55 protein-coding genes (1 of these 55 cut by a window edge) are annotated in these 56484 nt (G+C 64.6%); 37 read left to right on the forward strand and 18 right to left on the reverse strand.

The features are described from left to right. The 9 genes from CKO23_RS06960 to CKO23_RS07000 all read left to right on the forward strand — a co-directional run. Positions 1-355, forward strand: the final stretch of a protein-coding gene (locus CKO23_RS06960; RefSeq protein ID WP_200329418.1) for an SPFH domain-containing protein. Its footprint begins 542 nt before the window's first position; only the last 355 of its 897 coding nucleotides appear in the window; the start codon falls outside the window, past its left edge; its stop codon occupies positions 353-355. 121 nt (positions 356-476) lie between these two features. Continuing rightward, positions 477-1427, forward strand: a complete 951-nt coding sequence (locus tag CKO23_RS06965; protein ID WP_200329420.1) for an Rpn family recombination-promoting nuclease/putative transposase — start codon at positions 477-479, stop codon at positions 1425-1427. 142 nt (positions 1428-1569) lie between these two features. Then, complete coding sequence (locus CKO23_RS06970) at positions 1570-2229, forward strand: HAD family hydrolase (RefSeq protein ID WP_200329422.1); 660 nt, start codon at positions 1570-1572, stop codon at positions 2227-2229. Positions 2230-2471: 242 nt separating this feature from the next. Then, positions 2472-3446, forward strand: a complete 975-nt coding sequence (locus CKO23_RS06975) for an AAA family ATPase (RefSeq protein WP_200329424.1) — start codon at positions 2472-2474, stop codon at positions 3444-3446. A gap of 137 nt (positions 3447-3583) precedes the next feature. Beyond that, on the forward strand, positions 3584-4543 hold the full coding sequence (locus CKO23_RS06980; protein WP_200329426.1) for a DUF58 domain-containing protein: 960 nt from the start codon (positions 3584-3586) through the stop codon (positions 4541-4543). Further along, positions 4540-5034, forward strand: a complete 495-nt coding sequence (locus CKO23_RS06985; RefSeq protein WP_200329428.1) for a DUF4381 domain-containing protein — start codon at positions 4540-4542, stop codon at positions 5032-5034. Before CKO23_RS06980 ends, CKO23_RS06985 begins: the two co-directional genes overlap by 4 nt. Further along, positions 5031-6014 (forward strand): VWA domain-containing protein, encoded by a 984-nt coding sequence (locus CKO23_RS06990; RefSeq protein ID WP_200329430.1) that lies wholly within the window; start codon positions 5031-5033, stop codon positions 6012-6014. The genes CKO23_RS06985 and CKO23_RS06990 overlap by 4 nt, the downstream gene beginning before the upstream one ends. Before the next feature lie 66 nt (positions 6015-6080). After that, positions 6081-8117, forward strand: coding sequence for a VWA domain-containing protein (locus CKO23_RS06995; protein ID WP_200329432.1), 2037 nt, complete (start codon positions 6081-6083; stop codon positions 8115-8117). Beyond that, entirely contained in the window at positions 8114-9952 is a 1839-nt protein-coding gene (locus CKO23_RS07000) for a BatD family protein (RefSeq protein ID WP_346014576.1), read from the forward strand. The genes CKO23_RS06995 and CKO23_RS07000 overlap by 4 nt, the downstream gene beginning before the upstream one ends. Here CKO23_RS07000 and folK read toward each other — a convergent pair. Continuing rightward, positions 9937-10458 carry a 2-amino-4-hydroxy-6-hydroxymethyldihydropteridine diphosphokinase gene (gene folK / locus CKO23_RS07005; RefSeq protein ID WP_200329434.1) on the reverse strand — a complete coding sequence of 174 codons (522 nt, stop codon included), beginning with the start codon at positions 10456-10458 and terminating at the stop codon, positions 9937-9939. The genes CKO23_RS07000 and folK overlap by 16 nt on opposite strands. Before the next feature lie 167 nt (positions 10459-10625). Between folK and CKO23_RS07010 the strand changes: the two genes are divergently transcribed. From CKO23_RS07010 to CKO23_RS07085, 16 genes are all read left to right on the forward strand, one after another. Continuing rightward, positions 10626-11249, forward strand: coding sequence for a response regulator transcription factor (locus CKO23_RS07010; protein ID WP_200329436.1), 624 nt, complete (start codon positions 10626-10628; stop codon positions 11247-11249). Positions 11250-11643: 394 nt separating this feature from the next. Then, on the forward strand, positions 11644-11883 hold the full coding sequence (locus tag CKO23_RS07015; RefSeq protein ID WP_200329438.1) for a hypothetical protein: 240 nt from the start codon (positions 11644-11646) through the stop codon (positions 11881-11883). 421 nt (positions 11884-12304) lie between these two features. Beyond that, a complete protein-coding gene (locus tag CKO23_RS07020) occupies positions 12305-12727 on the forward strand; it encodes a YceD family protein (protein ID WP_200329440.1) in 423 nt (140 codons plus the stop codon). A 140-nt stretch (positions 12728-12867) separates the two neighbouring features. Next, positions 12868-13044 (forward strand): 50S ribosomal protein L32, encoded by a 177-nt coding sequence (gene rpmF / locus CKO23_RS07025; RefSeq protein WP_200329442.1) that lies wholly within the window; start codon positions 12868-12870, stop codon positions 13042-13044. A 62-nt stretch (positions 13045-13106) separates the two neighbouring features. Beyond that, entirely contained in the window at positions 13107-14135 is a 1029-nt protein-coding gene (gene plsX, locus CKO23_RS07030; protein WP_200329444.1) for a phosphate acyltransferase PlsX, read from the forward strand. Then, the gene (locus tag CKO23_RS07035; protein WP_200329447.1) at positions 14135-15091 is read left to right on the forward strand and encodes a beta-ketoacyl-ACP synthase III; all 957 of its coding nucleotides are present in this window, start codon (positions 14135-14137) and stop codon (positions 15089-15091) included. The genes plsX and CKO23_RS07035 overlap by 1 nt, the downstream gene beginning before the upstream one ends. A gap of 39 nt (positions 15092-15130) precedes the next feature. Next, complete coding sequence (gene fabD, locus CKO23_RS07040; protein ID WP_200329449.1) at positions 15131-16075, forward strand: ACP S-malonyltransferase; 945 nt, start codon at positions 15131-15133, stop codon at positions 16073-16075. After that, on the forward strand, positions 16068-16808 hold the full coding sequence (fabG, locus tag CKO23_RS07045; RefSeq protein ID WP_200329451.1) for a 3-oxoacyl-ACP reductase FabG: 741 nt from the start codon (positions 16068-16070) through the stop codon (positions 16806-16808). The genes fabD and fabG overlap by 8 nt, the downstream gene beginning before the upstream one ends. A 152-nt stretch (positions 16809-16960) precedes the next feature. Continuing rightward, on the forward strand, positions 16961-17197 hold the full coding sequence (gene acpP / locus CKO23_RS07050) for an acyl carrier protein (protein ID WP_200329453.1): 237 nt from the start codon (positions 16961-16963) through the stop codon (positions 17195-17197). Positions 17198-17295: 98 nt separating this feature from the next. Further along, a complete protein-coding gene (gene fabF / locus CKO23_RS07055; RefSeq protein ID WP_200329455.1) occupies positions 17296-18534 on the forward strand; it encodes a beta-ketoacyl-ACP synthase II in 1239 nt (412 codons plus the stop codon). Positions 18535-18626: 92 nt separating this feature from the next. Beyond that, a complete protein-coding gene (pabC, locus tag CKO23_RS07060) occupies positions 18627-19454 on the forward strand; it encodes an aminodeoxychorismate lyase (RefSeq protein ID WP_200329457.1) in 828 nt (275 codons plus the stop codon). Positions 19455-19462: 8 nt separating this feature from the next. Further along, positions 19463-20473 (forward strand): endolytic transglycosylase MltG, encoded by a 1011-nt coding sequence (mltG, locus tag CKO23_RS07065; protein ID WP_200329459.1) that lies wholly within the window; start codon positions 19463-19465, stop codon positions 20471-20473. 8 nt (positions 20474-20481) lie between these two features. Then, positions 20482-21126, forward strand: a complete 645-nt coding sequence (gene tmk, locus CKO23_RS07070; RefSeq protein WP_200329461.1) for a dTMP kinase — start codon at positions 20482-20484, stop codon at positions 21124-21126. Beyond that, positions 21092-22168, forward strand: coding sequence for a DNA polymerase III subunit delta' (holB, locus tag CKO23_RS07075; RefSeq protein ID WP_242482269.1), 1077 nt, complete (start codon positions 21092-21094; stop codon positions 22166-22168). The genes tmk and holB overlap by 35 nt, the downstream gene beginning before the upstream one ends. Positions 22169-22171: 3 nt before the next feature. Next, on the forward strand, positions 22172-22543 hold the full coding sequence (locus tag CKO23_RS07080) for a PilZ domain-containing protein (RefSeq protein WP_200329469.1): 372 nt from the start codon (positions 22172-22174) through the stop codon (positions 22541-22543). 38 nt (positions 22544-22581) lie between these two features. Next, the gene (locus CKO23_RS07085) at positions 22582-23355 is read left to right on the forward strand and encodes a TatD family hydrolase (protein ID WP_200329471.1); all 774 of its coding nucleotides are present in this window, start codon (positions 22582-22584) and stop codon (positions 23353-23355) included. Between the two features lie 78 nt (positions 23356-23433). Here CKO23_RS07085 and pap read toward each other — a convergent pair whose 3' ends face one another. From pap to modA, 6 genes are all read right to left on the reverse strand, one after another. Continuing rightward, entirely contained in the window at positions 23434-25005 is a 1572-nt protein-coding gene (gene pap, locus CKO23_RS07090; RefSeq protein ID WP_200329473.1) for a polyphosphate:AMP phosphotransferase, read from the reverse strand. A gap of 150 nt (positions 25006-25155) precedes the next feature. Next, on the reverse strand, positions 25156-25560 hold the full coding sequence (locus CKO23_RS07095) for a hypothetical protein (protein WP_200329475.1): 405 nt from the start codon (positions 25558-25560) through the stop codon (positions 25156-25158). A gap of 13 nt (positions 25561-25573) precedes the next feature. Further along, positions 25574-26416 carry a ModD protein gene (gene modD / locus CKO23_RS07100; RefSeq protein ID WP_200329477.1) on the reverse strand — a complete coding sequence of 281 codons (843 nt, stop codon included), beginning with the start codon at positions 26414-26416 and terminating at the stop codon, positions 25574-25576. 103 nt (positions 26417-26519) lie between these two features. Then, positions 26520-27587 (reverse strand): ABC transporter ATP-binding protein, encoded by a 1068-nt coding sequence (locus CKO23_RS07105; RefSeq protein ID WP_200329478.1) that lies wholly within the window; start codon positions 27585-27587, stop codon positions 26520-26522. Beyond that, positions 27587-28252 carry a molybdate ABC transporter permease subunit gene (locus tag CKO23_RS07110; RefSeq protein ID WP_200329480.1) on the reverse strand — a complete coding sequence of 222 codons (666 nt, stop codon included), beginning with the start codon at positions 28250-28252 and terminating at the stop codon, positions 27587-27589. The genes CKO23_RS07105 and CKO23_RS07110 overlap by 1 nt, the downstream gene beginning before the upstream one ends. Next, complete coding sequence (gene modA / locus CKO23_RS07115; protein ID WP_200329482.1) at positions 28252-28959, reverse strand: molybdate ABC transporter substrate-binding protein; 708 nt, start codon at positions 28957-28959, stop codon at positions 28252-28254. The genes CKO23_RS07110 and modA overlap by 1 nt, the downstream gene beginning before the upstream one ends. Before the next feature lie 392 nt (positions 28960-29351). Between modA and CKO23_RS07120 the strand changes: the two genes are divergently transcribed. After that, positions 29352-29687, forward strand: a complete 336-nt coding sequence (locus CKO23_RS07120) for a hypothetical protein (protein ID WP_200329484.1) — start codon at positions 29352-29354, stop codon at positions 29685-29687. A 599-nt stretch (positions 29688-30286) separates the two neighbouring features. Here CKO23_RS07120 and CKO23_RS07125 read toward each other — a convergent pair. The 4 genes from CKO23_RS07125 to CKO23_RS07140 form a co-directional block, all read right to left on the reverse strand. After that, entirely contained in the window at positions 30287-30928 is a 642-nt protein-coding gene (locus CKO23_RS07125; RefSeq protein ID WP_242482270.1) for a methylated-DNA--[protein]-cysteine S-methyltransferase, read from the reverse strand. Positions 30929-31017: 89 nt separating this feature from the next. Further along, a complete protein-coding gene (gene gloB / locus CKO23_RS07130) occupies positions 31018-31794 on the reverse strand; it encodes a hydroxyacylglutathione hydrolase (RefSeq protein ID WP_200329486.1) in 777 nt (258 codons plus the stop codon). 80 nt (positions 31795-31874) lie between these two features. After that, entirely contained in the window at positions 31875-33824 is a 1950-nt protein-coding gene (gene dxs / locus CKO23_RS07135) for a 1-deoxy-D-xylulose-5-phosphate synthase (protein ID WP_200329488.1), read from the reverse strand. A gap of 165 nt (positions 33825-33989) precedes the next feature. Next, positions 33990-34904, reverse strand: a complete 915-nt coding sequence (locus tag CKO23_RS07140; RefSeq protein WP_200329490.1) for a LysR family transcriptional regulator — start codon at positions 34902-34904, stop codon at positions 33990-33992. Positions 34905-35163: 259 nt separating this feature from the next. On the opposite strand from CKO23_RS07140, the gene CKO23_RS07145 reads away from it, so the two are divergent. The 3 genes from CKO23_RS07145 (at position 35164) to CKO23_RS07155 (ending at position 38068) form a co-directional block, all read left to right on the forward strand. Next, entirely contained in the window at positions 35164-36582 is a 1419-nt protein-coding gene (locus CKO23_RS07145; protein WP_200329492.1) for a form I ribulose bisphosphate carboxylase large subunit, read from the forward strand. Between the two features lie 182 nt (positions 36583-36764). Next, positions 36765-37121, forward strand: a complete 357-nt coding sequence (locus CKO23_RS07150; RefSeq protein WP_200329494.1) for a ribulose bisphosphate carboxylase small subunit — start codon at positions 36765-36767, stop codon at positions 37119-37121. Positions 37122-37261: 140 nt separating this feature from the next. Further along, on the forward strand, positions 37262-38068 hold the full coding sequence (locus CKO23_RS07155; RefSeq protein WP_200329496.1) for a CbbQ/NirQ/NorQ/GpvN family protein: 807 nt from the start codon (positions 37262-37264) through the stop codon (positions 38066-38068). On the opposite strand, the gene CKO23_RS07160 is transcribed toward CKO23_RS07155, so the two are convergent. After that, the gene (locus CKO23_RS07160) at positions 38059-39429 is read right to left on the reverse strand and encodes a Fic family protein (protein ID WP_200329498.1); all 1371 of its coding nucleotides are present in this window, start codon (positions 39427-39429) and stop codon (positions 38059-38061) included. The genes CKO23_RS07155 and CKO23_RS07160 overlap by 10 nt on opposite strands. Positions 39430-39542: 113 nt before the next feature. On the opposite strand from CKO23_RS07160, the gene CKO23_RS07165 reads away from it, so the two are divergent. Further along, positions 39543-41918 carry a nitric oxide reductase activation protein NorD gene (locus tag CKO23_RS07165; protein WP_200329500.1) on the forward strand — a complete coding sequence of 792 codons (2376 nt, stop codon included), beginning with the start codon at positions 39543-39545 and terminating at the stop codon, positions 41916-41918. A 360-nt stretch (positions 41919-42278) separates the two neighbouring features. Beyond that, positions 42279-43673 carry a ribulose-bisphosphate carboxylase gene (locus CKO23_RS07170; protein ID WP_200329502.1) on the forward strand — a complete coding sequence of 465 codons (1395 nt, stop codon included), beginning with the start codon at positions 42279-42281 and terminating at the stop codon, positions 43671-43673. A gap of 212 nt (positions 43674-43885) precedes the next feature. On the opposite strand, the gene CKO23_RS07175 is transcribed toward CKO23_RS07170, so the two are convergent. Both CKO23_RS07175 and pdxH read right to left on the reverse strand, forming a co-directional pair. After that, positions 43886-45331 carry a TrkH family potassium uptake protein gene (locus CKO23_RS07175; protein ID WP_200329504.1) on the reverse strand — a complete coding sequence of 482 codons (1446 nt, stop codon included), beginning with the start codon at positions 45329-45331 and terminating at the stop codon, positions 43886-43888. A gap of 209 nt (positions 45332-45540) precedes the next feature. Beyond that, complete coding sequence (gene pdxH / locus CKO23_RS07180; RefSeq protein ID WP_200329506.1) at positions 45541-46185, reverse strand: pyridoxamine 5'-phosphate oxidase; 645 nt, start codon at positions 46183-46185, stop codon at positions 45541-45543. A 304-nt stretch (positions 46186-46489) separates the two neighbouring features. Here pdxH and aceA point away from each other — a divergent pair, with 304 nt between their 5' ends. The 5 genes from aceA to CKO23_RS07205 all read left to right on the forward strand — a co-directional run bounded on the left by aceA (position 46490) and on the right by CKO23_RS07205 (position 52016). Beyond that, positions 46490-47794 carry an isocitrate lyase gene (gene aceA / locus CKO23_RS07185; protein WP_200329508.1) on the forward strand — a complete coding sequence of 435 codons (1305 nt, stop codon included), beginning with the start codon at positions 46490-46492 and terminating at the stop codon, positions 47792-47794. A 128-nt stretch (positions 47795-47922) separates the two neighbouring features. Next, positions 47923-48468, forward strand: coding sequence for a DsrE family protein (locus CKO23_RS07190; RefSeq protein WP_200329510.1), 546 nt, complete (start codon positions 47923-47925; stop codon positions 48466-48468). 82 nt (positions 48469-48550) lie between these two features. Next, positions 48551-49039, forward strand: a complete 489-nt coding sequence (gene rraA, locus CKO23_RS07195) for a ribonuclease E activity regulator RraA (RefSeq protein ID WP_200329512.1) — start codon at positions 48551-48553, stop codon at positions 49037-49039. 60 nt (positions 49040-49099) lie between these two features. Further along, positions 49100-50860 (forward strand): bifunctional isocitrate dehydrogenase kinase/phosphatase, encoded by a 1761-nt coding sequence (aceK, locus tag CKO23_RS07200; RefSeq protein WP_200329514.1) that lies wholly within the window; start codon positions 49100-49102, stop codon positions 50858-50860. A 115-nt stretch (positions 50861-50975) separates the two neighbouring features. Beyond that, positions 50976-52016, forward strand: a complete 1041-nt coding sequence (locus tag CKO23_RS07205) for a thioredoxin family protein (RefSeq protein ID WP_200329516.1) — start codon at positions 50976-50978, stop codon at positions 52014-52016. A 24-nt stretch (positions 52017-52040) separates the two neighbouring features. On the opposite strand, the gene queF is transcribed toward CKO23_RS07205, so the two are convergent. After that, entirely contained in the window at positions 52041-52430 is a 390-nt protein-coding gene (gene queF, locus CKO23_RS07210) for a preQ(1) synthase (RefSeq protein ID WP_200329518.1), read from the reverse strand. A 189-nt stretch (positions 52431-52619) separates the two neighbouring features. Between queF and CKO23_RS07215 the strand changes: the two genes are divergently transcribed. Next, on the forward strand, positions 52620-53342 hold the full coding sequence (locus tag CKO23_RS07215) for a class I SAM-dependent methyltransferase (protein WP_200329520.1): 723 nt from the start codon (positions 52620-52622) through the stop codon (positions 53340-53342). Positions 53343-53365: 23 nt separating this feature from the next. On the opposite strand, the gene cysZ is transcribed toward CKO23_RS07215, so the two are convergent. From cysZ to folE2, 3 genes are all read right to left on the reverse strand, one after another. Continuing rightward, positions 53366-54589 (reverse strand): sulfate transporter CysZ, encoded by a 1224-nt coding sequence (cysZ, locus tag CKO23_RS07220; protein ID WP_200329522.1) that lies wholly within the window; start codon positions 54587-54589, stop codon positions 53366-53368. 218 nt (positions 54590-54807) lie between these two features. Further along, positions 54808-55530 carry an alpha/beta fold hydrolase gene (locus tag CKO23_RS07225; RefSeq protein ID WP_200329543.1) on the reverse strand — a complete coding sequence of 241 codons (723 nt, stop codon included), beginning with the start codon at positions 55528-55530 and terminating at the stop codon, positions 54808-54810. Next, complete coding sequence (gene folE2 / locus CKO23_RS07230; protein WP_200329524.1) at positions 55527-56381, reverse strand: GTP cyclohydrolase FolE2; 855 nt, start codon at positions 56379-56381, stop codon at positions 55527-55529. The genes CKO23_RS07225 and folE2 overlap by 4 nt, the downstream gene beginning before the upstream one ends. Positions 56382-56484: the final 103 nt, after the last annotated feature.

Below are 56484 nucleotides of genomic sequence, written 5' to 3' on the forward strand. Positions count from 1 at the left end.
CGTCTATATCCGCAAGGTCGCCTTCACGGATCGGCAGATGGTCGACAACATCACCGAGAAGGTCGTCAAGCGCCTGGTCCAGGTCACCAGCGCCATGAAGCAGGACGGCGAGAACCGGGTCGGCCTCATCAAGAGCCAGACCGCCTTCAAGGTCTCGCAGAAGATGGCGGAGGCCGCCGCGGCCAGGCCGGCGATCGTTGGCGAGGCGCTCAATAACATCGCCCAGCAGGACCCCGAGGTGCTGAACGCGGTCATGGAGGTGATGGAGACCGAGCAGCTCATCCAGTCCGGGGCGGAGGTCGATGTGCTGCCCGTCAACTCGGAGCTCCTGGTTCAGCTTGGGACCGCCGGCTGAGCGCCGCGAGTGGTGGGAGCGCCGCTTCCGTCGGGGGCGATGGGGCGCAAGCCCCATCATCGCGTCAATCAGGCCCGCCCGCGCATTGCCTCGGCGACCGAGGCTGACCTAGACTGCGGCGATGCAGCATCCCATCGATCCAAAAATCGATTGTGTCTTCAAGGCCCTGCTGGGCTCGGAGCCCAATCGCGCGCTCTTGATCCATTTCCTCAATGCCATCCTGGAGCGCGCGCTGCAAGCGCCCATCACCTGGGTCGAGATCCTCAATCCCTACAACGAGCGCGAGTTTCTCGACGACAAGTTGAGCATCGTCGACGTCAAGGCGCGCGATGCGCGCGACTGTCTCTATCAGATCGAGATCCAGTTGCTCAACAATCGGGATCTGCCCGCGCGCATGCTCTACACATGGGCGGATCTCTACAGCTCCCAACTGCACAGCGGTGAGGACTATCACCAGCTCAGGCCGACCTATGCCATCTGGCTGTTGGGTGAGAATCTCCTGCTCGATACCGCCGACTACGTCCACGATTTCCGTCTGCGCGACGCCAGCGCACGCTGTCTGCTCGACCATGGTGGCCTCTGGCTGCTGGAGTTGGGCAAATTCCACGCCGATCAGGTGCGAACCGAGCAGGAGCGGTGGCTAAAATTCTTCAAGGACGGCGCCTCGCTCGACAGCGAAGCCTTGCCGTCGTGGATGCAAACACCCGAGATGAGGCAAGCCATGAGCACGCTGAAGACCTTCTCCGAGAAAGACCGGGCCTACCACGCCTACCAGTCGCGGCAGAATTATCTGCGCGAGCAGCGCAGCATCCAGCGTCACCTCGACGAGCTGAGAGCCGAAGCCGAGCAGGAGCGCGCGGCCAAGGAGCAAGAGCGCGCGGCCAAGGAGCAAGAACGTGCGGCGAAGGAGCAAGAACGCGCGGCGAAGGAGCAAGAACGCGCGGCGAAGGAGGAGGAGCGCGCGGCCAAGGAGCAGGCGCAGGCAATTGCGGAGGCTGAGCGCCATGCCAAGGAAGCGGCTCTCGGCGAGATCGAGCGCCTCAAGGCGCAACTTCGCGGCCAAGAGGAATAGCCCGAGGGCGCCGAGGTCAGGTCGGCGCACTGGGGCAAGCGTCACATCTTCAACGCCATCACTCGATGCGCGTCCTGTGCCGCGCGGCCTCGGCGCTTTGCGCGCACCTTTTTCATCCGGAAACGCTCTCTAAGGATCCGTTTTGGCAGTCTGTTTTTGTTTCGATTTCGACGGGACACTGGTCAAGAGCATGGACGCCGCCTTCAATGCCTTTCAGCGGGTCGGCCCGGAGCTTGGCTGCAAGCCGCTGACGCGCGATGAGCTGCTCGCGATGCGCGGGATGCATGTCCGTGAAGTCATCCGCGAGATGGGCATCCCCTTCTATCGTGTCCCCCGGCTCGCGAAGCGCATGCGCAAGGCCATGCGCGCGGAGTTGATGGAGACGCCGCCGGTGGACGGCATCGCGGAAGTCTTGGAGCAGCTGGCGGCTCGAGGCCATCGTATCGGCGTGCTGTCCTCCAACGCACGCGACAGCGTGGAGGAATATGCCGAGCGCTACGGCCTCGGCGGCTTCAGCTTCGTCATTGGCGGCGCGGCGCTGCTCAAGAAGGAATCGGCCCTTCGCCAGCTGCTCAGACACGAACGCCTCGACCCACGTCAGGTGCTCTACGTGGGTGATGAGGTTCGGGACGTCGAGGCGGCGCGCGCCGCTGGCGTCGGTGCCGTGGCCGTCGACTGGGGCTATAACTCCGGGGACAGACTGGCGCTCGCAAGCCCAGACTATCTCATTGATCATCCAAAGGAATTGTTGGCCTTAACAAGATTTAACGAGCATCAGTCCGAGAAACCTGCAAGGCTATGAGGTAAGCAACGACCACGCGGGAGCGCCGGAACCCAGGACGATGACGCACGGTGTAGGCTGGGCTCACGTCAGGAGGCCCAACACAGGGCGTTTCGTTGGGCCTCGTATCTCGGCGCAACCTACATAGGATGCTTCCGGCAGGCACCACCGCGACCATGAAGGGTGTCGGTCGACAGTACGGAGATCATGACGTTTTGGACGACTCACTGCTAGCCAAGCCTCAAGCCCTAGGTAATCCAGACATGCACGCAGCCCTCGATCCCAAGGCCGAATTCGCCGCCCTGCGCGAGCAGATCGGGCAGATGATCCTGGGTCAGCAGACGCTGATCGACCGACTCCTGATCGCCTTGCTGGCGGATGGCCATCTGCTCGTCGAGGGCGCGCCCGGCCTGGCTAAGACGACCGCCGTCAAGCATCTGGCGGCTGGACTGGAGGGCGACTTTCATCGTGTCCAGTTCACGCCTGATCTGCTGCCCGCGGACCTCACGGGTACCGAAATCTACCGTCCTCACGACGGCAGCTTCCGCTTCGACCGCGGTCCGATCTTCCACAATCTGCTCCTCGCCGACGAGGTGAACCGCGCCCCGGCCAAGGTCCAGTCGGCGCTGCTGGAGGCCATGGGCGAGCGCCAGGTCACGGTTGGCCGCGAGACCTATCCGTTGCCGGAGCTGTTTCTGGTGATGGCGACCCAGAATCCGATCGAGCAGGAGGGGACCTACCCGCTGCCGGAGGCGCAGCTCGACCGCTTCCTGATGCATGTGCGCGTGGACTACCCGGATCTCGCGACCGAGCGTGCCATTCTGCAGCTCAACCGGGCGGAGGCGCGGCACGATCAGCAGAAGGGCGCCGGTGTCGTGGTCAGCCAGGCGCACGTCTTTGCAGCGCGCCGCGCCATCTTCGACCTCTTCATGGCCCCAGAGGTGGAGGATTATCTGGTTCACCTGGTCATGGCGACCAGAAATGCCGGGGCTTACGCCAAGGATCTGGACGGCTGGTTGAGGTTCGGCGCCAGTCCCCGCGCGACCATCGCGCTCGACCGCTGCTCGCGCGCCCTGGCTTGGCTCGATGGACGCGACTATGTCTCGCCCGAGGACGTGCAGGCGATCGCCCCCGACGTGCTGCGCCATCGCGTGCTGCTGTCCTACGAGTCCGAGGCCGAGGGCCGTGAGCCGGATGATTTCGTCCAGGCGCTGCTGGCACGCGTGCCCGCGCCCTGAGGCGTGCCCGCAGCCGGGTGGAAGCGGCGCCCCGCCGCGACCGGGTTCGTCGCAGCGGTGCCGGTCGCGCCGGGGCGGCGCTCCCACGCCTGCGGACTGTCCACTGCAGTTGATACCTGAGACCTGACAACGTCCCCATGAAGCCCCCTGAGCCCCGCCTGAGCGAAGACCAGCAATCCGGTTTGCGGCCAGACCTCAAGTCCCTGATCGCGCTGCGCGCCCAGGCCCGCCGCCTGGATCTGACGCCGCGCGGGCGCGTCCTGGCAACCCGCAGCGGCGGTCACCTCTCGCGCTTTCGCGGTCGCGGCATGGAGTTCGACGAGTCCCGCGTCTATCAGCCGGGTGACGATCCGCGCAACATGGACTGGCGCGTTACCGCACGAGCCGGGACACCGCACGTCAAGCTCTTCCGCGAGGAGCGGGAGCGCCCGGTCTGGCTGCTCGTCGATCAGGGCTCCTCCATGCGCTTCGGTACCCGGGTCGCCTTCAAGTCCGTCGTCGCCGCCCAGGCGGCGGCATTGCTGGGCTGGTCCGCCGTGGATCGCGGTGATCGCGTTGGCGGACTGGTGTTCGACGAGCGCGGCCACCTGGAGCGCCGCCCGGCGGCGCGCGGTGCCGGTCTGCTGCCGCTGCTCGATCGGCTGGCGGTGCCTCCCGATGCGAGCCAGGGGGGCTACGGCTCGCTCGCGGAGGCGGCCGAGCACCTGGTGCACCTGGTTAGGCCCGGCAGCCTGGTCGCCGCCATCAGCGACTTCGCCGACCTGCGCGAGGAGCGCAGCAGTTGGCTGACCCAGCTGGGAGCAGGGAGTGAGCTACTGCTCATCCTCGTCTCCGATCCCATTGAAGCCAATGTCCCGCCGCCGGGCCGCTATCCGGTGGCGATCGAGCGGCGGCGAGCCGTGCTGGACTTGACCGACCGGCGCCTGCGCGAGCGCTATCAGCGCCAGTTCGAGCAGCGGCTGGAGCTGTTAGCACGACTCGAGCGCCGACAGCATTTCCACCTGCTGCGGCTCTCGACGCAGGATCCAGTCGGGCCGACGCTGGCTGTCGGACTGGGCGCACGTGGGGCGCTGCGTGCCAGGGGGAGGGCGCGATGAACGCCGATCCGCTGGCGGGGCTGCGCGACTGGCATTCGCCTGAAGCCATTTCCTGGTGGCCGCCCGCGCCGGGTTGGTGGCTGCTCCTAGTGGTGGTCTTGATCCTGGTCTGGACCATCGCGCGCTGGCTCGTCCGTCAACGCCGGCGGTCGGCTGTCGTCCGCCTCGCGCGACGGGAACTGGAGGCGCTTCGCAGCGCTTTCGCCGACCATCAGGACGGACGGCGCTACGTCGCGGAGCTGTCCCGACTGCTGCGGCGTCTGGCCTTGGTGCGTTACTCGCGCGAGCGGGTCGCCGGCCTGAGCGGCCGGGCCTGGCTGGAGTTCCTGGATGCGACCGGCGGCCAGGGCGGTTTCGTCCAGGGCGCGGGGCGTCTCCTGGTTGAAGACGCCTATCGGCCCGTGGAGCAGGCGCCAGGTCATCAGCATCTGGATGAGCTTGGCCGTCTGGCGGCCCGCTGGGTCGACGCGAACGGAGGTGCGCGCGCATGATCGTGCTCGAATGGCCTTGGGCGCTGGCGGCGTTGCCTTTGCCGCTGCTCGCGCGTCTGCTGCGGCCGGCTGCGCAGGATGTCGGCCTCGCGCTCAGACTGCCCTTCGATGCCGGCCTGGATGGGCTGGCGCCCGAGGCGCGCCGAGGCTCGGGCTGGTGGCGCCTGGCGGCCGCGATCCTGATCTGGCTCCTGCTGCTGCTGGCCGCGGCGCGCCCACAGTGGCTCGGCGACCCGATCGGACTCCCCGTGGCGGGTCGCGATCTGATGCTGGCGGTGGATATCTCCCAGAGCATGGAGCAGGTCGACTATGAGCTGAGCGGCCAGGCCGTCTCGCGGCTTGCCGCCGTGCAGGCGGTTGCGGCCGACTTCATCGAGCGGCGCGAGCAGGACCGATTGGGTCTCATCCTCTTCGGAACCCAGGCCTATCTGCAGACACCCATGACCTTCGATGCCAAGACGGTCGCGACCATGCTGCGCGATTCCGTGGTCGGGCTGGCCGGCCGTCAGACCGCGATCGGCGATGCCATCGGGCTCGCGGTCAAGCGGCTGCGCGATCAGCCCGAGGGACAACGCGTCCTGGTGCTGCTGACGGACGGCGACAACACCGCCGGCACGCTGCAGCCGCTGGAGGCCGCCGAGCTGGCGGCGAAGGCGGGCATCCGCGTCTACGCGATCGGGATCGGCGGCGGCGACGTCGGCATCCGCACCCCGCTGGGCATCCGGCTGCTCAAGCAGGGCAGTGACTTCGATCCCACGACCCTGAAGGAGATCGCCCGCATCACCGGCGGTCGCTTCTTTGCGGCGAGCAATCGCGAGGAGCTGGAGGCCGTTTACGCCGACCTGGACCGGCTTGAGCCCAACGAGCGCGAGGAGCGGACCTACCGACCGCAACGCGCACTCTTCATGTGGCCCGCCGGCGCTGCGCTGCTGCTCTCGACCGCACTGGCGCTTGGCGGGCTGATGAGGCGGCTGGATTGAAGGGAGTTGTCAGTTGGCCGTTGTCAGTTGTCAGTTGAGCTGACGGCTTCGTTTAGGATCTTGAGCATGCTGTCCGATTTCCATTTCATCCGACCCTATTGGCTGGCCGCGCTGCTGCCGCTCGCCGTGATCCTGGTTCTCTATTGGCGACGCCGGGTCGGGGCCGCCATCTGGGGCAAGCTGGTGGATGCGCACCTGCTGCCGCACCTGCTCACGGGCGAGGAGGGCGGGCCGAGACGCCTGCCTCTGATCTTGGCCGCGCTCGGCTGGGTTCTCCTGGTCGCGGCCCTGGCCGGGCCTGTCTGGGAGAAACTGCCCCAGCCGGTGTTCGGCACCACCGCGCAGCGCGCCATCCTGCTCGACCTGTCGCCGAGCATGAATGCCGCCGATGTCGCGCCCTCGCGGCTGGCGCGTGCGCGCTTCGAGATGATGGACCTGCTTCGCGCATCCAAAGAGGGACAGGTCGCGCTGCTCGCCTTCGGTCCCGAGCCCTTCGTGGTCGCGCCGCTGAGTGGAGACGCCAACACCATCGCCGCTCAGGTACCGCAGCTCTCGACCGACCTGATTCCGGCCCCTGGACCGCGCCGGACCGATCTGGCGCTGAAGCTCGCGGGCGACATGCTGGACCGCGCGCAGGCCAGAAATGCCGACGTCATCCTGGTCACCGACGGCGTGGGTGGCATGGCCGGTTCGCTCCAGGCCGCCCAGACGCTCGCGGCCGATGGACATCGTGTCTCGGTGCTCGCGGTCGGCACGGCCAAGGGCGCCCCGGTTCCGGGCGGCAAGGGTGGTTTCCTCCAGAACGACGACGGCAGCATCCAGGTTGCGCGCCTGGATGCTTCCGCGCTGCGCGAACTCGCCAAGGCTGGCGGCGGTCGCTATCTGGAAGCCAGCGTCGGCGATCGGGATACGGCTGCGCTAACGGCCCGAGGTCCGCGCCTGGATCAGGAGATCCAGGAAACGACGCTCACAGCCGATCAGTGGCGGGAGGAGGGCCCTTGGCTGCTCTTGCTGGTGCTCCCGCTGGCCGCGCTGGCCTTCAGGCGTGGTTGGCTGCTTGCCCTATTCGCCGTGTTTCTCGTCTTGCCACCAACGCCGAGTCAGGCATTCGGGTGGTCCGATCTCTGGTTGACCCAAGACCAGCAGGCCGCGCGCCAGCTCGAGTCCGGCCAGGCGCAGGAGGCGGCCCAGGGATTCCGCGACCCCGGTTGGCGGGCCGCGGCCAGCTACCGTGCTGGAGATTTTAACGAGGCGCTGGAGCAGGTTTCAGGTCTTGATGGCGCGGACGCGAACTACAATCGCGGCAACGCATTGGCACGTTTGGGGCGGCTCGAGGACGCCGTGACAGCCTACCAGCAGGCGCTTGAGCAGGCGCCCGAACATGCGGACGCGCAGCACAACCTCGAGTTGGTCCAGCAGCTGCTGGAGCAGAAAGAGCAGGACGACAAGCAGCAGTCTGGCGAAGATGGCAAGGAAGGCGACCAGAAGCAGAGCGAGCAGAAGCAGTCGCAAGACCATAACTCAGAGCAGGGCGAGCACGATCAGCAAGACAAGCAAGACCAGCAGGCTTCCGGTGAGCAGGGAGAAGGTCAGGGCAGTGAGGGTGAGCAGTCGCAGCAGGGTGACACCGGCAACGCGCGCGAGGATGCGGGCGCCGATCATACCAAGCCTTCTGGCCAGGACGGGTCGCAGGATGGGTCTCAGACTGAAGCTGACGCCAAGAGCGCCGCGAGTCAGAGTGCCGAGGGGCGCCAGTCCTCCGAGGATGCGGCTGAGGGCAAGCAGCCGGATACGGCTCCAAATGCGCCGGGAGCCGACGATTTCAGTCAGGAGGCGTTGAACGGAGCGTCTCGGCCTGAGGGCGAGCAGGACGGCGACAATGATGCGGGGGCGGACCTCAAAGGGCTCTCAGGCCAGGAAGGGGAGGAATCCAAGGATAAACCCGAATCCGCCGTTGCCGGGATGGAATCGCTTTCCCCGGAGGAGCGTGAGCAACAGCAGGCCATCGAGGCGCAGCTGCGCCGCGTTCCGGACGACCCTGCCGGTCTCATCCGTCAGCGTTTTCTGCTTCAACATCTCCGTCGCGAGGGACGTTTGCCGTGAGTCCAGTCAGCCGCTACATCACCCACATCCGCCCGTTCCTAGTTCTCGCCATGCTTGCGTTTGCGCTGAGTCCGGCATGGGCCGCCGAGCTTCGGGTTCAGGTGGACCGCAAGCAGCTGGGTCCGGACGATGTCCTGGGCGTGCAAGTGGTCGCCGAAGGAGACAGCAAGGGCGACCCGGATTTCACGCCATTGACGAAGGACTTCGACATCCTGAGTCAGGGTCAGAGCCAGGTGACCAGCATCGTCAATGGCAAGATCTCCCAGAGCCGTCAGTGGAATCTACAGCTGGCGCCCAAGCGTCAGGGTCGACTGTCGATTCCGGCACTCTCGGTCGGGCGGGATCGCAGCGAGCCCGTAGCGGTCGAGGTGGTGGCGCGCCCGCAGACGTCGGACACGGCTGGCGCCAAACCCCTCTTCCTCAAGGCGCAGGTGAACACGGAACAGCCTTATGTCCAGCAGGTGATGGACTATCGGGTCAAGATCTACTTCAGCCAGGAGCCCCAGCGGGCGGTCTTGTCCGAGCCTCAGGCCGACGGGGCGACCATTCAGCAGGTTGGCGATGACCGCGGCTATGACGAGTCCGTGGACGGTCAGCTCTACCGCGTGATCGAGCGGCGCTATCAGATCATCCCGCAGCGCAGCGGTGAGCTGGAGATCCAGTCCCCCCGACTGGAGGCCATGCTGCCGGATACCAGCCGGGGTGCGCGCCGCGATCCCTTCGCCGATCTCGACGAGGCATTCGGCGGCACCCTGTTCCAGAGTTTTCCGCAGATACCTGGCGTGACCCATCCGGGTCGGCGCGTGGTCGAACGTGCCCAGAACCTCCAGATCCAGGTGCGTCCCCAGCCGGCCGGCTCCGGCTCGCCCTGGCTTCCCGCGACCTCGGTTCAGGTGGCGGACGAATGGGCGCCCAGCCCGCCGGTCTTCCGTGTCGGCGAGCCCGTGACCCGGACGCTGACGCTCACGGCGCTGGGGACGACGACGGCGCAGCTGCCCAATCTCGATCTCGGCACGCTCGACGGCGCTCAGGTCTACCCGGATCAGCCGCGGGCGGAGGATCTCAGCAATAGCCCCGAGCCTGCGGCCGTGAAGACCTTCAAGGTCGCCCTGGTGCCGACCCGTGCCGGCGTCCTGAAGCTCCCGGAGATCCGCTTATCCTGGTGGGACACGACGGCGGACGCCGCGCGCGTCGTCGTGGTGCCGGAGCGCACCGTCCAGGTCGCGCCAGCTCCGGCTGGCAGTCAGCAGCCAGCCAGCGTTGCGCCGCCCGAGCCGATGCCAACCCAGGCGGCTGCCGCCCCCTCTGCATCCGCCGCGGCGCCCATCCCCCAGCCGCAGCCGGAGCCGGGCGCGACCTGGTGGGGCCTCGGGTTCTGGCCTTGGCTGACCTTGCTCCTGGGGGGCGGCTGGCTGATGACCCTGGTGTGGTGGCTGAGGGACCGGCGGCGTCGCGCCGCCCAGCCGACGCCTGTCCGCGTGGAGCCTGAGTTCGGCGGACGGGAGCGCGAATCGCTGAAGGCCGCGGTCCGCGCTATTGGGCGTGCCTGCTCGCAGGGCGATCCACGTGCCGCGCGCAGCGCACTGCTCGCCTGGGCGCGGCTGCGCTGGCCTCAGGATCCACCGCATGGACTGGAAGGGATCGCGGTCCGCCTTGATGAGGGCCAGATGGGAGCGCTGCTGAGGTCGATCGACCGGGCCATCTATGCGCCGCCCGGTGTCGCCTGGAGCGGAGAGGCCGCCTGGGCATCGCTGGAGCCCCTGCTCGATGCCTCCAGCAAGGCGCGGTCGCGGCCCGAATCCGAGGTGATTCCGGATCTCTATCCGCAACCTTGATGTTCATCCTCCGACGGCAGCCGCTCTAGGATCTGCCGGTAGCGGATCTCCTCCGTCAGCGCCCGCACCGGGAGGCCGCGGACCGGGTGCATGGCCTCGGGTGCGATTTCGATCAAGGGCACCAGCATGAAGTCCCGGATCAGCAGCCCTGGATGGGGGATCTTCAAATCGTCTTCGTCGAGCATCTGGCCATCGTAGAGCAGGATGTCCAGATCGATGGTCCGCGGACCATTCTTCAGATCCCGCCTGCGTGCCAGGCGCCGCTCGATCTCCTGCGTCGCCTCTAAGAGTTCCAGGGGTGTCAGACCTGTCGACAGCGCCACGACCAGGTTGATGAAATCCGGCTGCGTCTCGATCCCCCAGGGTGCCGTGCGATACCTGGACGACTCGGCGACGAGCCGAGTGTCGCGAACCTCCCGCAGGAGCGCCAGGCCACGGCGGATGTTCTCATCCGGCTCGATATTGGAGCCCAGCGCCACATAGGCCCCGAAGGTCTTATCTGTCATGATCTCTCGTCTCCCGAAGGCCGCGCAGGGACATCTCTCGGGTGTATGGTGGGCCGTTGAGGGTAACAGGCCAGTGGTTTGCCCGGCCCTGTCGACAGTGGGTATAGTCGATTGCAGCGGGCAGCTGAGGTTGTTGCGGTCCTGACGAATGCTTCTGAGGTGGATCGATGACGGATGTCCAAACCATCTTTTTGGTCGACGACGACCAGGGAATGCGAGACTCGCTGACCTTGATCCTGGAACTCGCTGGCTATCGGGTCAAGAGCTTCGAGTCCCCGAAGGCGTTTCTGGAGGACTTCGCGCCTGACGAGCGCGGCTGTTTGCTGCTCGACCAACGCATGCCGGAGATGAGCGGGCTGGATCTGCAGGCTGTTCTGATCGAGCGCGGCTGTCTGCTGCCGATCATTTTCCTCTCCGCCTTCGGCGATGTGCCCACCACCGTCCGGGCGATTCAGGGCGGCGCCATCGATTTCCTCGAAAAGCCGGCGAGCACCGAAGTCCTGCTCCAGCGCATCCAGGCCGCCTTGGCCGAGGACCAGCGCCGGCGCGAGGAGTTCGCGACGGAGCAGACCATCCTGGAGCGTTTCCACCAGCTCACCCCTCGCGAGCACGAGGTCCTGACCCTGACCACACAGGGTCTCACGAACAAGGACATCGCCCGCCAGCTCGGCATCAGTCCCCGCACCGTCGAGAATCATCGCGCGCGCATGATGGAGAAGATGGGTGCGGCCAATCTCGCCGAGCTGTGCCGGATGTCCTCTGTGTGCCAGCCATCGTCTCAGATGCATTAGGTCGGATGCTCGGTCACCTTCTATCCGTTCCCTTTCGCGAGATCGCCGGGTAGAGGTCGCGCTGTGTGCGTCCGGCTGGCCGCGAGGTCGTGCGGTCAGCCCCGGGCGCTTGGACTTCGCCGATCGGGCCGGTCTTGGCGCTGCATGTGCCGCGGTTTATTAGACGTCGCGAATTGAGTGGTCCTACGGATATCTCTCGATTCCCCGCCTCTCTATCATATCCGTCAATTTCAAGGGGGATTCACGCTTCCAGCTTCGGTCCGACACGACACCGCCATGGATTACCCGCCGTGCGGCGAGCCAGTCAAGGGTTCGCTGAGTTGCTGGGAAAGCAGGTTACTCAAAGGCCGCCCGCGCATCCCGCGCGCAGCTGCAGTCAACGCGGAGGTTTCGAATGAAGACCATGAACCGTGACACAGGTGCCATTCCCGGTATCGCCCCGACGGTTTCTGAGCTGGTGAAGGAGGAAGCGGCGCGTTGGCGTGACGCGGCTTCCGCGAATCACTGGAGCGTTTTGGATCTGCCTGAGCTGAAGCCGGCCGCGGGCCAGGATTCCGGCGCTGCGCGCCAGGCCTATCTGTCGCGCCGTGAGCGAGTTCTCCTGGCTGGGCGGACTGCCAGCGCACCTGTTTGAAGTCACTGCCGAGACGGAAGTCGGCTAACGAATAACGAGAAGAAGACGAGGAGGGGCATCGGAACGGGATCACTCCGGCCTAATCATCAAGAAACTACGCGCCGGGAAGCCGCATGCACGGCAGCCCGGGCGGGCTCAGGCTCGATACTTGAGCGTAGTCGCCTTCCTACTTCCCCCATCGTTTCGCCCCGACTCCGGCGAAACGATGGGGGAATTTTTTTGTGCGGCATTGCTGATCCGATTGACGACAGAGCCGGGCCTGGGTTAACGTTGCGCGCTTATGTCGGCTGCCTTACCTGATCAGTTAGACCCGTGGCGTGCAGTCAGATCCGGCCTCGTGCTCGCCGGCACGCTTCCGTTGCGCAGCTTTCCGCGAGTGTCGGCCGCTGTTCTCTCGGATCCAGAGGGCGAGGCGACACAGGTGAGCTACGAGCTGTGTTTCGGGCGTGACCTCGAAAGGCGCGCCCTGCTCACAGGATGGGTGCGCTCAGGGCTTTGGCTCGTCTGTCAGCGCTGTCTCGGCGAGGTCCGGATCGATGTAGACGCAAGCCTCGCGTTGGTGCTGCTCAAGACCGAGGCTAGCGCATCGGATCTGCAGCCCGAGCTGGAGTCCCTCGTCGTTGGCGATCAGCCGCTTCGCGTGCTCGATCTGATCGAGGACGAGCTATTGCTCGCGATACCTGCCATTCCTCGGCACGATGACGGGCAATGCCAGACGCTGCCTGGGGTGGTTCGCGAGGAATCCGCGGGATCGGTCGAGGCTGAGGCGACGGCCGCCGCCGAGCGTCCCAACCCCTTCGCGGTGTTGGGCGCGCTTAAGGATCAAGGTCAAGGTGACGCCTGAGTTGTCCTTCTGCGACACCGCTGGCGCTGGTTTTCGGATAGTCGGCCTCCGGGCGCGCAATCCAATACGGTTTCGTTCTGCATCATCTATTTCGGGCGTTTCCGCCAGTCAGGGCGCGCGCCTCGAGTTTGGAGAAAACAATGGCTGTTCAACAAAATCGGAAGACTCCATCGAAGCGCGGCATGCGCCGCTCCCACGATGCCCTGAGCAAGCCCACCCTGTCGGTCGATCCGACCAGCGGTGAGACGCATCTTCGCCATCACGTCTCGGCAGACGGTTTCTACCGCGGTCGCAAGGTAGTGGACCGGTCCGAGTGACAGTGTCCGGTCGCTCCGGCGTCGATCCGTCTTCCAGCACGACGCGCGTTACCAAGATCCCAATGAAGCAGCGATGCACCATCGCCTTGGATGCCATGGGCGGCGACCACGGGCCTGAGGTCGTGGTTCCGGCGGCACTCCGGTATCTGGCCGAAAATCCGCACGCGGATTTGATCCTGGTCGGTAACGAGGCGCGCATCGAAAGCCTCATCGGTAATGCATCACGGGAGCGGCTGCGGATTCGTCCAACCACCCAAGAAGTGGCGATGGACGAGTCGCCTTCCAAGGCGCTGCGCGGCAAGAAGGACTCCTCCATGCGCGTGGCGATCGATCTCGTCAAGGATGGGGAGGCGCAGGCCTGTGTGAGTGCCGGCAACACAGGCGCGCTGATGGCGACGGCGCGCTTCGTGCTCAAGACCTTGCCGCATGTGGATCGGCCCGCGATCTGCACGGCGGTGCCGTCGTTGCACGGCCACACGCACATGCTGGACCTGGGTGCGAACGTGGACTGTACCGCCGAGCATCTCTTTCAGTTCGCGGTCATGGGCAGCGAGCTGGTCTCAGCCGTCGACGGCATCGAGAAGCCGCGTGTCGGGCTGCTCAATATCGGGCAGGAAGAGATCAAGGGGAACGAGCAGGTCAAGCAAGCCCATGAACTGCTCTCGCGCAGTGGCATCAATTACATCGGCTATGTCGAGGGCGATGGCATCTTCATCGAAGACATCGATGTCGTGGTGAGCGATGGCTTCGTCGGCAATGTGGCGCTCAAATGCAGCGAAGGCGTGGCTAAGTTCGTGCGGCACACCTTGACCAGCCAGTTCAAGCGGGCCTGGTACACCCGGCTCGCCGCGCTGGCGGCGCTGCCCATCCTCAAGAGCTTCAAGCGTACGGTAGACCCGCGGCGCTACAATGGCGCCAGCTTGCTTGGTCTGCGCGGTATCGTCGTCAAGAGCCACGGTGGGGCCGATGAGATCGCCTTCGAGAATGCGATTTACATCGCCGAGAAGGAGATCCTCGCCAACATCCCCCAGCGCATCGGTGAGCAGGTCGGGCGACACCTCGGCAGCGAGCAGTACAGGGAAACGGCCTGATGACATTCTCCCGTATCCTCGGGACCGGCAGTTATCTCCCCGCGCGGGTGATGACGAACGCCGACCTCGAGTCGGTCGTCGATACCACGGATGCCTGGATCAGAGAGCGGACGGGAATCGAGAAGCGCCATCTGGTCTCCGAAGGCGAGACCTGCTGCGATCTTGCCGAGGCGGCGTCGCGCAGGGCGCTGGAGGCCGCGGGGCTGCAGCCGTCCGACATCGACCTCATCGTCGTGGCGACCACGACCCCGGATCAGTTTTTCCCGAGCACCGCGTGTCTGCTGCAGCAGCGCCTGGATATCCACGGCTGTCCGGCCTTCGATCTGCAGGCGGTCTGCACGGGTTTCGTCTACGCCATGGACGTGGCCGATAAGTACATCCGCTGTGGCGCAGCCAAGCGGGCGCTGATCGTCGGCGCGGAGACCTTCTCGCGTCTGCTGGATTGGAGCGACAGGACCACCTGTGTCCTCTTCGGGGACGGCGCGGGTGCCGTGGTTCTGGGGGCGGCTGATGAGCCAGGAATCATTTCGAGCCACATCCATGCCGATGGTGCTTACAAGGACTTGCTGCAGGTGCCAGGGGGGCACGGTAATGGCCGGCCCGATGAGGCTTACGTGGAGATGCGGGGAAATGAGGTCTTCCGTTTCGCCGTCACCACGCTCGGGCGCATCGTCGACGAGACGCTCGAGGCCAATGGACTGAGCCGGTCTGATATCGACTGGTTGATCCCGCATCAGGCCAATATCCGCATCATCCAGGCGATGGCGCGCAAGGTCGATCTGCCGATGGAACGCGTCGTGGTGACTGTTCAAGATCACGGCAACACCTCCTCCGCATCGATCCCCCTGGCCTTCGACGTGGCCATTCGCGATGGTCGCATCAAACGCGGTGAGACCTTGTTGATGGAGGCGTTCGGGGGCGGTTTTACCTGGGGCTCGGTCCTCATTAAGTATTAGTCAAACGCACGCATCTCAACGAATCGCCGCTCTTTTCCCATGTCACAACAACTCGCCGTCTTCTTTCCCGGGCAGGGCTCTCAGTCGGTCGGAATGCTCGATGCCCTCGCAGCGACCCATTCCAGTGTCAAGGAGACCTTCGAGGAAGCCTCGGATGCTCTCGGCAAGGATCTCTGGCAACTGATCAGTCAGGGTCCGAAAGCGGATCTCGATAGCACCCAGAACACCCAGCCCGCCATGTTGGCCGCAGGGATCGCCGTCTGGCGCGTCTGGCGGCAGGCGGGCGCTAGACCCGCGACCTTGATGGCTGGGCACAGCCTGGGCGAGTACGCGGCCCTGGTCGCTGCCGAGGCGATGTCATTCTCCGATGGAATCCGTCTCGCGGCGGATCGCGCGCGCTTCATGCAGGAGGCGGTGCCGGCAGGCGAGGGCGCCATGGCCGCCGTGCTCGGGTTGAGCGACGAGCAGGTGGTCGCAGTCTGTGCCGAGCAGGCCCAGGGCGAGGTGCTCGCTGCCGTCAACTTCAATTCCCCTGGCCAGGTGGTCATTGCCGGCAGCGCCGCGGCGGTTGCTCGTGCCATCGACGCCGCTAAGGCGGCCGGTGCGAAGCGCGCGCTGCCGTTGCCGGTGAGCGTGCCCTCCCACTGTGCATTGATGCAGCCGGCAGCCGAGCGTTTGGCCGAGCGCCTCGCCGATGTGGCGCTGGCATTGCCAAGGGTTCCTGTGCTGCACAACGCCAGCGTCGCCCCGGCCGACAGCGTCGAGGTGTTACGCGAGCGTCTGGTTCAACAACTCTACAGCCCGGTGCGTTGGGTCGAGACGGTCGAAGCCGTCGCTGCCCGGGGTGTCACGACGGCGCTCGAATGCGGCCCTGGAAAGGTGCTCGCCGGGCTTTGCAAACGAATTGCGGACAATATGACGACGCTGCCGGTCTTCGACCCGAAGACGCTCGAGGCGGCCTTGGAGGCGACTGCACATGCTTGAAGGTGAAATCGCACTGGTGACCGGTGCATCTCGCGGGATCGGCCGCGCCATCGCAATGGCGCTGGCGGGGCAGGGTGCCCGGGTCGTTGGTACCGCCACGACGCAGGCGGGTGCCGAGGGGATCGAACAGGCACTCGGCGAGGCCGGTTGCGAAGGGGCGGGGCTGGTCCTGAACGTCTCTGATCCGACATCCGTCGACGCCTGCATGAGTCAGGTCGCCGAGCGGCTGGGCGCGCCGAGCATCCTGGTCAACAACGCGGGAATTACGCGCGACAACCTCTTGATGCGCATGAAGGACGAGGAGTGGGATGCGGTGATCGACACCAATCTCGGCTCCATCTATCGCCTGTCGAAGGCCTGTTTGCGTGCCATGACGAAGGCACGTAAGGGTCGCATTATCAATATCGCATCGGTCGTGGGCGCGATGGGCAATGCGGGTCAGACCAACTATGCGGCGGCCAAGGCCGGCATGATGGGCTTCACCAAGTCGCTCGCCCGTGAAGTCGGGTCGCGCGCCATCACAGTGAACTGCGTCGCCCCCGGCTTCATCGATACCGATATGACACGCGACCTCCCTGAAGCGAGCCGGCAGGCGCTCCTCTCCGCGATCCCCTTGGGTCGGCTGGGACAGCCCGCAGAGATCGCCAGCGCAGTCGTCTTTCTCGCCTCGCCGGGTGCCGCCTACATCACGGGCGAGACGATTCATGTCAATGGTGGTATGCACATGGCGTGAAAGCCGGTGCGTTTTCTTGAAAGTGCCTTTAAATCATATTCTTACGTGATGAGTGGCGAAAGCTCAGCTAGCTTTCATCGCGCATGGTTTGTCACTAGAATACGCCGTGGCCCAGCGAGGGCCAGTTTTTGTCATTCGGAGGAATCAATCCTATGAGCAGCGTTGAAGATCGAGTTCGTAAAATCGTCATCGAACAATTGGGCGTCAAGGAAGAAGAAGTCACGGCAGAGGCGTCCTTCGTCGACGATCTCGGTGCGGACTCCCTCGACACCGTAGAGTTGGTCATGGCGCTCGAAGAAGAATTCGAGACTGAGATTCCGGACGAAGACGCCGAGAAGATCACCACGGTCCAGCAGGCCATCGATTACATCAACGCGCATCAGTCCTGAATCTAGGGCCGGAGAACCTTAAGCGCCGTGCGTTGCGCAGGGAACGAGGCGTGTCAAGGGCTCGTCGAATGTGGCGTTCTGAACGACAGAGGTAAGTAATGGCAGGCAGAAGGGTAGTAGTCACCGGATTGGGTCTTGTGGCACCTGTAGGGCTCGACGTTAAGTCTGGGTGGGACAATATCCTCGCCGGCAAGAGCGGCATCAAACCGATCACCCATTTCGATATCGAACCGTTCAGCACGCGCTTCGGCGGTCCAATCTATGGTTTCGATCCGAGTCCCTATATCTCGGAAAAAGAAGCCAAGAAGATGGATAAGTTCATTCATTACGGTATGGCCGCCGGCTGTCAGGCAATTGCGGATGCCGGTCTGGATATCGATGAGTCCAACTGCCGTCGCATCGGTGTTGCCATTGGCTCTGGAATTGGTGGTATCACCGGAATCGAGAACAACTATCAGGCCTATCGAGACAAGGGTCCTCGCCGGATTTCGCCCTTTTTCGTTCCAGCCAACATCATCAACATGGTGGCGGGTAACCTCTCGATCAAGTTTGGCCTGAAGGGTCCAAACTACTCCATCGTGTCGGCCTGCAGCACTGGGGCGCACAACATTGGCGAGGCGGCCATCATGATCCGCCACGGCTATGTCGATGCCATGATTGCCGGTGGGGCCGAGATGGCCACGTCTCCCGTTGGCCTCGGCGGCTTTGCCGCCGCGCGTGCGCTCTCCACGCGCAATGACGCCCCAGAGTTGGCGAGCCGGCCGTTCGACAAGGATCGTGACGGTTTCGTGCTGAGCGATGGCGCCGGTGTGGTGGTGCTTGAGGAGTACGAGCGGGCCAAGGCGCGTGGCGCGACCATCTATGCGGAGTTGGTCGGCGTGGGAATGAACTCCGACGCCTACCACATGACAGCTCCCTCGGAAGATGGCGAAGGCGCTGCGAACTGCATGATTCTGGCCCTCAATGACGCCGGTATCAATCCCGAGCAGGTCAGCTATGTCAATGCGCATGGCACCTCAACGCAAGCCGGCGATGTGGCGGAGACCCGGGCGGTGAAGCGTGCCTTCGGAGACCACGCCTATAAGCTCGCGGTGAGCTCGACCAAGTCCATGACCGGGCATATGCTGGGTGCCGCCGGTGGTGCCGAGGCCATCTTTACCATCCTCGCCATCCGGGATCAGACGGCGCCTCCGACGATCAATTATCAGACGCCGGATCCGGACTGCGATCTGGACTGTGTGCCGAATACCGCGCGTGAGATGCCGATCGATGTGGCTATCTCGAACTCCTTCGGTTTCGGCGGCACGAACGGTACGCTGGTCTTCCGTCGCCCCTGAGCGCGTCGTCACGACGCAGGAGTGACATCCTGACGTCGCCTCGATCAGCCAATTCGGCGTCTGTCGGCTCGACGGCCGCGATCAGCCCCCCGGTGCGGGTGCTGATCGACGGCCAGTCCGAGGATAGCGTCTCCGTTCTCGACCGCGGTTTTCACTATGGGGACGGTCTCTTCGAGACCCTGCGCCTCAGTGATGGCCGCCCCTGCCAGTGGCAGCGCCATCTCGACCGGCTCGCCTTGGGGACAGAACGGCTCGGCATTCCGATGCCTTCGGCCAGGGTTCTCGCTGATGAGGCGAGATCCGCCGCCCAGGGCTTGGATGCGGGCATCCTCAAACTCATCCTGTCTCGCGGTCCGGGTGGTCGCGGCTACCGCCCGCCCGATGCGCCAGCTCCGACCCGTCTCCTCCTCACCTATGCGCTTGCCGAGGGGGTGGAGGATCCCCTCCATGGGCCAGGGGTCGTCGTGCGCTATTGCCACACGCCGGTGTCAGTCAACCCCGTGCTGGCCGGTATCAAGCACTTGAACCGCCTGGACTCCGTGCTTGCACGCCAGGAGTGGGCGGATGACGGGATTGCGGAAGGGCTGATGCAGGACCCCTCGGGTGCCGTGATCGGCGGGACCATGACCAACCTCTTTCTCTGGGACGGGATGCGGCTCCTGACCCCATCCTTGGATCGAAGCGGGATCGCCGGCACCATTCGTGGACTGACATTGGAGTTGGCGGCCAGAATGGGCATGAATTGTCTGGTGACGCGGCTCGAGCCGGTCGACCTGGACCATGCGGCGGGGCTCTTCCTGACCAACGCCGTGATTGGCGTCTGGCCAGTGCGGACATTGGCCGGACGGGATTTCCATCGCGGCGATCTACCTTGGAATCTGCTGCGGGCGGTGCATCAGGCGGCCCGAACACCGGGATAGTTCTCGACATGACCTGGCGTATAAGCATCTTCGTTCTGCTCCTGTCCATCGGGCTCATCGCCGGTGGCCTCTGGCTGGACTACCAGCATTTCCTGAGCACGCCCGTGGCGACCTCCGAGCCGAAGACCTATGTCGAGGTTCCCAAGGGGAGTTCGCTGCGTGGGCTGGCGGAACGCATGACGGCGCAGGGGCTGCTGAAACAGCCCTACTACTTCATCGCGCTCGCCTACCTTCAAGGCGATCAGAAGCGCATCAAGGCAGGCGAGTACGAGATTACGCCCGAGATGACGCCGGCCGTCGTGCTGGAGCGCATCGCCTCTGGAAAGGTGGTCCAGTTCGCGATCACCCTCGTCGAGGGGCGCACCTTTCGACAGGTGCTTGCGGTCATCGATGGCCACGAGCACTTCGGTGGCGAGGGGCTGGCGAGCCTGACGGATGCCGAGCTCATGGAACGGCTCGGTCGGCTAGGCGAGCACCCCGAGGGCCGCTTCTTCCCGGAGACCTATCTCTTTCCGCGCAAGGCGACGGGGCTGGATGTGCTCAAGCGGGCCATGGCGCAGATGGACAAGGTGCTGGCCGAAGAATGGGAGCAGCGTCAGCCGGATCTGCCTCTCGCATCGCCTTACGAGGCACTGATCCTCGCATCCATCATCGAAAAGGAGACGGCCGTGCCCGAGGAGCGCCCCGCCATTGGCGGCGTCTTCGTGCGGCGGTTGCAGCGTGGGATGCGGCTGCAGACCGACCCGACCGTCATCTATGGGCTGGGCGAGCGCTATGACGGCAACATTCGGCGTGCGGATCTGCGTGAAGCGACGCCCTACAATACCTATGTCATCAGCGGTTTGCCGCCGACGCCCATCGCCTTGCCAGGCAGGGCGGCGATCCGCGCCGCCCTGCAGCCGGCCGAGGGTGGTGCGCTTTACTTCGTCGCCAGGGGTGATGGCAGCCATGTCTTCTCGCGGACGCTGGATGAGCACAATACGGCCGTGCGTCGCTTCATCTTGAACCAGAACGAATGAGTCTCGCCATGCATCGCGGTCGCTTCATCACCCTCGAAGGCATCGAAGGCGCGGGAAAGTCGACACAGATCGAACCGCTTGCGGCCCACTTGCGCCAACGTGGTCTCGAGGTGGTGACCACCCGCGAGCCGGGCGGCTCCCCACTGGCGGAACGGCTGCGCGCGGTGCTGCTCGACCCCGAGCATGCGGAGATGGGCGAGACCGCTGAGCTGCTGCTGATGTTCGCCGCGCGCGCCGAACATCTCGAGAAGACCATCCGCCCCGCGCTCGCGCGCGGCGCCTGGGTGATCTCGGATCGCTTCACCGACGCGACTTACGCCTATCAGGGGGGCGGGCGCGGGATCGACCTGGCGCGTATCGCCGTGCTCGAAGACCTGGTACAGGGGGCATTGCGTCCCGACCTGGTGTTGCTGTTCGACCTGCCGCCTGCCGTGGGACTCGAGCGCGCGCGCCAGCGGCCGGGTCGTGCCGATCGGTTCGAATCCGAGGCCGAGCGCTTCTTCGAGGCGACCAGGGGTGTCTATCTGGCGCGGGCCGAAGCCGCGCCGGAGCGCTATCGAATTCTCGATGCGACCCGGTCGCTTGGGGAAGTCTCGGAGCAGATCCGAGCGCATGTCGATGGCTTCCTCGATCGATTTGCACCGGAATCCTGAGGCGGCGGACGCGATGCGCGCGCTCAACGGGATCTCGCTCGAAGCCCTCTTGCCCTGGACCGCACGGATCTGGTCGCAGCTGCAGGGCGCGCGCGCGGCGGGTCGACTGGCGCATGGCCTCCTCCTCAGCGGGCCGGTCGGGGTCGGCAAGCGTCACTTCGCCGAGTGCCTGGCGCAATCGCTGCTTTGCCGCACGCCAGGGCCTGGGGGCATCGCCTGTGGTCGCTGCGCCGACTGCGAACTGCTTGCGCTCGGCAATCATCCCGATCTCCTGCGCGTCGGTCCGGACCCGGAAAGCAAGTCCGGCGAGATCCCGATCGCGATGATCCGCCTCTTTACCGAGCGCGAGTCGCTCACCCCCAGCCGCGCCGAGTGGAAGGTCGCACTCATCGACCCGGCGGACCGACTCAATCCGGCGGCGGCCAATGCATTGCTCAAGACGCTTGAGGAGCCGGCCGGACAGACCCTTCTCTGTCTCATCGGCGAGCGGACCGGCTCACTGCCGGCGACCATTCGCAGTCGCTGCCTGCAGATCAGGGTGCCGGCACCCGCGGACGCCGAGGCGCTGTCCTGGCTGAACGCGCAGTCGCCGCGCAGCGACTGGGAATTGCGGCTGAGGCTCGCCCATGGTGCGCCATTGCGCGCGCTGCGTGACTTCGATGATGCCTGGTTGGCTCAGCGTCAGGAGCGTTTGACCGGCTTTCTCGCCATGGCCGCCGGCGGGCGCGACCCACTCGCCGAGGCCGCTGCCTGGAACGCCCCAGGCGCCAAGCTCATGCTGGAATGGTTGGCGAGTTGGATGTGTGACCTGGTGCGGTTGATGGCCACTGCCGAAGACGTCAGACTCGAGAACCCTGATCGACAGGCGGACCTCGCGGCGCTCGCGCGGCGCATCGAGCCCGCGGTCGGTCACAGGTTTCTGCAGCGCGTCCTGGAGGGTCGCGCCCTGGCCGAGACCAACCTGAATCATCAGCTGTTGCTGGAATCCCTGGCCATCGACTGGTCCAGGATCGCCCGCGGCGGCGAGCACCGGAGACCTTGAGTCATGAGCACTCCCATGAACGCCCTCGGTGGGCTGGGTGGCCAGCAACGGATCCTGAGCTTCGCGATCAAGGACAAGAGCGCCCTTTATGCCTCCTTCATGCCCTTCATCAAGAACGGCGGTCTCTTCATCCCGACGACCAAGAAGTACCAGCTCGGCGACGAGATCTTCCTCCTGCTCCAATTGATGGAAGAAGTCGACCGTATCCCGGTTGCGGGAAAAGTCATCTGGCTCACGCCGCCGGGTGCCGAAGGCAACCGCTCCATCGGTGTCGGCGTGCAGTTCAGTGATCAGGACAAGGGTGCGGCGCGGCACAAGATCGAGGGCTATCTCGCTGGCGCGCTCAGCTCCGAGCGGCCAACGCATACGATGTGATCGACCGAATGACGATGCTGGATAGCCGAAGAGGCCCTATGCTGATCGACTCCCACTGCCACCTGGATCGGGTGGATCTCAAGGCGTACGCAGGCGCATTCGACCGCATGATGCAGGCCGGTGTCGAGGCTGGCGTGACGCGCATGCTCTGCGTGTCGATCGATCTTGAGCGCTATCCCGCGATGCGTGAGATGGTCGATGCCTATGCGCAGGTCGACGTCTCAGTCGGCGTCCATCCCAATGAGGAGGGGGGGCGCGAGCCCAGTATCGAGGAGCTGATCGAACTCGCGGCCGACCCCCGCAATGTCGCGATCGGAGAGACCGGTCTGGATTATTTCCGCAGCGAGGGGGATCTGGGCTGGCAGCAGGAGCGTTTCCGCACCCACATCGCTGCGGCGCGCGCGTGCGCCAAGCCCTTGATCGTCCATACCCGGAACGCGCGAGCCGATACCCTTCGCATCCTCGCCGAGGCGGGTGCGTCTGATGTCGGCGGTGTGCTCCACTGTTTCACCGAGGATTGGGAGACCGCCAGGAAGGGGCTCGACCTGGGGTTTCACGTCTCCTTCTCCGGCATCCTGACCTTCAAGAACGCGGTCGAGCTGCGTGAGGTCGCGCGCCAAGTGCCCATCGACCGTCTGCTCATCGAGACCGACTCTCCGTATCTGGCCCCAGTTCCGCACCGCGGCAAACCCAATGAGCCGAGGTTCGTCGGCCATGTCGCCGATTGCATTGCCGAGCTGAGAGGGATGACCCGGGAAGAGGTCGCCGCGGTCACGGCCGAGAATTATCTGAGACTCTTTCGGGGCGCCTGAGACCAGATCCGTCCCGCGCAGACCATGGTCGGACTCTGGTTAACGCCGCCCGACCCGATCATGATCTGCAAAGCACGCCTATTTTGCCTTGCCGTTCTGCTTTGAACGTTCCTCGATCCGCTTGTCGCCGCAGGGGAGGTATCCGGCGGTCGGCACGGGCTCCTGCTTCAGTGCCTCGTTCAGGGTGTCGCAGATGGTGCGCAGTACCTTGACCCGCGCATAAGGTTTGTCGTTGCCTTCGACCAGCGTCCAGGCGGCGTGCTTGGTGCTGGTTCGCACCACCATCTCATTGACGGCCTCCTTGTATTGCGGCCATTTCTCGCGGTTGCGCCAATCTTCATCCGTGATCTTGTACTGCTTGTAGGGGACGTTCTCGCGGTCCTTGAAGCGGCTGAGCTGCTCCTCCTGACTGATATGCAGCCAGAACTTCATGAGGATGACGCCGCTGTCAACCAACTGCTCTTCGAAGCGGTTGATCTCGGAATAGGCGCGCCGCCATTCGGCGTCCGATGCAAACCCCTCGACACGCTCGACCAGGACGCGGCCGTACCAGGATCTGTCGTAGATGGTGATATGCCCCGCGTGCGGGATGTGCCGCCAGAAACGCCAGAGATAGTGGTGCGCCTTTTCTTCGTCGGTCGGCGCCGCCACGGGGATCGCCCGGAACAGGCGCGCGTCCACGGCATTGGTGATCCGCCGGATCGCGCCGCCCTTGCCACCGGCGTCCATGCCCTCGAAGACCAGCACGGTGGAGCGCTTCTTGTTGTAGGCGGTCCAGGCGAGCTCGTTGATCTCGCTCTGCAGCTGCTTGATCTCGCCCTTGTAGTCCTCGCGCGGGAGCACGAGCGAGAGGTCCAGTTGGTCGAGCAGGGTGATCTGGGCGTTTGGGCTCGAGGGCAGTTCGGGGCTGCTGACGACGGTGTTCTGGTCGTCCGGGGTCGCGTCGTTGAGCCGCGAGCGGATGGCGTGCAGCAGGGTCTTGCCGACCGTGAGATCCCGATAGCGCCGATTCCCGGCCTCGACCAGGTACCAGGGCGAGATGCCGCGGTCGGTGTGCAGGATGATGCGCTCGGCGACCTGCTCGAAGGCCGCGTAGTGCTCCGAGAACTTGCTCTTGTCCGGCGCCATTTTCCAGCGGCTCTTGTCGTCGCGCGAGAGTTCCTTGAGCCGCGCCTTTTGGTCCTCCTCCGACATGTGGAACCAGAATTTGACGATCAGGGCGCCGTCCTGGATCAGCATGCGCTCGAAGTCGACGATGCGGTTGAGCTCGCCATCCAGCTCGGCATCGCTGCAATGACCGCCGAAACGGTGCTCGATCGGGGTCTGGTACCAGCCGCCGAAGAGGATGGAGATCTCGCCGCGCGACGGCATGGAACGCCAGAAGCGCCAGTAGCGTGGTCGCTCGCGCTCCTCGTCGGACTCATCCCAGAAGGCGAAGGTCTGCACGCCGCGGGCGTCCAGCCATTCGTTGAGCCGATTGATGACCTCGCCCTTGCCGGCGGCCTCGACGCCTGAGATCAGGACGATGACCGGGATATTGGTGTCTTTCAGATCGCGCTGGACGGCGAGCAGTTGGGTGCGCAGCTCATCCTGCTGCTCCTTGAAGTCTTTCTTGCTGACAGAGCGTCCGACCTTGGTTGCCTCGAACATGATTCGTCTCCTCGGCGGGCTGGGGTCGCGCGAAGTGTAAGGCGAATATCGGCAGAGGTCGCGGAGAATCTGACAATCATTGGATCCGACCCGTGGCCGGGGGCCTTGGCGCGAGCGCCGCATGGCGGGTCCATCGCCCGCCCGTCGCGCTCAGCCCGGCATCCGCGCTTCCAGGTTGAAGCATGCACCCGATGCCCCTTCGTCGCCCAGCGGTTCGATCTGGCGGTGGACGAGCCAGCGTCCGTCGCGCAGGCGCCAGGCGGTGATGGATTCACCATAGGCGAGCGCCTCGTAGAAGTCTTCGTCGTCGTCGGATCGGAGATCGATCTGGCGGTAGTCGTGCGCGTAGAAGCAGGGGATACCCTGGCTGTCGTCGCCGAAGACGCGCCGGGCCAGGATCTCATGCTCGCGATGGACTCGGAACGAGCGCGGCTCGATGGCTTGGCGCCGCCAGCGTGGCGGGAGTCGCGACGACCAGCTTGGCTCACAGTCATCCAGGGCCGTCAGGCGCGTGCGATGTGGCTTGTGTCCGTAGAGGCAGTGCGCTCTCGCCATGGCTGTCACTCCATCAGAGGTAGAAGCGCACTTGGACGTCCCGAGGGGGCGCCAGGTGCGGGGCCGTGGTGACCAGCAGCCTGGCGCCGGCGCGGGCGTAGTCTTCGGCGTTGCTGGCGTTGATGCCGCCGGCGGCGGCGAGGACGGCGGTGGAGCCGCGCGCGGCGAATGCGGTGGCGACCTCGGCGACGGCTTGCGGAGAAAACTTTTCGAGTTGCAGCACATCCGCATCGGCCCAGCGCAGCGCCTCCTCCGGGGTGTTGACCTCGACCACGACACGCTTTTCGGGGCACTGGCGATGCAGTCGGGCGATGGTCTCGGTCGGCGGCTCGTCGCCCAGGAAGAGGCGGTGCTCGGCGAAGACCAGGAGGGTTTCGGAGAGTCCGTTGCGATGCATGACGGCACCGCCCGCCTTGAAGGACTTGACCGCGAGGTGGCGGGTGCCCGGCACGTTCTTGCGGGTGCCGGCGACCATGGCGTCCGGGTGGCCCCGGCATGCTGCCGCGACGATGTCCGCGGCGCGGGTCGCGATCCCCGCGCACCACTCCATCAGGGTTTGCGCGGCCTTCCAGCCGCGATGTAGCGCGCTGGCGCTGCCGCGCGCCTCCAGCAGCAGGGTCTCGGGCGCGGCCTGGGTGCCGGAGGCCGCGCGGATCTGCGCCTCGGCGCCGCAGAGCTGGAACATGCGCACGGCCTCCTCGACGCCGCAGACGACCATGGGGTCGCGGGCGAAGAAGCGGATCTGGCCTGTCCTTGCGGCGATGCCGAGCGACTCGGTGGTCAGATCGCCGAAGGGGACGTCTTCGTTCAGGAGTTGGTGCAGTTCATGGTCGCTGAGGACGGGTGGTGTGGGCATGGTCGAGGATCTCGCTTCAGGCATCGTGAGGTTCAGGGTATCGATGTTCAGGGGTGTTGATGTTCGGGAGGTGCTGATGTTCAGGAGGCATTGATGTTCAGGGCTATTGGAATTCAGGAACGCCGCACTCCGGCGCGCTGGCACGCTCACGCAGCGGGACCACGCAGTGGCTCGGGATCTCGAGCCGGGCGCTGGTTCCAGGGCTTGGCGCGGGGCTGGTCTTGGGCAGATGAATGCGCAGCGGCGAGCGGTCGGCGAGGCGGCAGAGGAGGGCATGATAACCGCCCATGTCGGTGATGCGGCTGACCTCGATCGGCAGCCCCTTGTCCATGCTCAGCGTCGGTCCGTCCGGGAGGATGGCGACGACCTCGGGGTGTCGCGTGCGTGTATCGGTGCGGATAGGCACCCGACCCCAGGTCCCGCACGCCGTCTCGCCTTCCCAGTGCTGTACCGCCAAGGTGTTGGGCCAGCCGAGCACCCGCGCCACCTCGGCATCGCCAGGCCGCGCGAAGACCTCCTCGGTCGGACCCAGGCGCCGCAGCCGCCCGTCGATGATGACGCCGACACGGTCGGCGACCTGGCGGACGTCCTCCAGATCATGGGAGACCAGGATGGCTGGGATGCCGGCATCCGCGACCACCTCCTGAAACAGGATCCGAAGCGCCTGCCGTAGGCTGAAGTCGACCGCCGAGAAGGGCTCGTCGAGCAGCAGCACCCTGGGCCGCGCCGCCAGTGCGCGGGCCAGGGCAACGCGCTGGCGCTGTCCGCCTGACAGGGCGGCGGGTGGGCGGTCCGCGAGGTGGCGTAGTCCGAGCCGCTCCAGCCATGGGGCGATCTGCTCTGACCGATCGGCGCCGCGCGGCAGCCCGAAGGCGATGTTGCGGGCGACGCTCAGATGCGGGAAGAGGGCGTAGTCCTGAAACATGAAACCGACACGGCGATGGCGCGGGGCCAGGTCGATGCGTCTGGCGCGGTCGAGCCAGATCTGGTCGCCGTGCCGGATGGTGCCCGAGCTGGGCCTTTCCAGCCCGGCGAGCAGACGCAGCAAGGTGGTCTTGCCGCCGCCGGAGGGACCAAGGAGGGCGGTGATGCCGTCGGCTGGGATGCGCAGATCGATGTCCAGCGCGAACCCCTTGCGTTGAAAGGTCACTCTCGCGTCCAAGTCGGTCATCAGAGGCGTCCCAGTTTGCGCAGCAGAACGAAGAGGGCGAGTGACACCAGGCCCAGCAGGATGGAGAGCCTGGAGGCGCAGGCGAAGTCGCCGTCGAGCACCTGGTTGTAGATGGCGAGCGAGAGGGTCTCGGTGGAGCCGATGATGTTGCCGCCGAGCATCAGGGTGATGCCGACCTCCCCGAAGGAGCGGCCGACGCCCAGTGTCAGTCCGGCGACGATGCTGCGCCGCACGACCGGGATGACGACCAGGATCAGTGTCTCGAAGCGCCCCTTGCCGAGGGTGTAGGCGGCCTCGATCAGGTCGCGCGCGCTGCCTTCGATGGCGGACTGGATGGGCTTGACCACCAGCGGCAGCCCCGCCACGAAGGAGGCCAGGACCAGCGCCTGGAAGGAGAACACCAGATCCCAATCGAGCGTCTGATGCAGCCAGCCGCCGATCGGGCCGTGGCGGCCAAAGGCCATCAAGAGGAAGAACCCGATGGCGATGGGCGGGAAGACCAGCGGCAGTGAGATGATGGCGTCGAGCAGTCCCCGGAACGGGATCGGCTGGCTCAACAGATAGCCCAGCGCGATCCCGAAGACCAAGAACAGCACCAGCACCACGCCGGCGACCTCTACGCTCAGCAGGAGCGAGGAGGGCGCGCAGGCGACGAGGCTCGGCATCAGAGTCCGTACTTCGCGAAGATGGCTTTCGCCTTCTGGGTGCCAAGGAACTCGGCGAAAGCCGTGGCGGCCTCGGATGCCGGCCTCGCTGTGGGGTAGGCGAGGGCGATGATTGGCGGATCGTAGAGCGCGCTCGGCAGCTCCTCGAAGCCGGCGATCTTGTCCTGGATGCCGAGCGCGTCCGTGATATTGATGAAGCCAGCATCCACCGTTCCTGCGATCAGGTAGGCCGAGACCTGCGGCACGGTCGCCACTGTCATCAGCTTTTCCCGCACCTGCGGCATCAGCCCGCTACGCTCCAGGAACTGGGTGGCGGCTCGGCCATAGATGGCCTTCTTGGGGTCGGGCAGGGCAATGCGTTCGACCTCCGTGTCGGCCAGTGTCTGGTAGCCGCTCAGGCGGGTGTGGGCATAGGCGAGCACCAGTCGGCCTCTGCCAAGTGGGGTGAATCGCGTGAAGAGTCCCGTCTCGGTCAGCAAGCCCTGCTCGCCGACAACCAGGTCGACCCGATCGCTATCGCGGGTTTGGGCGATGACCTGCCGCATGTTGCCGAACGCGGCCTGGACCTGGATGCCGGAGTCTTGCGTGAAGGCGGCATAGACCTCGGTCAGCGGCTTCTTGTAGCCGGCGCCGGCGGCGATGAGCAGTGAGTCCGCGATGGCGGCGACGGGGGCGAGCAGACAACAGAGGATCAGGAGAAGGCGCATGGAGAGGCTCCGAAGGATGAGAGGGTCTTGACGCATGGCCGGGTCAGGGATCGAAGGTCGATGCGGCGCTTGGGCGCTTGGTCGCGATCCGCGCGGCTCAGCGCGCGTCCGTGGCCGAGCACATGCGGTGGTGATCGATCTTTATCCCTGAAGGCGCGGTCTGCGTCTCGCCGGTACGTTGTATTACGAATGATATAACGATCGTTGGCGTTGCTTAAGCAAAGATGGCGCCAGTGTCAGCGCCGTCTGGCCCGTCATCCCTCTACTGAGTTCCAGGTGCCTGTATCGAATGGATGTTCGAGAGCTTTGCGGGGCCTGATGACGGGGATGGATTGGGTATCGCCTGATCTGAAAAGCGGTGGCGCGAATGTCTCATTGTCGTTTCCCGACGGATGACGACGGGGCGACTGTCGCGAAGCCGACAGCGCCGTGGTGGCGGCAAGAGCGAGGAGCGTGCGCGAGAGAGTGGGGAGCATGGGCGCCGTGCCAGCGACGCCTTCGAGCGCATCAGCACCTCCGTGATCTCGCTCAGCGACATGAACACCCAGATCGCCAGCGCGGCGGAGGAGCAGTCGGCCGTGGCGGAGGAGATCAACCGCAACATCCACATCATCACCGGGGCGGTCGGCGAGATGGCATCCAGCTCCGCGCGCCTGGCGCAGGCGAGCGAGGCGTTGTCTCGCCTGGCGGCTCAGATCCAGGAGCAGATCGGTCAGTTCCGGGTTTGATTCGGATGCTTGGCTCGGCAGCAATGCCGAGACCGCGCCGGGAACCTGGTCTGATCACGCCCGGTCGAGCGTGGCTGGATCCTCGGGAGATCCCCACTGCGCTGCCTTGCCCCGGATGCCGGGTTATTCGAGCCCTCAATCGAGCACGAAAAGAATACGATGTCATCAAGTGGTCAAATCCTGTGCGATCTAACCTGATCTCAGGCCATTCATGTGCTCGCGGCCTTCGTTCAGTGGTTATCCACAGACTTAATCACAAACGATGTGCATAAAGTGAGGCGGCGAGACGGAGCTCTGAACGATCCGAAAAAGTCAATGGCAGTAGCCTATTTTATTTTTTCTTCTAATCTATTTTACTGTTTTTAAAAGATTTTATATTCTTATTGCACGGACTGCCCGTCCGGTTCAAAGACGCAAGGACGGTCGACGGCTGAGCCGGTCTTGACACGCTTTTCGGGATCTGGAACCCATTCATTCACAGGGCGCTCCGGGACCCAAAACCGCGCTCGAAAGCACGTTCTTGTCCATCGAAACTGAGTGTTTCTACTCAATATGGCTCGGATTCAAAAGGTGTCTATCCGCAGCGCCAGAACCTGGTGTCAGGAACCGATGTTCCCGTCCGCCAAAGGCGTGCGAGGATCGCACGAGGCAGGGGCTGATGCCGGAATGCCCCGGTTCTGGATGCATGCCTGTGCTTCACGTGCCAGCAAGGCCGCCTTGCGCGCCACGCCCCAGCGATAGCCAGCGAGGCCGCCGTCTCCGCGAACGACGCGATGACAGGGAACGGCGACTGCCAGGGGATTGGCCGCGCAGGCCCCTGCCACGGCGCGCGCCGCCCTGGGGGCGCCGATACGCTGTGCCAGCTCGCCGTAGCTGAGGGTCTCACCGGGAGGAATCCTGCCCAGCGCTGCCCAGACCCGCTGCTGGAAGGCCGTGCCACGGATGTCGAGCGGTACATCCAGGCTCGTCCCCGGCGACTCGATCAGATCGACGACCCGCTCGACCAGGTCGTCGGGTGCGCCATCGCTCGCACTGAGGGTGGCCGTGGGAAAGCGGCGCTCCAGATCCCGCAGCAGGGTGTCGCTGTTGTCACCCATGAGAATGGCGCAGACGCCGTGCGCGCTCTCGGCCACGAGCAGGCCGCCGAGCGAGCAGTCGCCGAACGCATAGCGGATCTGCATCCGGGTGTGATGCGCCTCCCCGCTCGACTCGTGGGTCTGTGCAAGCACCTTCTTCGTCATTGCAAGCCTCCTGTGCGTGGGACACGGGCGTGCACGCCCATCTCAGTCTGGAGAAGGGCGCAAGGCGAGGTCGGGGGGCCAGCAGGGGCTCAGTCGTACTGCTCGTCCTTCCAGCGCCGCAGTGCGGTGAAGACCTCGCGACTGCCGTGCAGCGGGTGGCCGGCAACGGTCTCCGCGGCCCTGATCACATCAGGCTCGCGGGTGCGCAGGAAGGGGTTGGTGGCGCGCTCCAGCGCGAGGCTCGACGGGACCGTGGGCAGCCCTTGCCGACGTCGTCGGTGGTCCGCTGTGCGCCGTTGCGCGAGCGCGCGGCTGTCTGGCTCGACCCAGGCCGCAAATCCGAGGTTGGCCAGGGTGTATTCGTGGGCGCAGTAGCAGAGGGTGTCGCTCGGCAGGGAGGCGATGCGCTCCAGGGAGTCCGAGAGCTGCTCGAAGCTGCCGTCGAAGACGCGCCCGCAGCCGGCCGCAAAGAGGGTGTCGCCGCAGAAGAGCGTGCCATGGCCGAAGAAGGCGATGTGGCTGGAGGTATGCCCGGGAACCTCCATCACCTGAAAGTTGGTCGTCAGACCGGCTGGTTGGATGAGGTCCGCCTCACCGATCCGGTCCGTCAGGCCGCGAATCCGGTCATCTCTTGGGCCATAGCTGCGGAGTCCGGGGAAGGCGGCGGTCAGCTCCGCCAGACCGCCGGTATGGTCGGCGTGGTGATGGGTGATGAGCGCGGCCGTGAGGCGGAGCTTGGCGGCGTGCAGATGCTCAAGCACCGGATCCGCGTCGCCTGGGTCGACCACGACGGCCGCCCCCGTGCCCTCGGTCAGCAGCCAGATATAGTTGTCCGAGAAGGCTGGAATGGCGTGGACGTCGAGCAAGACTTGTCACCTCCATGGCCGGCCCCGCGTCCCTGGGGAGGCCGGCGACTCTCGCTTGTGCGGTGGGTGCCCTGGGCGCCCTAGGCGCCGATACCCTGTCTGCGTGTCGGCTCGGAGGCCGTGGCGCCCTGGTCGGTGCTGAAGCGGTCCAGCTCGGCGCGCAGGCTGGCGATGATCCCCGGGGCGTCGAGCCCGACGCTGGCGAGCTGCTCGGCGTGCTCGGCGTGCTCGATGTAGCGGTCGGGTAGCCCGAGATGAAGACAGCGGATGACGATCCCCTGGGCCGAGAGCGTTTCCGCCACGCCGCTGCCAGCGCCGCCGGCGATGGCGTTCTCCTCGATGGTGACCAGGATCTCATGCGTGAGCGCCAGTTCCTTGATGAGGTCTTCGTCGAGCGGCTTGACGAAGCGCATGTTGGCCACTGTTGCATCCAGCGCCTCGGCGGCCCGCAAGGCCGGCGGGACCATGCTCCCGAACGCCAGCAGCGCCATGCGACGGCCTTGGCGGACGATCTCGCCCTTGCCGATCGGCAAGGCGGGCGCGAGTGGGTCGATGGCAACGCCCGGTCCGCCGCCGCGTGGATAGCGCACCATGGCCGGTCCCGCATGCTCGTAGGCCGTCTTGAGCATCTGGCGACACTCGTTCTCGTTCGATGGGGCTAGGATCAGCAGATTGGGGATGGGGCGTCCGAAGCTCAGATCGAAACTGCCGGCATGGGTCGCGCCGTCCGCACCGACCAGTCCGCCGCGGTCGACCGCGAAGGTCACGTCCAGATTCTGCAGGGCGACATCATGGATCAGCTGGTCATAGGCGCGCTGCAGGAAGCTCGAATAGATGGCAACGACCGGCTTGAGTCCTTCGCAGGCCATTCCGGCGGCCAGGGTGACGGCATGCTGCTCGGCGATGCCGACATCGAAGAAGCGCTCGGGGAAGCGCTTGGAAAAGGCCGTGAGCCCGGATCCTTCGCACATGGCGGGGGTGATGCCGACCAGGCGCTCGTCCTGTTCCGCGGCGTCGCACAGCCAGCCGCCGAAGATCTGCGTGTAGCTGGGGCCCTTGGCCTTGCCCTTGATGATCTCGCCCGTGTGGCGGTCGAAGGGCGTGACGCCGTGATAGGTGACGGGCTGGCCCTCGGCGGGCTCGAAGCCGCGCCCCTTCTTGGTGACCACATGGAGCAGACGCTGCCCCGGCATCCCTTTGATGTTGCGCAGGGTGTGGACCACGGAATCGATATCGTGTCCGTCGATGGGGCCGATGTAATTGAAACCGAGTTCTTCGAAGAGCGTGCTTGGCATCACCATGCCCTTCATGTGCTCTTCCCAGCGCCCGACCAGATGACGCAGGTTCGGCAGGCCGCGCAGGGCGGTCTTGCTGCCTTCGCGCATGGTGGTGTAGATCTTGCCGGAGAGGAGCCGCGCCAGGTGATTGCTGATGGCGCCGACCGGCGGGGAGATGGACATCTCGTTGTCGTTGAGGATGACCACCAGGTCGATGTCCATCGAGCCCGCGTGGTTCAGTGCCTCGAAGGCCATGCCGGCGCCCAGTGCGCCGTCGCCGATGATGGCGATGACCGTGCGCCGCTCGCCGCGTTGCTTGGCGGCCAGGGCCATGCCGAGTGCGGCGCCGATGGAGGTGCTGGAGTGGCCGACGCCGAAGGTGTCGTAGTCGCTCTCGCTGCGTTTCGGGAAGCCGGAGACGCCGTCCTTCTTGCGCAGGGTGCACATGCGGTCGCGACGTCCGGTCAGGATCTTGTGCGGATAGGCTTGATGTCCGACATCCCAGACCAGGCGGTCATAGGGCGTATCGAAGACATAGTGCAGGCCGATGGTCAGCTCCACGACGCCCAGCCCGGCGGCTAGGTGTCCGCCGGTCTGCGAGACGCATTCGATGAGGAAGCTCCGCAGCTCGCTGGCGATTTCGGGCAATTGACTCTCGGACAGGCCGCGCAGGTCGGCCGGATCGTCGATCAAGTCTAGGAGTGGGCGTCGGTGCAGTGAGGCACCGGAATCGCTGGAAGTGCGGTGTGGCATGGTCGAAGACGCTGATTTCGTAGCAAGCGTTGTAGTTTAGACGAATGCCAAGAGGGATGTCCCATGCAATCCATTGACCTGGGTCTCTTGCCGCCGCGGTTGGGCTGACCCGCCGGCGATGCACGGTCTGTTCTTTGATCGAGTGCCAACCCTTAAGTCAGCCTTTTAGGTCGGCGTTTGCGGGGCTGCGATGCTGGCGGCCTCCGCCAGCACGAAGTCGCGAAAGGCGCTCGCCGCTGGCGACAGGCGCTTGCCACGACGGTACACCAGATACCACTGGCGGCGGTCGGGGAAGCCCTCGACGTCCAGGGTCACCAGGCGCCGCGTCTCCAACTCCAGCTCGATGGTATGCAGCGAGACCACGCTGAGCCCCAAACCGGAGCGAACGGCCTGTTTGACGGCCTCGTTGCGGGTCATCTGCATGCCGTGGCGAATCAGCAAGCCGCGCTCGCTGAAGAAGCGCTCCATGGCCTTGCGGGTTCCCGATCCGGCTTCGCGCATGACGAAGGTCTCCTCGGCCAGCCGCTCGACCGGGATGCAGTGCTGGTGCGCGAGCGGGTGATCCGGCGGGGCGACGACCACCAGCGGATTGTCCATGAAGGCCTCGGACTCGACCTCCACGTTCTTGGGCGGCAGGCCCATGAGCACCAGGTCGACCGAGTTGCTATCCAGCATCTGGACGAGCATTTCTCGATTGGTGACATCCAGGCGCAGGTTGATGCCAGGGTAGCGCTTCTGGAAGACGGCGAGCAGACGTGGCGCGAAGTAGTTGACCGTGCTGGCGACGGCGACCTGGAGACTGCCTCGGTTGATGCCTTTGAGCGACTCCAGGACTTCCTCCATCTCACGCAATGCGCGATTGATGGCGCGACTGTAATGGTAGAGCTCGCGGCCGGCCTCCGTGGTCACGATGCGCTTGCCGAGCCGCTCGAACAGGGGCAGGCCGATCTCGTCCTCGAGTTGGCGGACCTGCATCGAGACGGCGGGCTGACTCAGATGCAGCTCTTCCGCGGCGCGCGTGTAACTGTGATTGTGTGCCACTGCCTCGAAGACTCGCAGTTGTCGCAGTGAGATGTGCATGGTGGGTGATTGAGTGGGCGGTCTTGCGACAAGCGAGGTGTAAAGGGACTGCGAGCGATGCTCGCATCCTATAGATCATAAGCTATGAGTTATATTTTGCATAAGCAATATTTACTAGCATTTATGTGGTTTCTTGCGAATAATTGCGCCTCAGGTTTCGGCCCGCAGGCAGGGGCAGACGGAGCCAACGATGACAGGCGCGGCCCGACGCTCGGGTCGCGCCGACCTCACCACAGAACTTGTTTCCGGAGGATTCAGAATGGCGAAGACCTATAGCGCGGGCGTGAAAGAGTACCGCGAGACCTACTGGATGCCCAATTACACCCCGAAGGACACGGACATCCTGGCTTGCTTCAAGATCACGCCTCAGGCAGGCGTTCCGCGTGAAGAGGCGGCCGCTGCCGTCGCCGCTGAATCCTCGACCGGTACCTGGACCACGGTGTGGACCGACCTGCTGACCGATCTGGACTACTACAAGGGCCGCGCCTACGCCATCGAGGACGTGCCGGGCGACGACAGCTGCTACTACGCCTTCATCGCCTATCCGATCGACCTCTTTGAAGAGGGTTCGGTGGTCAACGTCTTCACCTCGCTGGTCGGCAACGTCTTCGGCTTCAAGGCCGTGCGTGCCCTGCGCCTGGAAGACGTGCGCTTCCCGATCGCCTACGTCATGACCTGCAACGGCCCGCCGCACGGCATCCAGGTCGAGCGCGACATCATGAATAAGTATGGCCGCCCGATGCTCGGCTGCACCATCAAGCCCAAGCTCGGCCTCTCGGCGAAGAACTACGGTCGCGCGGTCTACGAGTGTCTGCGCGGCGGTCTCGACTTCACCAAGGACGACGAGAACATCAACTCGCAGCCCTTCATGCGCTGGCGTCAACGCTTCGACTTCGTCATGGACGCCATCGACAAGGCCGAGCGCGAGACCGGCGAGCGCAAGGGTCACTACCTGAACGTCACCGCGCCGACGCCGGAAGAGATGTACAAGCGTGCCGAGTACGCCAAGGAGATCGGCGCACCCATCATCATGCACGACTACATCACCGGCGGTTTCTGCGCCAACACCGGGCTTGCCCAGTGGTGCGCCGACAACGGCGTGCTGCTGCACATCCATCGCGCCATGCATGCGGTGCTCGACCGTAACCCGCACCATGGCATCCACTTCCGCGTGCTGGCCAAGATCCTGCGTCTGTCCGGCGGCGACCATCTGCACTCCGGCACCGTGGTCGGCAAGCTGGAAGGCGACCGCGAGGCGACGCTCGGCTGGATCGACCTGATGCGCGATGCCTTCATCAAGGAGGACCGCAGCCGCGGTATCTTCTTCGATCAGGACTGGGGCTCCATGCCCGGCGTCCTGCCGGTCGCCTCCGGCGGCATCCACGTCTGGCACATGCCGGCCCTGGTCAACATCTTCGGTGACGACTCGGTGCTCCAGTTCGGCGGCGGCACCCTGGGTCATCCCTGGGGCAATGCGGCCGGCGCCGCGGCCAACCGGGTCGCGCTCGAGGCCTGTGTCGCGGCGCGCAACCAGGGCGTCGCCATCGAGAAGGAAGGCAAGGACGTCCTCACCAAGGCCGCCGCCTCCAGCCCCGAGCTGAAGGCCGCGATGGAGACCTGGAAAGAGATCAAGTTCGAGTTCGACACCGTCGACAAGTTGGATGTCGCCCATAAATAATTGATTTTATAGGCGCGAATTGAAACGACACCGTGGATGAACTGGCCATGGCTCATCAGTAGGATTGTGGTGACGAAGGAGCCGCATCGACCATCATCGATGCGGCTCCCCACGCCGATCTGACGCCATCCAGCCATCCAGCCATCGAACCACGGACAAACCAGATTTCGGAGCATCACACCATGAGCGACATGCAGGACTACCAATCCAGTCTCGAGGACGTCAACAGCCGCAAGTTCGAGACCTTTTCCTACCTGCCGGCAATGGAAGCCGACCAGATCCGCAAGCAGGTCGAGTTCATCGTCTCCAAGGGCTGGAACCCGGCCGTCGAGCACACCGAGCCGGAGAATGCCTTCGACCATTACTGGTACATGTGGAAGCTGCCGCTGTTCGGCGAGACCGATGTCGACACCATCCTGGCCGAGGCGGAGGCCTGTCACAAGGCGCACCCCAACAACCATGTGCGTCTGATCGGCTATGACAACTACGCCCAGTCCCAGGGCGCGTCCATGGTCATCTTCCGCGGCAAGCCGGTCTAAGGCTGGTCGTCACGCGTGGCATCCGGAGCCCCTGCTTCCTCAACGACGGGGCAGGGGCTTTGTTTTGCCCGCGGCCAGAGGCGCCGACGCGCAGAATCCATTGAATGGTGCGACCGTCGCACCTTGAAGGGACCGCACTCATGTCAGACATCGATCGCGACCAATATCTGATCCAGCAAGAGCCCTATTACTGCCCCGTTCACAACGAAGTCGGCATGTACGAGGCCGCCTACGACGCTCGGATGCCCGTCATGCTCAAGGGGCCGACCGGGTGCGGCAAGACCCGCTTCGTCGAGTACATGGCCTGGAAGCTGCGCAAGCCGCTGATCACCGTGGCCTGCAACGAGGATATGACCGCCTCCGACCTGGTCGGCCGCTTCCTGCTCGACATCAACGGCACCAAGTGGCAGGACGGTCCGCTGACCGTCGCCGCGCGCCTCGGTGCCATCTGCTATCTGGACGAGGTCGTCGAGGCCCGCCAGGACACCACGGTGGTCATCCATCCGCTGACCGACCACCGCCGCACACTGCCGCTCGAAAAGAAGGGCGAGCTGGTCGAGGCACACCCGGATTTCCAGATCGTCATCTCCTACAACCCCGGCTATCAGAGCCTCATGAAGGATCTGAAACAGTCCACCAAGCAGCGCTTCGGCGCCCTGGACTTCGACTACCCGACGGCCGAGATCGAGGCCGAGATCATCGCCCATGAGGGCGGGGTGGATAAGCCGATCGCGGAGAAGCTGGTCCAGATCGCCCACCGCAGCCGTAACCTCAAAGGTCATGGGTTGGACGAGGGGATGTCGACCCGCTTGCTCGTCTACGCCGCCCAGCTCATCTCCAAGGGCGTCGACCCGCAATCCGCCGCTCAGATGGCCCTGGTTGGCCCGCTGACGGACGATCCGGATATGCGCGATACCTTGGATGCGGCGGTGAATACCTATTTCTGAACAGTCCCGTGAGTGTTGCTCAATCGGGCGTCCAGATCCGGTGGGGACTCGAAGACCAGTGCCCGCGCGACCTTGCGCTGATCCAGCAGTCCCAACTCGGCCAGTCGGAGCAAGTCGGTGCGCGCCGTTTGGTAGACCACGTTGTGGCTCTGGCGATGACCCTCGATGGTGTAGCGCGCGCCGGGATGGCGGACGGCGTGACGGATCAGCGTCAGTTGTCGATGATTCAATGCGTCGCGCACGTGCGCGCAGCTGCGCAGCATGGATTCCGTCGCCTTGGTCTCGTTGGCCTTCCGCTGCAGGTAGGCATGGAGCCCATCCATCGCGGCGACGATGGTCTCCAGTTGGTGGATGAGGAAGTAGGTGACATCGGAGTCGTCCGTCTCGGTGAAGAGATAGGCGCGGGCGTACTGCGCGGGAGCCTTCTTCAAGATGCTGGAGATGGACACGAACTCCAGCAGCCAGTATCCCTGGGAGAGTGCGGACCAGTAGAAAAGCGCGCGGGCGACGCGGCCGTTGCCATCGACGAAGGGGTGATCGTAGGCGAGCGCGAAGTGCAGCAGGATCGCCCGGATGATGGGCGGTACAAAAGGTTCTGGTTCGAGGTCGTTCGCGAAGCGGCACAGTCGCACTAGGCGTTCGGGCAACGTGTCCGCATGGGGCGGTATGTGCAGGACCCTCTGGTCCCGATGATCGACGATGTCGATGTGCTCGTCCGCGCGGCGCAGGCGTCCGGCCGCGGTTGGGTCATCCAGGGTGTCGCGGGTCAAGACGCTATGCAGTTCGAGGATGGTTTGCGGCGTGAGTGGTTGCCCGATCCGTTCGGAGATCGTCCGCATTGCTCGGAAATTGTTGAAGATCATCTGCTCGCTCTTGTCCCTCGGTCGGCGGCCTTGGCGGAGCATCTCCTTGGCGACCTGGCGGGTGGTCGAGGCTCCTTCGAGCTGACTCGAATTGATGGCCTCTTCGATCAGCGAGCGTACCAGATAGGTATCCCGCGTTGCGGGGCTCGCGATCGGAGCCTCCAGGCGGATCTGGCCGGATGCGTCTCGGTCGATGCGATGGAGCCGCGCGAGGATCGGATCGACGAGGGCGAAGGCGAAGGGTTTGCCGCTCTTGTCCGCGATCGAGGTCGGCTTGTAGAGCGGCTGCCGCGCCATCTTGACCGCGAACCACCATTCCTCTGCGCTGAGCTCGGAAGGCGGTTGGCGATGTCGAAGTTCGTCCCAATGCAGATAGCGCCCACCCGGAGCTGGTCCGATCGGGTTGCGAAACAAAGCGGCGAGGCGTTCAGCGCCGCCTGCGTCGACGAAGGATTTCAGTAGGGACTCGATGTTAGGTGGAGATCGCGGGATCTTCATGAGGCGCCTTCTGCTTGGCGTGAACTACTAATTTAGTCGTTATTAGTACCAAATTAGTATTCCAGGTGATAGTCCGTTGCCTGGTGTGATGAACCATTCTGTTGGGTGGAACCATGACAATCGACTTCAGCGAATACCTCTCCTGTCTCAAAGCCGACCCGGCGCATGCGCACGCTCAGGCACTGGAGTCGAGCTATCAAGAGGCGGCCCGTGTCATGTCCCCGCAGGGGCTCGACCACTACCTGACCGGCATCAAGGCGATGTGTACCCTGAACAAGGGGCCGGACCTGGTCATGACCTATGTCCAGGAGATGCCTGGCGTCGTCAAGGAGGTCGGCGAGGACATCATCCCGGATATCGTCAGCGCCCTGATGAAGCTCTCCTCGCACACCTCGGGGACGGTCATCACCCTGATGATGGCCAACATGCCGCTCGCCGCCAGCCGGTTGGGCGACATCGAGGTGATGCGCGGCTATCTGAACCTGCTCCATCAACTCGCCGGCAAGGCGCCGCGCGGGCTCCGTCCCATGATGGAGAACATGGACGAGCTGCTCTCCAAGCTCACCCTCGGCGGCCTGCGCCGCTGGGCGCTCTGGGGCGCGCAGGCGCATGCGCGGGATCTCGACGGCCAGCTGGCCTACTTCGGGCTCAAGACCGAGTCCTCCCGTGCGGTGCTGCAGAAAGAGCGGCGTGGCACCCTCTTCGTCGACAATCAGCGCAAGCTCAACTTCTACCTGAGGGCACTCTGGGCGCGCGCCTTCTTCATGCGCCCGACCTCGGGCGACTACGAGTCGCGTACCGGACTCAAGCCCTTCATCGAAGACTTCCAGATCCACCTGCCCGACGCCTTCGACGCCTGGCGCGGCATTTCCGGAGTCGAGCTCTATCGCGCCGCCGCCGCGCACTGCGCCGCGCACATGGTCTACACCACCCGGCCCATGAGCGGCGAGCAGCTCAATCCCGTCCAGCGGATTTTTGTCGAACTCTTCGAGGATGCGCGCGTCGAGGCACTCGCCATCCGTGAGTTTCCGGGGCTCAAGAAACTCTGGCTGCAGTTTTTCACCCTTCCGCCGGCTGCCGACGAGACGGTTAAGCTCCACCCTATGGTCGATGTAATGTTGCGGCTCGCCCGTGCGCTCCTGGATGAGGACGACAAGGACGGCGACGTGCTCATCAACGATTCGGTGGCCGCCTTCCGCGAGGCCATGGCGGAACGGGGCGACGACAATCAGATCAGCTGGAACGCCGGTGTCGACTTCTACAATCGCGCCGTTCAGGTCGCCGCCATCCCCAGTCTGCGCATCCTCGAAGACTGGCCGATTCCCTACCGCGACGACAACGACTACATCTGGTACTTCGACGAGAACCTCTTTGTGACGCGCGGCGTGGACTACCTGCCGGCCTCGCAACAGCAGGTGCGTCGCAATGTCAGCGTCATGGAGATGGTCAACGAGCTGGACTGCGAACTGGCCGGCGACGACGCCCAGGAGATCTGGACCCTCTCGACCGAGTTCTGGCTCGACCAGGAAGCCTGCACCATCAACGAGCTGGAGGGTAGAGAGCCGGTCTCGGAGCCCTACCACTACCAGGAGTGGGACTACCACGTTCAGCTCTATCGGCCGGATTGGGCGACCATCCTCGAGCGGCGCCAAGGGCGCGGCGATCCGGAGTCGATGGACGAAATCCTCACCAAGCACAAGCCAGTTGCGAGCCGCATCCGCCACCTGATCGACGCACTCCAACCTCAGGGGATCGTCCGTCGCCGCGGCTACGAGGAGGGCGAGGAGTTGGACCTCAACGCCGCCGTGCGTGCCATGATCGACATCCGGCGCGGTGTCATGCCGGATCCGCGCATCAACATCCGGATCACCCGCCACGTCCGCGATCTCTCGATCGTCGTCCTCATGGACCTCTCCCAGTCCACCAACGAGAAACCTGGCTTCAAGGAAGGCGAGCCCGGCTACGACGAAGCCCCGAGCATTCTCGATCTGACGCGCGAATCCACGGGTCTGCTCGCCTGGGCCATCGACTCCATCGGCGACAACTTCGCCGTCCATGGTTTCGCGTCGGACGGCCGTCACGACGTCCAGTACTACCGCTTCAAGGACTTCAACCAACCCTACGACGATGATGCCAAGTCGCGCATGGCCGGGATGAAAGGTGGACTCTCCACCCGCATGGGTGCCGCGCTTCGCCACGCCGGCTGGCACCTGACCCAGCAGCCCGCGCAAAAGCGTCTGGTCCTGCTCATCACCGACGGCGAGCCCGCCGACATCGACGAGCGTGACCCCCAGTACCTCCGCCACGACGCCAAGAAGGCCGTCGAAGACCTCCGCATGCAGGGTATCCACAGCTACTGCCTGACCTTGGATCCAGAGGCGGATCGCTATGTGGCGCGGATCTTCGGCGAGAATGGCTACTCGATCGTCGATCAGGTCGAGCGGCTGCCCGAGCGGCTGCCGGCGGTGTTCGCGGCCCTGACCGGCTGACGCATGGCGAGCGCACCACTGAAGTGGGAGCGCCACCCCGGCGCGATGGCCGCCGCATGGTGGCGGGGTGCCGCTCCCAGCCGTTCGTGGGTATGGTCATTTCCGGGAGTCACCTCAGCCCGAAGTCAGTGCGGCCTCTGCTCGTCCCCTCGCTGTGGTGGTGGCATGCTCAGCCGGCAATGCATAAGCGGATGCTTATCCGACATATAAGAAAATCAGAATATCTTTATAGAGAATAAGCCTGTAACCTGTGTGTACATTGAGAGCGGGAGGACGCTCCAGCGAGCCGGCAAAGCCGGCTCCAGGGATCCCGCCAACGAGAAGGGCGCATCGCCCACCCACAATCCCCAGGGAACCTACATGGCACTTGACCAGTCCGCACGCTATTCCGATCTGAGCCTGAAGGAAGTCGATCTCATCGAGGGTGGCAAGCACATCCTCTGCGCCTACACCATGAAGCCGAAAGGCGGTCTCGGCTATCTGGAGGCGGCGGCTCATTTTGCCGCCGAGTCCTCCACCGGCACCAACGTGGAGGTCTGCACTACCGACGACTTCACCAAGGGCGTCGATGCACTGGTCTATTACATCGACGAGTCGCGCGAGCAGATGCGCATCGCCTATCCGCTGGACCTCTTCGATCGCAACATGATCGACGGTCGCATGATGATGGTCTCCTTCCTGACCCTGACCATCGGCAACAATCAGGGCATGGGCGATATCGAATACGCCAAGATGATCGACTTCTGGGTGCCGCCGCGCGCCATCCAGCTATTCGACGGCCCCTCCAAGAACATCTCCGATCTGTGGCGCATCCTCGGCCGCCCGGTCGAGGACGGCGGCTATATCGCCGGCACCATCATCAAGCCCAAGCTGGGTCTGCGTCCGGAGCCCTTCGCCGAAGCGGCCTACCAGTTCTGGCTCGGCGGCGACTTCATCAAGAACGACGAGCCCCAGGGCAACCAGGTGTTCGCGCCGGTGAAGCAGGTCATGCCGCTCGTCTACGACGCCATGAAGCGCGCCCAAGACGAGACCGGTGAGGCCAAGCTGTTCTCCATGAACATCACCGCCGACGACCACTTCGAGATGTGCGCCCGCGCCGACTTCGCGCTGGAGACCTTCGGCTCCGACGCCGACAAGCTCGCCTTCCTGGTCGATGGCTTCGTCGGCGGCCCGGGCATGATCACCACCGCCCGTCGTCAGTATCCCGATCAGTACCTGCACTACCATCGTGCCGGCCACGGCATGATCACCTCGCCGTCGTCCAACCGCGGCTATACGGCCTTCGTGTTGGCGAAGATGTCGCGTCTGCAGGGCGCGTCCGGTATCCACGTCGGGACCATGGGCTACGGCAAGATGGAAGGCGGCGCGGATGACCGTAACATTGCCTACATGATCGAGCGCGATGCCTGCGAAGGCCCGATCTACTATCAGGAATGGTCCGGCATGAAGGCCACCACCCCGATCATCTCGGGCGGCATGAACGCGCTGCGTCTGCCGGGCTTCTTCAAGAACCTGGGCCATGGCAACGTCATCAATACCGCGGGCGGCGGTTCTTACGGCCACATCGACTCTCCGGCCGCTGGCGCCAAATCGCTGCGTCAAGCCTACGAGTGCTGGAAGGCTGGCGCCGATCCGATCGAGTACGCCAAGGAGCACAAGGAATTTGCCCGCGCCTTTGCGTCCTTCCCGCACGATGCCGACATGCTCTTCCCGGGCTGGCGTGAGCAGCTGGGGGCCTTCGCGACCGAAGCCTGAGCATCCCGCTTAGGCGTCGTCCATCGTCGACGTCCCGATCTGGACTCTGGTCACGCCGCTGGAGCGGCGTGACCCGAAAATCGGGAGGCAAGTGATGGACGGCTCCCTAGCGATACCGAAAACCCCCGCGACGCGGGGGTTTTTCGTTTCAGCCGCGTCCGTTTCGATTCGGTATAGCGGCCGGCCGAGCGGCCCGTCTCCCGACGCGCCCATCAGTTCCGCCAGTAAGCGGGCAAGAAGAGGATCAGCAGGGTGAAGATCTCCAGGCGACCCGCCAGCATGCTGAACACGGCCAACCATTTCACGACGGGGCCGACGGTGGTGAAGTTGACGGCGACATCGCCCAGTCCGGGGCCGAGAAGGTTGATCGTGGCGACCACCGCGCCGAAGGCCGAATCCAGGTCCAGGCCTGCCGCCATCATGGCGACCGTCAGGGCCAGGGCGGTCACCATGTAGAGCACGGAGAAACCCCACACGGAGAAGAGGACCTCGTCCCGAACCGGGCGGTTGCCCACTCTGACGGCGAGCAAGGCTTGCGGATGGACGAGCTGGGTGAGTTGGCGAACCCCCATCTTGCCGAGCAGCATGATGCGAAGCACCTTGATGCCGCCCGCCGTCGAGCCGCCGCAGCCGCCAATGAAGGACAGGATGACCAGCACCATGGGGATGTGCAGCGGCCAATCGGCGAAGGTCACGGTGGTGAAGCCCGTGCTGGTCAGGATGGATGCGACCTGGAATGCGCCGTGGCGAATGGCGTCCGTGGCGCTGGTATAGGCGTCCGCCAGGACGAGACTGATCGCGACCAGGGCTGTGCCGACCAGGAAAATCGCGCCATAGGTCCGTACCTCGGGGTCGGTGATGTAGATGCCCGGCGCGAGCTTGCGCCACGCGATGAAGTGAATCGCGAAATTCACCCCGCCCGCCAGCATGAACACGATGGCGATGAACTCGATCAGCGGGCTGTCGTAATAGCCGAGGCTGGCGTCGTGCGTCGAGAAGCCGCCGGTCGCAACGGTGGCAAAGGCGTGGCCGATCGCATCGAACGGGCTCATGCCCGCGAGCCAGAAGGACAGGGCGCACGCCACCGTCAGGCTGACATAGAGCGCCCAGAGTGCCCGAGCCGTTTCCGCGATACGCGGTGTGGGCTTCTCATGCTTTGCGACGCCGGATGTCTCCGCCCGATAGAGCTGCGTCCCGCCGACGCCCATGAGCGGGAGGATGGCGACCGCCAGGACGATGATGCCCATGCCGCCAAGCCATTGAATCTGCTGGCGATGGAAGAGGATCGAGGGCGGCAGGCGGTCGAGCCCGAGGACGACGGTGGCGCCGGTCGTGGTGAATCCCGAGATGGATTCGAAGACGGCATCGGTGAGGTTCAGATGCAATCCCAGGAGGAAGGGGAGTGCGCCGGCGAACCCCAGCACGACCCAGAACAGCGTGACGATCAGGAAGCCCTCTCTGACCGTCAGCTCGCTGTGCTCGCGACGATTGGGTAGCCACAGCAGAGCGCCGGCCGTGGCGCTCAGCAGCAGCGAGAGGCTGAAGACATCCCACTCGCCGTCGGCGTAGATCAACGCCATGGCGATGGAGGGCAGGAAGCTCAGGCTGTAGATCAGCAGTAGGATCCCGAAGAGCCTGAGGATGGCGCGCCAATGCATCCGATCTCCAGTCAGCTACCACCCGTGGAGTGGGCTGGATGTGTTAAGACAGGGGCGCCGGCCCCGCGATCCGCGTCCGCGCAAGAGACATCGCTTCGGCCCCTCCGGTTGTCGAAATCGGTGCGAATCCTCGGTTCGAGCCCTGGGGCGGTGGCTGAGAACGCCCAGCCTCCTCGCCCCAGGTGCTCCGACGTTGCGGGGCGCGACCCTCAGGGTGCCAGCCGCTCGATTCGCCACTGGTCCGTGCCCTCCCTGACATAGCGAAAGCGATCGTGCAGGCGGCTTTCACGCCCTTGCCAGAATTCGATCATCTCCGGCACCACTCGATAGCCGCCCCAGAAGGCAGGCAGGGGGATCTCGCCCTGCGAGAATTTCTGCGCGATCTCGGCCACCTTGCTCTCCAGGAGCGAGCGTGAGCTGATCACCTGACTTTGGGGCGATGACCAGGCACCGATCTGGCTGCCGCGTGCCCGCGTGGCGAAGTACTTGAGCGATTCGGCGGTCGGAATCCGCTCCGCGCGGCCGGTGATCTGGATCTGTCTGGCGAGGGCGACCCAAGGGAAGAGGAGGGCGACGCAGGGGTTCTGCTCGATCTCCTTGGACTTGCGACTCTCGTAGTTGGTGAAGAAGACGAAGCCGCGCTCGTCGTAGAGCTTCAGCAGCACCGTCCTGGCCGATGGCCGGCCTTGGGCGTCCGCCGTGCACAGGGTCATGCCGTTCGGCTCGGGCAAGTCGGTGCCGAGCGTCAGCCCGTACCACTGCTGGAACTGTTTGATAGGATTGGGGTCCAGCTCATCACGGGAGAGCCCGTGATCCATGAGCTCGCGTCTCAGCGCCTCTGGGTTGACGTTCATGCCGACTCCGCTGGGTTGAGGCTGTCAAGGCCGACTGAGACGCGCCTTTCCATAGGTTTCATAGGGTCAAGATTCCGCATTGAAAATTATCAATTCCAATAAAAAAGATTAGAATAATTGACTCGTCAAATGGTAACGCTCCCGGTAGGTTTTTGCATCAAGACCAAGCTGTACGGTCAATCATCCGCTGTCTCGCCGTCGATCGAAACCACTGAGACACCGATCCGGCGATCTGGAAAGACGGGCCAAGCGCGCTCTGAAACAGAAAGCGGTCCAAAACATAAGTACGAGAGGAACATCGCAGATGACCCGCCAAGATCAGATCAAGGCCCTTGAGCAGGACTGGGCAGAAAATCCGCGTTGGACGGACGTGTCCCGCGACTACTCCGCCGCCGATGTCGTGAGATTGCGTGGTTCCATCCAGCCGGAGCAGACCTATGCCCAGCGCGGCGCCGAGAAGCTTTGGAAGCTGGTGCGCGGCGATGCCAGGAAGGGCTACGTCAACTGCATGGGCGCGATCACCGGCGGCCAAGCCATGCAGCAGGCCAAGGCCGGCATCGAAGCCATCTATCTCTCCGGCTGGCAGGTCGCCGCCGATGGCAATACCTCCGAGACCATGTATCCGGACCAGTCGCTCTACGCGTACGACTCCGTCCCCACCATGGTGCGTCGCATCAACAACACCTTCAAGCGCGCCGACGAGATCCAGTGGGCCAAGGGGATCGAGCCCGGTGACGAGGCCTTCATCGACCACTTCCTCCCCATCGTCGCGGACGCCGAGGCCGGCTTCGGCGGCGTGCTCAACGCCTTCGAGCTGATGAAGAATATGATCGGCGCGGGTGCCGCCGGTGTGCACTTCGAGGACCAGCTCGCTGCGGTCAAGAAGTGCGGCCACATGGGCGGCAAGGTGCTGGTCCCGACCCGCGAGGCCGTGCAGAAGCTGGTCGCCGCGCGTCTGGCGTCCGACGTCATGGGCGTGCCGACCCTGCTGTTGGCGCGTACGGATGCCGAGGCGGCCAATCTCCTGACCAGCGACGTGGACGACAACGATCGCCCCTTCGTCATCGGCACCCGCACCGATGAAGGCTTCTACCGCGTCAAGAACGGTCTGGAGCAGGCCATCAGCCGCGGCCTGGCCTATGCGCCCTATGCCGACCTGGTGTGGTGCGAGACGGGGACCCCGGATCTCGGTTTCGCCCGCGAGTTCGCCCAGGCGGTGCTCGAGAAGAACCCCAACAAGCTGCTGGCCTACAACTGCTCGCCGTCCTTCAACTGGAAGAAGAACCTGGACGACAAAACCATCGCCTGCTTCCAGGACGAGCTGGCGGACATGGGCTACAAGTACCAGTTCATCACCCTGGCCGGCATCCATAGCATGTGGTTCAACATGTTCGACCTGGCCTACGACTACGCCCGTGGCGAAGGCATGCGCCACTATGTCGAAAAGGTTCAGGCCCCCGAATTCGAGGCGCGCGAGAAGGGCTACACCTTCGTCTCGCACCAGCAAGAGGTGGGTGCTGGCTACTTCGATGATGTGACCACCGTGATCCAGGGCGGTGCCTCCTCGGTCACCGCGCTCACCGGCTCCACGGAAGAGGAGCAGTTCTGAGCGTTGCGCCGGGCGGCCTCGGCCGCCCGGGCCTGTCGTCTTGTCCAGGCTCGCCTTGTAATCACCCCTGTCTTTGCTAGCTTTATTGTGCTTAACCACAATCGGCAAAAGGTATCAGGAGGTGACTCATGGCCCCTATCCAGCATCGAGGTCTCGCTGCCGTTTCCTTGCTGTTGCTCCTGCTCATGACCGCGCTCGCGGCGAGCGCCGAGCAGTTCCGGCGTCCTTGGGGTGAGCCGGTTTGGGAGCCGCCGCATCCGCGGGGGCAATCCATTGCGATCACCCTGAAGACGGATCCGACGCAGGATCACGAGGCGGCCTGCGTTGCCTTGCAGATCGGCATGAATCTGCTGATGACCGCGGTGACCGTCGATCGCGCGCAGGTGGATGTGGAGCCGGCCCGCGACGTCACGCTCTTCCCGACGCTGGCGGGGGTCGAGCTGGTCAACCCGGCCAACGACTTCGGCACCGAGGAGTATCAGTGCGCGACGCAGGATGGTCCGACACCACTCAGGGACATCCTCGCCAACTACGTGTGGATGGGTGGACGGGTCGTTGTCTGCGGGCTCTGTGCGATCGATCGCGGAATCACGGAGCCGACCTACGGCGCGATCGGCACGGCCCAGCAGGTTCACGAGATGTTCCTCTATGCGGACAAGGTGATCACTTACTAAGGGGCCATGCCTTGGGTGCGCGCGGCCCGCGTGCACCGCCTCCTCGCGCGTGACTCCGGCTGACTTCACGACCGAGGAGCCGATGGATTTCAAGACAGCCGACCTCTATGACCGCCATGGCGACGCACTGCGCGTCTGCGATCCCATCTTCCGCGACTTCGGCGGCCACCTGCGCTTCGCGGGTCCCGTCGTCACCGTCAAGTGCTTCGAGGACAACTCCTTCGTCAAGTCCACCCTGGCCGAACCTGGGGAAGGCCGCGTGCTGGTTGTCGATGCCGGCGGATCCTTGCGCTGCGCCATGCTCGGCGACCTCATCGCCGCCAGCGCGGTCGAGCAGGGCTGGGCTGGCGTCATCCTCTTCGGCTGCATTCGCGACACGGCCGAAATCGGCCAGATGCCGCTCGGTGTCAAGGCGCTGGCCAGCATCCCGCGCAAGAGTCAGCGGCGCGGGGAAGGGCAGCGCGACATCCCCGTGACCTTCGCGGGTGTGCGCTTCGCGACCGGAGATCACGTCTACTGCGACCCGGATGGCGTCCTGCTCTCGGAGCAGGCACTCGCCCTGGCCGTGTGACGCCGATCAGACGCCAACTGACACCTGATAACTGCCACCTGATAACTGACAACTGATCCCATGGCCTGGACCGAAGCCAAACTCATCGCCGAAGCCATGCTCGAAGGCTTCGAGCGACACTATCGTCTCTTCCGGGAGATCACGGGCGATGCCCAGCGGCGTTTCGAAACGGCGGACTGGCCCGCCGTGCAGGTCGCGGCGCGCGAGCGCATCGGCTTCTACGACGAGCGTGTCGGGGAGACGGTCGCCCTGCTCAGGCGCGAATTCCATCTGCGCGACCCGAGCGATATCCTCTGGCGGCGCGTGAAGGTGGAGTACATGCGCCTGCTCCCGCCGCTCAATCAGCCCGAGCTGGCGGAGACTTTCTACAACTCCGTGTTCTGCCGGCTCTTCGACCGCCACTACTACAACAACAGCTACATCTTCGTCTGGCCGCTGATCTCGACCGAGCACCTGGAGGCGGAGGTCCCGATTTTCAGGCCCTACTACCCCGCGCGCGATGGTTTCGCCCGCGTGCTGGCGCGCGTCCTCAGGGATGCCGGCTTCGCTCGCCCCTTCAGGGATCTGCGCCGCGACATCCGCTGTCTGCTGCTGGCCATCCGCTCGCGCTTTCCGGTCAATCGCGCGATCCAGCAGAACTTCCAGCTCGCCGTGCTGTGCGCGCCCTTCTACCGCAACAAGGCCGCCTACATCATCGGCAAGGCCATCAACGGGGCGGACCAGATCCCCTTCGTCATCCCCGTGCTCAATGACGAGTCCAAGGGGCTCTATGTCGATACCTTGCTGACCGGCGCGGACGAGATCTCGGACATCTTCAGCTTTTCACGCGCCTACTTCATGGTGGATACCGAGGTGCCGGCGGCTGTCGTGGATTTCCTCCTGCCACTGATGCCACGCAAGGGCAAGGCCGAACTCTACACCGCGATCGGCTTGCAGAAGTTCGGCAAGGCGGAGTTCTACCGCGATTTCCTCAAGCATCTGCGCTACTCCTCCGATGACTTCGTGGTCGCCCCCGGCATCCGTGGCATGGTGATGTGCGTCTTCACGCTGCCGTCCTTCCCCTTCGTCTTCAAGATCATCAAGGACCGTTTCCCACCACCCAAGGAGATGACCCGCGAGCAGGTGAAGGAGAAGTATCAGCTGGTCAAGATGCACGACAGGGTCGGGCGCATGGCCGACTCCTGGGAATACTCCCATGTCGCCTTTCCGCTGTCGCGCTTCTCGCCGGCCTTGCGCGCGCTACTGGAGAGCGAATGCGCGGCGAGCATCGAGGTCGTCGAGGATCAGCTCATCATCAAGCACCTCTACATCGAGCGGCGCATGTCCCCGCTCAATCTCTATCTCCACACGGCGGACGACGAAGACATCCGTCACGCCATCGGCGAGTACGGCGATGCCATCAGGCAGCTGGCCGCCGCCAACATCTTCCCTGGCGACTTCCTCTTCAAGAACTTTGGCGTCACGCGCCAGGGGCGGGTGGTCTTCTACGACTACGACGAACTCTGCTATCTGACGGAGTGCAATTTCCGCGAGATTCCGCCGGCGCCCTATCCCGAGATGGAGATGAGCGAAGAGCCCTGGTACACCGCCGGCCCGAATGATGTCTTCCCGGAGGAGTTCGAGACCTTTCTGCTCACCGACCCGCGCATCCGCAAGGTCTTTCGCCAGCGTCACGGCGAGTTGCTCGACCCGCACTGGTGGCGTGCACGGCAGGAGCACATCCGCGCGGGGCATTTGGAGGACGTCTTTCCCTACCCCGTTGCCCGTCGATTCCGAAAGGACAGGGAAGAATTCCCGCGTCGCTATCCCCATCTCGCTTAAGCCCCATCTCGCTGAGCGACGTCCGAGCCGGCTGGGGCGTCAGTCGGCAACGGGGCGCCGCACAGGATCCTGGGCTCGCCCCGCGTTCAATCCTCTCTCTCATCGAGTCGCGAACATGCTCAGACTACTGGTAACGGTCGTCCTACTTGCCGCCGCTGGGCTGGCGGCCGCGGCGGAGGGTTCCGCCCAGCTGGCGCCCGGGATGCAGAACCCCGGCTATCACGAGCAGCCCGCGTGGTTCAAGACAACCTTCCTGGATATCCGCGAGGATCTCGACGAGGCGCGGGCGGCCGACAAGCGCCTCATCCTCTATTTCTACCAGGATGGCTGTCCCTACTGCGCCAAGCTGCTGCGTGAGAGCTTTGCGGATCGCGCCATCGCGGATCTGACCCGCCAGCACTTCGAGGTCATCGCGATCAACATCTGGGGAGATCGCGAGGTCACCGGGCTGACGGGTGAGGTGACGACCGAAAAGGCCTTCGCCAGCGGCTTGAAGGTTCAGTTCACGCCGACCCTGTTGATGTTGGACGCGTCCGGCGGCGTCGTTCTGCGCATCAACGGCTACTTCCCGCCGCACCGCTTCGCGGCTGCGCTGGCCTATGTCGCCGAGGGGCAGGAGCGCGGCGGACAGGACTTCAACGCCTTTGCCGCCGCCCGGGCTCCGGAGCAGGCCAAGGGACGGCTGCATGAAGAGGGAGGTTTCCTGCCCAAGCCGTTGCGTTTGGCTGACAATCGCGCAGCCTCCGAGCGGCCCCTAGTCGTGATGTTCGAGCAGGCCGTCTGCGCGGCCTGTGACGAGCTGCACCAGGATATCCTGCGGCGCGAACCCGTGGCGATCTCGCTCAGCGCGTTGGATGGCGCCGTGCTCGACACCTTTGCGACCGAGACCGTCCAGACCCCGGACGGCCGCGAGATGCCAGCGCGCGACTGGGCCAAGACGCTCGGCATCCTCTACACGCCGAGCCTGGTCTTCTTCGATGCCGATGGCCGAGAGGTCTTCAGAACCGAGGGCGGCCTCAAGACCTTCCACATCCAGGGCGCCCTCGACTATGTCGCGACGGGCGCCTACCGTTGGCAGCCCAGCTTCCAGCGCTTTCTCTCCACGCGCCGCGCGGCCCTGGAGGCCCGCGGCATCGACGTCGATCTCATGGACTAGCCGCCGGGTCTTGCCGGCGAGCCATCAGGGGAGCGCGATGGGGGCAGGGGGTGTCCAGTCCGCCGCGCGATGCTCAGCCACGACTGTCGTGTAGATCCCGCCGCGCACATTGAAGTCCGCTGTCAGCCGCATGAAACGCGGTTCCGTGGCCTCGACCAGATCGTTCAGGATCCGGTTGGTCATCGCCTCATGGAAGGCGCCCTCGTCGCGGTAGGCCCAGACGTACAGCTTCAGGGACTTCAGCTCCACGCACTTCTGCTCGGGGACATACTCAAGCGTCAGCTCGGCGAAGTCCGGCTGACCCGTCTTGGGGCAGAGACAGGTGAACTCGGGCACCCGGATGCGGATGGTGTAATCGCGCTCGGGTTGTGGATTGGGGAAGATCTCGAGCGTTTTGCTCGGGACGCTTGGCATCGTGGGATTCTCCTGGAAGGGTGTGTTGCCGCAAACAGCACGGCCCGGGGGCTAAGTCTAAGTCGAGACGCCTTCCGACAGGTAGCCGGCCGACTGGTTCCCGGTCATTGCGCGACGTGCGGATGCGCGAGGCCGCGCAAGCGAGGTGCTGTCTGCCGTCGGTGCCGACTTCGCGCTATCATCACGACCATGAACGCTCAATTTCGAATCGATGATCCGGCGGCCTATCGTCGCGCCGATGAGCTGGAGGTCCTGGCGGAGCTGGTCCCCGTGAGGGGGCTGAAAGTGCTGGAACTCGGCTGTGGGGCCGCCTGGATGACGCGACAGGTCGCGACCCGGCTCGGTGCGGCCGCAGTGGTCGCCACCGAGGTCGACCGCATCCAGCATGAGAAGAACCTGGCCATCGAGGATCTGCCCAATGTGCGGTTTCGCCTCGGTGGCGCGGAGGCCATCGCGGATCCGGATGGTGCCTATGACCTGGCGCTCATGTTCAAGTCGCTGCACCATGTCCCCATGGATCTCATGGATGCGGCCCTGGCTGAGATTCACCGAGTCTTGGTGCCCGGCGGTTGCCTCTATGTGTCGGAGCCCGTCTACGCGGGCGACTTCAACGCGGTGATGCGCCTGATCCATGACGAGCTGGAGGTCAGGACGGCGGCCTTCGAGGCGATGCGGCGCGCGGTCGACGCGGGACGCTTCTGTCTCGAGCGGGAAGTCTTCTACGAGGCCGAGGGCGTCTATCCGGATTGGGAGAGCTTCGCGGCCCGCTTCCTCCAGGTGACGCACACTCGGCATGATCTCGACGCGGCGGGTGTCGCGGCCGTGCGTGCCGCCTTCGAGCGCCATCTCACGCCGGAGGGTGCGCGCTTCCTCAAACCACACCGGGTCGATCTGCTGCGCCGCCTGTCCTGAGCGGCGCGTCCTCGGAAACCAGGCTAGGCCCGGCGCCGATCGTCGCCGGGGCGTCGCTGCTCGGGGCGTGTCAGCACCGACTTGGCCTCGTTGACCTTGGACGCCAGGTAGTCCGAGCCGCCGCGATCCGGGTGTAGCCGCTGAATCAAGCGGCGATGCGCCTCCTGGATCTCGTCCGGGCCGGCTTCGGGCTTGATGCCTAGGATGGCGCGCGCCTCCTGCCCGTTCATGCCGGTTGCCGCGGGTCGCGGCGGGACCTCAGGGCGTTGGCGCGGGGGCGGCTCCTGAAACACCTGACCACGCACATGGCTGAGATAGACCTCCAATGCCTCGGCGGACTCGGCATCCATCTGGTAGCAGGTCGTCAGCAGATCCAGCAGCTCTCGCGTCGGGACCTCGTCGAGTGACTTGCCCTCATGCGTACCGGCGAGCACCTCGCCGTTGATCCGGCCGGAGAGGTGGTCGATGGTGAGCAGCACATAGCGGGTGGCGACCCTGGAGACATGAGGCCCCTGATAGTTGCTCGGGGGTTTCAGCTCGCGCAGCCACATCGCCGTCGCGCCCGCGACCGCGCTGGGCATCAGGATGAAATTCACCACTGGGATCATCCCCAGAGCCGCCGTGGCCGCACCAAAGCTCAGGGCGAGTGTGCGCCGTTCACCGAGCCGCTGACGTATCTCGCGAAACTTGAGGCCGTGATTGCCCATGGGGTAGTCGGCGTACTCGACGGTGAGTATCCAGGCGGTATAGAGGAACCAGAGCACCGGCCCCGCCACTGGGACGAACAGCAGGACGAGGAAGGGAATGGCCAAGAGCGTCGCGTAGAGGATCTTGCGCAGCTCGTCGAACAGCGTGGGGAGCAGATCGGCCAGGAGCCGCCGCAGGTCGCCCTCCTGCTGTATCGCGCGCCCGGTCAGCGCCAGTTCGACCTTCTCGGCGAGCAGATTGTTGAAGGGCGAGGCGATGAGGTTGGCGACGATCCCGAAGGTATAGAAGACCAGCACCAGCATGAGCAGGGCGAAGATCGGCCAAAGGATCCAATCCAGCCAGCCGAGCCAGGCTGGGACCTTGGAGTCCAGGAGCGCCATCAGCCCCTCGAACTCATGGATGCCGACGTAGATGGCACCGGTGAAGACCAGGATGTTCACCAGCAAGGGAACGACCACGAACCGCCGCAGTCCCGGGCGGGTGATGAGCTTCATCCCTTGCAGGAGATATCCGGCGCCTGAAAGTGAGTTGCTGAGCATAGATCCAGTTCGAGCAAGATCCCGTAAGGGCGTCCGGGCGTCTTCAAGGGGGAGGCTGCGCCGCGCGCGGCCGGGTTGCCCTGAGAGCGCCCTGGCGGCAATGAGTGAAGGGGGCAGTATACCTAGGGTCGGGCGCGGTTGGATGACGGGTTATACAGGTTCGCCCGCGGGTCGTGTCGGCAATCCACCGCATCACATCACATGCCGAGCCCCTTTCCTCAGTCGAGCAGCCGCCGCAGGGCCCGCGGTGCTTCGAGCATGGGGTTGTGTCCGATTCCCGCCATGACGGCCACCTCGGTGGTGGGTCGTAGCGAGCGGACGCGCTGGGCGATCGCGAGGAATTTGCGATCCTCGCCACCCACGATCCACCGCAGTCGTCCGGGATAGTCGCGCAGCACATCCCAAGCGCTCGGCATGACGCCGAGCCCCAGTGACTCCAATGCGCCGGCCAGACCTTCGGGCCGTTGCGACAGACGCCGCTCGCGCTGGCGCTGCAGGACATCGGGCGGCAGGCTGCGCTGGGTCTCGAACAGGGGTTGGCACTCCCAGGACTGGACGAACGCCTCGATGCCTTGGCGACGCAGCAGCCGGATCCAGCTCAGGTCCTGGTCCAGGCGCTCGGCTCGCAGCTCTGGTTCGGTCAATCCCGGGTGGGCCGAGATGATGGTGGCCTGTCTGAATCGCTCGGGCGCCTCCCTCAGCATCCCGAGGGCGACGCGCCCGCCGAGTGAGTAGCCGACGATGGTCTCGACGCACTCTGGAATAGTGGCCAGCAGGGCGCGGATGACGTCGTCGAAACCGCCGCGAGGGTCGCTGGCCTGGCCATGTCCAGGGAGATCGATCGGCAGCCACTTGGCGTCGGAGTCGCTACAGGGCAACCAATCGCGCGCGTCCCCGGTGAAGCCGTGGAGCAGCAGACAGCGGGGCTCGCCGCTGGTCAGATCCCTGCCTCGGCGATCCTGGCCTCCCGCTCCTTGTCGCGCTCGATCAGGGCGTAGGCCGAGTGGTTGTGGATGGACTCGAAATTCTCCGCCTCGACGACATAGGCGAGGATGCGCTCATCCGCGTTGAGCCGCTGGGCGACGTCGCGGACCATGTCCTCGACGAACTTGGGGTTGTCGTAGGCGCGCTCGGTGACGAATTTCTCGTCCGGCCGCTTGAGCAGGCCGAAGAGTTCCGAGGAGGCCTCCTGTTCGACGATCTCGATCACGTCCTCGAGCCAGATGAAGGTCTCTGTCCGCACCTGGACCGTGACATGGGAGCGCTGATTGTGCGCCCCGTAGGCCGAGATCTCCTTGGAGCAGGGGCAGAGGCTGGTGACCGGGATCACCACCTTGATTTCCAGTTTCGGCTCGCCGTCACGGATCTCGCCGATGAAGGTGACATCGTAGTCGAGCAGACTCTCGACGCCCGAGACGGGTGCCTTCTTGTTGATGAAGAAGGGGAAGCGCATCTCGATGTGGCCGGCCTCGGATTCCAGTCGCGCGGACATCTCCGCCAGCATGTCCTTGAATGAAGGCACGCTGATCTCGCGCTCGTGGTTGTTCAGGATCTGCACGAAGCGCGACATGTGCGTCCCCTTGAAGTCGTGCGGCAGGTAGACGTACATATTGAAGGTCGCGACCGTGTGCTGCTCCACGCCGCCGCGGTCGAGTACGCGCACGGGGTGGCGGATGTCTTTGATTCCTACCTTGTCGATGGCGATGCGGCGGGTGTCGGCGCTGCTCTGAACGTCAGCGATCTCAGTCGCTGGATCTTGAGTGCAACACCTGGGATTGAGCGCGTGCTCCATGGATTGGATTCCTCAACGGATCTTTACTGCCTGCGGTCCCCGTCAATCTTGGGTCTGACGCCCGCGAGAAAAAGCGGCAAGGATTGGAATTGTGCGGGATTCG

It is taken from the genome of Thiocystis violacea, from assembly GCF_016583565.1.
In the GTDB taxonomy this organism is placed as follows: domain Bacteria; phylum Pseudomonadota; class Gammaproteobacteria; order Chromatiales; family Chromatiaceae; genus Thiorhodococcus; species Thiorhodococcus violaceus_A.

Coding starts and splice junctions, on each gene's coding strand:
- CKO23_RS07085 (WP_200329471.1), top strand. CDS start 22,582: ATGCTGATCGACTCCCACTGCCACCTGGATCGGGTGGATCTCAAGGCG.
- folE2 (WP_200329524.1), bottom strand. CDS start 56,381: ATGGAGCACGCGCTCAATCCCAGGTGTTGCACTCAAGATCCAGCGACT.
- holB (WP_242482269.1), top strand. CDS start 21,092: ATGGCTTCCTCGATCGATTTGCACCGGAATCCTGAGGCGGCGGACGCG.
- CKO23_RS07125 (WP_242482270.1), bottom strand. CDS start 30,928: ATGACGAAGAAGGTGCTTGCACAGACCCACGAGTCGAGCGGGGAGGCG.
- CKO23_RS07175 (WP_200329504.1), bottom strand. CDS start 45,331: ATGCATTGGCGCGCCATCCTCAGGCTCTTCGGGATCCTACTGCTGATC.
- CKO23_RS07215 (WP_200329520.1), top strand. CDS start 52,620: ATGAACGCTCAATTTCGAATCGATGATCCGGCGGCCTATCGTCGCGCC.
- CKO23_RS07170 (WP_200329502.1), top strand. CDS start 42,279: ATGGCACTTGACCAGTCCGCACGCTATTCCGATCTGAGCCTGAAGGAA.
- aceA (WP_200329508.1), top strand. CDS start 46,490: ATGACCCGCCAAGATCAGATCAAGGCCCTTGAGCAGGACTGGGCAGAA.
- CKO23_RS07165 (WP_200329500.1), top strand. CDS start 39,543: ATGACAATCGACTTCAGCGAATACCTCTCCTGTCTCAAAGCCGACCCG.
- CKO23_RS07145 (WP_200329492.1), top strand. CDS start 35,164: ATGGCGAAGACCTATAGCGCGGGCGTGAAAGAGTACCGCGAGACCTAC.
- CKO23_RS06975 (WP_200329424.1), top strand. CDS start 2,472: ATGCACGCAGCCCTCGATCCCAAGGCCGAATTCGCCGCCCTGCGCGAG.
- queF (WP_200329518.1), bottom strand. CDS start 52,430: ATGCCAAGCGTCCCGAGCAAAACGCTCGAGATCTTCCCCAATCCACAA.
- CKO23_RS06985 (WP_200329428.1), top strand. CDS start 4,540: ATGAACGCCGATCCGCTGGCGGGGCTGCGCGACTGGCATTCGCCTGAA.
- CKO23_RS07110 (WP_200329480.1), bottom strand. CDS start 28,252: ATGCCGAGCCTCGTCGCCTGCGCGCCCTCCTCGCTCCTGCTGAGCGTA.
- tmk (WP_200329461.1), top strand. CDS start 20,482: ATGCATCGCGGTCGCTTCATCACCCTCGAAGGCATCGAAGGCGCGGGA.
- dxs (WP_200329488.1), bottom strand. CDS start 33,824: ATGCCACACCGCACTTCCAGCGATTCCGGTGCCTCACTGCACCGACGC.
- CKO23_RS07190 (WP_200329510.1), top strand. CDS start 47,923: ATGGCCCCTATCCAGCATCGAGGTCTCGCTGCCGTTTCCTTGCTGTTG.
- folK (WP_200329434.1), bottom strand. CDS start 10,458: ATGACAGATAAGACCTTCGGGGCCTATGTGGCGCTGGGCTCCAATATC.
- rraA (WP_200329512.1), top strand. CDS start 48,551: ATGGATTTCAAGACAGCCGACCTCTATGACCGCCATGGCGACGCACTG.
- CKO23_RS07160 (WP_200329498.1), bottom strand. CDS start 39,429: ATGAAGATCCCGCGATCTCCACCTAACATCGAGTCCCTACTGAAATCC.
- CKO23_RS07140 (WP_200329490.1), bottom strand. CDS start 34,904: ATGCACATCTCACTGCGACAACTGCGAGTCTTCGAGGCAGTGGCACAC.
- CKO23_RS07080 (WP_200329469.1), top strand. CDS start 22,172: ATGAGCACTCCCATGAACGCCCTCGGTGGGCTGGGTGGCCAGCAACGG.
- CKO23_RS06990 (WP_200329430.1), top strand. CDS start 5,031: ATGATCGTGCTCGAATGGCCTTGGGCGCTGGCGGCGTTGCCTTTGCCG.
- pap (WP_200329473.1), bottom strand. CDS start 25,005: ATGTTCGAGGCAACCAAGGTCGGACGCTCTGTCAGCAAGAAAGACTTC.
- modA (WP_200329482.1), bottom strand. CDS start 28,959: ATGCGCCTTCTCCTGATCCTCTGTTGTCTGCTCGCCCCCGTCGCCGCC.
- pdxH (WP_200329506.1), bottom strand. CDS start 46,185: ATGAACGTCAACCCAGAGGCGCTGAGACGCGAGCTCATGGATCACGGG.
- CKO23_RS06995 (WP_200329432.1), top strand. CDS start 6,081: ATGCTGTCCGATTTCCATTTCATCCGACCCTATTGGCTGGCCGCGCTG.
- cysZ (WP_200329522.1), bottom strand. CDS start 54,589: ATGCTCAGCAACTCACTTTCAGGCGCCGGATATCTCCTGCAAGGGATG.
- rpmF (WP_200329442.1), top strand. CDS start 12,868: ATGGCTGTTCAACAAAATCGGAAGACTCCATCGAAGCGCGGCATGCGC.
- modD (WP_200329477.1), bottom strand. CDS start 26,416: ATGCCCACACCACCCGTCCTCAGCGACCATGAACTGCACCAACTCCTG.
- CKO23_RS07035 (WP_200329447.1), top strand. CDS start 14,135: ATGACATTCTCCCGTATCCTCGGGACCGGCAGTTATCTCCCCGCGCGG.
- fabF (WP_200329455.1), top strand. CDS start 17,296: ATGGCAGGCAGAAGGGTAGTAGTCACCGGATTGGGTCTTGTGGCACCT.
- CKO23_RS07105 (WP_200329478.1), bottom strand. CDS start 27,587: ATGACCGACTTGGACGCGAGAGTGACCTTTCAACGCAAGGGGTTCGCG.
- CKO23_RS07155 (WP_200329496.1), top strand. CDS start 37,262: ATGTCAGACATCGATCGCGACCAATATCTGATCCAGCAAGAGCCCTAT.
- plsX (WP_200329444.1), top strand. CDS start 13,107: ATGAAGCAGCGATGCACCATCGCCTTGGATGCCATGGGCGGCGACCAC.
- fabG (WP_200329451.1), top strand. CDS start 16,068: ATGCTTGAAGGTGAAATCGCACTGGTGACCGGTGCATCTCGCGGGATC.
- CKO23_RS06965 (WP_200329420.1), top strand. CDS start 477: ATGCAGCATCCCATCGATCCAAAAATCGATTGTGTCTTCAAGGCCCTG.
- CKO23_RS07095 (WP_200329475.1), bottom strand. CDS start 25,560: ATGGCGAGAGCGCACTGCCTCTACGGACACAAGCCACATCGCACGCGC.
- CKO23_RS07010 (WP_200329436.1), top strand. CDS start 10,626: ATGACGGATGTCCAAACCATCTTTTTGGTCGACGACGACCAGGGAATG.
- fabD (WP_200329449.1), top strand. CDS start 15,131: ATGTCACAACAACTCGCCGTCTTCTTTCCCGGGCAGGGCTCTCAGTCG.
- CKO23_RS07120 (WP_200329484.1), top strand. CDS start 29,352: ATGACGACGGGGCGACTGTCGCGAAGCCGACAGCGCCGTGGTGGCGGC.
- CKO23_RS07015 (WP_200329438.1), top strand. CDS start 11,644: ATGAAGACCATGAACCGTGACACAGGTGCCATTCCCGGTATCGCCCCG.
- CKO23_RS07205 (WP_200329516.1), top strand. CDS start 50,976: ATGCTCAGACTACTGGTAACGGTCGTCCTACTTGCCGCCGCTGGGCTG.
- CKO23_RS07150 (WP_200329494.1), top strand. CDS start 36,765: ATGAGCGACATGCAGGACTACCAATCCAGTCTCGAGGACGTCAACAGC.
- aceK (WP_200329514.1), top strand. CDS start 49,100: ATGGCCTGGACCGAAGCCAAACTCATCGCCGAAGCCATGCTCGAAGGC.
- acpP (WP_200329453.1), top strand. CDS start 16,961: ATGAGCAGCGTTGAAGATCGAGTTCGTAAAATCGTCATCGAACAATTG.
- mltG (WP_200329459.1), top strand. CDS start 19,463: ATGACCTGGCGTATAAGCATCTTCGTTCTGCTCCTGTCCATCGGGCTC.
- CKO23_RS06980 (WP_200329426.1), top strand. CDS start 3,584: ATGAAGCCCCCTGAGCCCCGCCTGAGCGAAGACCAGCAATCCGGTTTG.